This is a genomic window from Massilia sp. TSP1-1-2, from assembly GCF_049896185.1.
Taxonomy (GTDB): Bacteria; Pseudomonadota; Gammaproteobacteria; order Burkholderiales; family Burkholderiaceae_D; genus Telluria_A.
This window is the reverse complement of record NZ_JAFCTU010000044.1, coordinates 1-41,511: the sequence shown is the minus strand read 5'-3', so window position 1 is coordinate 41,511 and position 41,511 is coordinate 1. Positions and strand designations below refer to the sequence as shown.

General features: G+C 61.0%; 34 protein-coding genes. 20 read left to right on the top strand and 14 right to left on the bottom strand.

Translation table 11 applies throughout. From position 1 onward, the window contains the following. Positions 1-236 precede the first annotated feature (236 nt). The 4 genes from ACP7BV_RS24595 to ACP7BV_RS24580 all read left to right on the top strand — a co-directional run bounded on the left by ACP7BV_RS24595 (position 237) and on the right by ACP7BV_RS24580 (position 5,214). Positions 237-1,178 (top strand): nuclear transport factor 2 family protein, encoded by a 942-nt coding sequence (locus ACP7BV_RS24595; protein WP_426107511.1) that lies wholly within the window; start codon positions 237-239, stop codon positions 1,176-1,178. Between the two features lie 83 nt (positions 1,179-1,261). Then, positions 1,262-1,645 carry a BlaI/MecI/CopY family transcriptional regulator gene (locus ACP7BV_RS24590; protein ID WP_426107510.1) on the top strand — a complete coding sequence of 128 codons (384 nt, stop codon included), beginning with the start codon at positions 1,262-1,264 and terminating at the stop codon, positions 1,643-1,645. After that, positions 1,635-2,855 carry a M56 family metallopeptidase gene (locus ACP7BV_RS24585; RefSeq protein WP_426107509.1) on the top strand — a complete coding sequence of 407 codons (1,221 nt, stop codon included), beginning with the start codon at positions 1,635-1,637 and terminating at the stop codon, positions 2,853-2,855. The genes ACP7BV_RS24590 and ACP7BV_RS24585 overlap by 11 nt, the downstream gene beginning before the upstream one ends. Before the next feature lie 46 nt (positions 2,856-2,901). Further along, positions 2,902-5,214, top strand: a complete 2,313-nt coding sequence (locus ACP7BV_RS24580; RefSeq protein ID WP_426107508.1) for a UvrD-helicase domain-containing protein — start codon at positions 2,902-2,904, stop codon at positions 5,212-5,214. A 21-nt stretch (positions 5,215-5,235) separates the two neighbouring features. Here the strand turns inward: ACP7BV_RS24580 and ACP7BV_RS24575 are convergent, their stop codons facing one another. From ACP7BV_RS24575 to ACP7BV_RS24550, 6 genes are all read right to left on the bottom strand, one after another. Next, the gene (locus tag ACP7BV_RS24575) at positions 5,236-6,054 is read right to left on the bottom strand and encodes a J domain-containing protein (protein ID WP_426107507.1); all 819 of its coding nucleotides are present in this window, start codon (positions 6,052-6,054) and stop codon (positions 5,236-5,238) included. 267 nt (positions 6,055-6,321) lie between these two features. After that, entirely contained in the window at positions 6,322-6,723 is a 402-nt protein-coding gene (locus tag ACP7BV_RS24570; protein ID WP_426107506.1) for a hypothetical protein, read from the bottom strand. A gap of 20 nt (positions 6,724-6,743) precedes the next feature. Beyond that, positions 6,744-8,126: a pre-peptidase C-terminal domain-containing protein gene (locus ACP7BV_RS24565; protein WP_426107505.1), complete on the bottom strand. Its 1,383-nt coding sequence runs from the start codon at positions 8,124-8,126 to the stop codon at positions 6,744-6,746. 248 nt (positions 8,127-8,374) lie between these two features. Continuing rightward, a complete protein-coding gene (locus ACP7BV_RS24560) occupies positions 8,375-9,142 on the bottom strand; it encodes a BPSS1780 family membrane protein (protein ID WP_426107504.1) in 768 nt (255 codons plus the stop codon). After that, entirely contained in the window at positions 9,139-10,098 is a 960-nt protein-coding gene (locus ACP7BV_RS24555) for a homoserine kinase (protein ID WP_426107503.1), read from the bottom strand. The genes ACP7BV_RS24560 and ACP7BV_RS24555 overlap by 4 nt, the downstream gene beginning before the upstream one ends. A 51-nt stretch (positions 10,099-10,149) precedes the next feature. Beyond that, positions 10,150-10,608: a hypothetical protein gene (locus ACP7BV_RS24550; protein WP_426107502.1), complete on the bottom strand. Its 459-nt coding sequence runs from the start codon at positions 10,606-10,608 to the stop codon at positions 10,150-10,152. 209 nt (positions 10,609-10,817) lie between these two features. Between ACP7BV_RS24550 and polA the strand changes: the two genes are divergently transcribed. The 3 genes from polA to ACP7BV_RS24535 all read left to right on the top strand — a co-directional run bounded on the left by polA (position 10,818) and on the right by ACP7BV_RS24535 (position 15,841). Beyond that, the gene (gene polA, locus ACP7BV_RS24545; RefSeq protein ID WP_426107501.1) at positions 10,818-13,568 is read left to right on the top strand and encodes a DNA polymerase I; all 2,751 of its coding nucleotides are present in this window, start codon (positions 10,818-10,820) and stop codon (positions 13,566-13,568) included. A 148-nt stretch (positions 13,569-13,716) separates the two neighbouring features. Next, positions 13,717-14,931: a DUF4382 domain-containing protein gene (locus ACP7BV_RS24540; protein WP_426107500.1), complete on the top strand. Its 1,215-nt coding sequence runs from the start codon at positions 13,717-13,719 to the stop codon at positions 14,929-14,931. A gap of 160 nt (positions 14,932-15,091) precedes the next feature. Next, positions 15,092-15,841, top strand: coding sequence for a ZIP family metal transporter (locus ACP7BV_RS24535; protein ID WP_426107514.1), 750 nt, complete (start codon positions 15,092-15,094; stop codon positions 15,839-15,841). Positions 15,842-15,846: 5 nt separating this feature from the next. Here the strand turns inward: ACP7BV_RS24535 and ACP7BV_RS24530 are convergent, their stop codons facing one another. Further along, positions 15,847-16,761, bottom strand: coding sequence for a cation diffusion facilitator family transporter (locus ACP7BV_RS24530; protein ID WP_426107499.1), 915 nt, complete (start codon positions 16,759-16,761; stop codon positions 15,847-15,849). A 129-nt stretch (positions 16,762-16,890) separates the two neighbouring features. On the opposite strand from ACP7BV_RS24530, the gene ACP7BV_RS24525 reads away from it, so the two are divergent. Next, entirely contained in the window at positions 16,891-17,106 is a 216-nt protein-coding gene (locus tag ACP7BV_RS24525; RefSeq protein ID WP_426107498.1) for a hypothetical protein, read from the top strand. A 9-nt stretch (positions 17,107-17,115) separates the two neighbouring features. Here ACP7BV_RS24525 and ACP7BV_RS24520 read toward each other — a convergent pair whose 3' ends face one another. From ACP7BV_RS24520 to ACP7BV_RS24510, 3 genes are all read right to left on the bottom strand, one after another. Beyond that, positions 17,116-17,967, bottom strand: coding sequence for a sulfurtransferase (locus ACP7BV_RS24520; protein WP_426107497.1), 852 nt, complete (start codon positions 17,965-17,967; stop codon positions 17,116-17,118). Between the two features lie 79 nt (positions 17,968-18,046). Continuing rightward, the gene (locus ACP7BV_RS24515) at positions 18,047-18,970 is read right to left on the bottom strand and encodes a DMT family transporter (protein ID WP_426107496.1); all 924 of its coding nucleotides are present in this window, start codon (positions 18,968-18,970) and stop codon (positions 18,047-18,049) included. Positions 18,971-18,976: 6 nt separating this feature from the next. Further along, positions 18,977-20,077 (bottom strand): aromatic ring-hydroxylating oxygenase subunit alpha, encoded by a 1,101-nt coding sequence (locus ACP7BV_RS24510; RefSeq protein WP_426107495.1) that lies wholly within the window; start codon positions 20,075-20,077, stop codon positions 18,977-18,979. Between the two features lie 311 nt (positions 20,078-20,388). On the opposite strand from ACP7BV_RS24510, the gene ACP7BV_RS24505 reads away from it, so the two are divergent. Genes ACP7BV_RS24505 through dxs form a run of 3 tightly spaced genes read left to right on the top strand, consistent with a single transcriptional unit; the run spans position 20,389 to position 23,407 of the window. Next, on the top strand, positions 20,389-20,643 hold the full coding sequence (locus tag ACP7BV_RS24505) for an exodeoxyribonuclease VII small subunit (protein WP_426107494.1): 255 nt from the start codon (positions 20,389-20,391) through the stop codon (positions 20,641-20,643). Continuing rightward, positions 20,640-21,536, top strand: coding sequence for a polyprenyl synthetase family protein (locus tag ACP7BV_RS24500; RefSeq protein WP_426107493.1), 897 nt, complete (start codon positions 20,640-20,642; stop codon positions 21,534-21,536). The genes ACP7BV_RS24505 and ACP7BV_RS24500 overlap by 4 nt, the downstream gene beginning before the upstream one ends. A 2-nt stretch (positions 21,537-21,538) precedes the next feature. Further along, on the top strand, positions 21,539-23,407 hold the full coding sequence (gene dxs / locus ACP7BV_RS24495) for a 1-deoxy-D-xylulose-5-phosphate synthase (protein WP_426107492.1): 1,869 nt from the start codon (positions 21,539-21,541) through the stop codon (positions 23,405-23,407). Between the two features lie 151 nt (positions 23,408-23,558). Here the strand turns inward: dxs and ACP7BV_RS24490 are convergent, their stop codons facing one another. Then, positions 23,559-23,930, bottom strand: a complete 372-nt coding sequence (locus ACP7BV_RS24490; protein ID WP_426107491.1) for a DUF5329 domain-containing protein — start codon at positions 23,928-23,930, stop codon at positions 23,559-23,561. A 3-nt stretch (positions 23,931-23,933) separates the two neighbouring features. Then, complete coding sequence (locus ACP7BV_RS24485) at positions 23,934-24,488, bottom strand: cob(I)yrinic acid a,c-diamide adenosyltransferase (protein ID WP_426107490.1); 555 nt, start codon at positions 24,486-24,488, stop codon at positions 23,934-23,936. Between the two features lie 75 nt (positions 24,489-24,563). Between ACP7BV_RS24485 and ACP7BV_RS24480 the strand changes: the two genes are divergently transcribed. Genes ACP7BV_RS24480 through glcF form a run of 3 tightly spaced genes read left to right on the top strand, consistent with a single transcriptional unit; the run spans position 24,564 to position 28,338 of the window. After that, complete coding sequence (locus tag ACP7BV_RS24480; protein ID WP_426107489.1) at positions 24,564-26,057, top strand: FAD-linked oxidase C-terminal domain-containing protein; 1,494 nt, start codon at positions 24,564-24,566, stop codon at positions 26,055-26,057. Between the two features lies 1 nt (position 26,058). Continuing rightward, positions 26,059-27,114 (top strand): glycolate oxidase subunit GlcE, encoded by a 1,056-nt coding sequence (glcE, locus tag ACP7BV_RS24475; protein WP_426107488.1) that lies wholly within the window; start codon positions 26,059-26,061, stop codon positions 27,112-27,114. A 3-nt stretch (positions 27,115-27,117) separates the two neighbouring features. Next, complete coding sequence (glcF, locus tag ACP7BV_RS24470) at positions 27,118-28,338, top strand: glycolate oxidase subunit GlcF (protein ID WP_426107487.1); 1,221 nt, start codon at positions 27,118-27,120, stop codon at positions 28,336-28,338. Here the strand turns inward: glcF and ACP7BV_RS24465 are convergent, their stop codons facing one another. After that, on the bottom strand, positions 28,339-28,530 hold the full coding sequence (locus ACP7BV_RS24465) for a hypothetical protein (RefSeq protein WP_426107486.1): 192 nt from the start codon (positions 28,528-28,530) through the stop codon (positions 28,339-28,341). Positions 28,531-29,298: 768 nt separating this feature from the next. On the opposite strand from ACP7BV_RS24465, the gene ACP7BV_RS24460 reads away from it, so the two are divergent. The 5 genes from ACP7BV_RS24460 (at position 29,299) to ACP7BV_RS24440 (ending at position 38,814) form a co-directional block, all read left to right on the top strand. Continuing rightward, entirely contained in the window at positions 29,299-33,234 is a 3,936-nt protein-coding gene (locus ACP7BV_RS24460; RefSeq protein ID WP_426107485.1) for an RHS repeat domain-containing protein, read from the top strand. Next, on the top strand, positions 33,231-35,288 hold the full coding sequence (locus ACP7BV_RS24455) for a hypothetical protein (RefSeq protein WP_426107484.1): 2,058 nt from the start codon (positions 33,231-33,233) through the stop codon (positions 35,286-35,288). The genes ACP7BV_RS24460 and ACP7BV_RS24455 overlap by 4 nt, the downstream gene beginning before the upstream one ends. Positions 35,289-35,486: 198 nt before the next feature. Further along, positions 35,487-37,057, top strand: a protein-coding gene (locus ACP7BV_RS24450; protein ID WP_426107483.1) for an IS3 family transposase whose coding sequence is annotated in 2 segments (ribosomal slippage) — positions 35,487-35,943 and positions 35,943-37,057 — 1,572 coding nt in all. Because the reading frame shifts where the segments join, the coding sequence is not laid out codon by codon here. Between the two features lie 110 nt (positions 37,058-37,167). After that, positions 37,168-38,403: an RHS repeat-associated core domain-containing protein gene (locus ACP7BV_RS24445; protein WP_426107513.1), complete on the top strand. Its 1,236-nt coding sequence runs from the start codon at positions 37,168-37,170 to the stop codon at positions 38,401-38,403. Between the two features lie 69 nt (positions 38,404-38,472). After that, positions 38,473-38,814, top strand: coding sequence for a hypothetical protein (locus tag ACP7BV_RS24440; protein WP_426107482.1), 342 nt, complete (start codon positions 38,473-38,475; stop codon positions 38,812-38,814). Positions 38,815-38,969: 155 nt separating this feature from the next. Here ACP7BV_RS24440 and ACP7BV_RS24435 read toward each other — a convergent pair whose 3' ends face one another. Beyond that, on the bottom strand, positions 38,970-39,311 hold the full coding sequence (locus ACP7BV_RS24435) for a helix-turn-helix domain-containing protein (RefSeq protein WP_426107512.1): 342 nt from the start codon (positions 39,309-39,311) through the stop codon (positions 38,970-38,972). Between the two features lie 134 nt (positions 39,312-39,445). Here ACP7BV_RS24435 and ACP7BV_RS24430 point away from each other — a divergent pair. Further along, positions 39,446-41,511, top strand: a 2,066-nt coding sequence (locus ACP7BV_RS24430) for a CHC2 zinc finger domain-containing protein (RefSeq protein ID WP_426107481.1), incomplete at its 3' end; no start/stop codon positions are given.

The window sequence follows — 41,511 nt, the reverse complement described above, 5'->3', positions numbered from 1 at the left end:
GACCGACATTCTTGCCAAAGTCACGCGCGCTCGTGCCAAACTTAATAAGCTTCAATCTGTTTGACGCACTACACTAGAACGGGAGTGTGCCATGCCGTGGCGCGCCCTGGCGATGGATTTCGTCACGCATCCGTCACGGCTCATCCCAAGCCGGTCGCTGCCGCCGGGTTGTTGGGGCAAGCTGCATTCGTGCCCGAATCCGACGGCACCGACAACACCGACAAGGAATGCACCACATGAAATCGACCCGCCCCACCAAGTACAAAGTACTGTTCTCCGGCGCCCTGATGGCGCTGGCCGCATTGCCGGCGCACGCAGGCCACAAGGAAGATGTGGAGCGCTACAACAAGGCGCTGGTGACGCACTTCCTCACTGCCATTGGCAGCACCGCCGACGCCGACGCCGTCGTGCGCCGCCAGGTGGCGCCTCATGTGATCCAGCACGATCCGCTGGTGACGTCCGGGCGCGACGGCACGGCCGCCTGGATTCGCGAACTGCGGGCCCGCTCGCCGGCGCAGGCCATCAGCGTCCAGCACCTGCTGGCCGACGGCGACCTGGTGTTCGTTCACTCGCACGTCTCGGCCACGCCGGCCAATGACATGAGCGGCACCAACCGCTATGACTTCTACCGCCTCGACAAAGGCTGGATCGTCGAGCACTGGGCGGTGCAGGCCAAGGTGCACGCCACGTCGGCCAACGGCAATTCGCAGTTCAGCAACCTGTACGCCTACCCAGCCTCGCCCGGGCCGGCCGTCATGACGGCGCAGCGCACCGAGTTGAACCGCCTGATGCTGACCACGCTGTCGGACGAAGTGTTCGGCAAGAAGAACTTCGGCCTGCTCGACCGGATGTGGGGACCGAATTACATCCAGCACAATCCCTTCGTCGGCAACGGCCGCGCTGCGCTGGCGGCGGTGATCCAGTACATTGCCGCGCCCGGGTCCATGTATCGCGTGGTGCGCGCGATGGCCGAGGGCGACCTGGGCGTGGTCTGCTCCCAGAACCAGGATGAGGGGAGCGACCCGAAGAATGAATTTTCGGGCGTCACCGTGTGCGACATGTACCGCGTGGCCAACTTTGAACTGGTTGAGCACTGGGACGTCGCGCAAGCGGTGCCGACCTCTTCGCTCAACGGCAACTCGATGTTCAGCTCGCTGTACCGCAAGGCCGAACGCTAGCCAACAAACGCTTGACTCTTCCGATTACAACTGTAATCATGATGCTGTGATTACGCGTGTAATCGTAGCATCCGGGAGAGGCAATGAGCAAACAGACAGCAATCAGCGACGCCGAGTCGCTCGTCATGGACGTGGTGTGGCGCGGACCGCCCGGCATGCCGGCCGAGGACATCATCGCCGCCCTGGTCAGCGAGCAGCGCTGGCAGGAAGCGACCGTCAAGACGCTGCTCAACCGGCTCCTCAAAAAAGGCGCGCTCAGTGCCGGCAAGGACGGGCGCCGCTACCTGTACACGGCAGTGCTCAAGCGTGAACAATGGGTCAGCAGCGAAAGCACCAGCATGCTCGACCGGCTGTTCGGCGGACGCGTGGCGCCGCTGGTGGCGCACTTCGGCAAGCACCGCAAACTGAGCGCGGCCGATATCGCCGAACTGAAGAAACTGGTCGAGGAGCTCGGCGATGGCACATAGTGTGCTCGATCTGCTCGATCTGCTCGATCTGCTCGATCTTCTGGCCCGGCTGGCGCTGGCAAGCACCTGCGCCATCGTCATGGTCTTGCTGGTGCGTCGCCCGCTGCGTGCCTTTGGGGGCGCCGCCGGCGCGTACCTGTGCTGGCTGGCCGTCCCGGCTGCGCTGCTCGCTGCGGCGCTCCCCGTACCGACAGCCGCTCCCGTCACCGTGCTGGCGCTGGCGCCGTCGCTCAAGGCCTCGCTGCTGGTTGCCAGCGTGGCCCCGGCCGCCATCGAATGGCTAACATGGCTGGACTGGCTGGCGCGGCTCTGGGCTGGCGGCGCGCTCGCTACCGGCGTGCTGTTCGTGCTTGGCCAGCGCGCCTTTGTGCGCAGCCTCGGTGGCCTGACAGAACGCGATGGGATTTTTCATGCGGCCAGCGCGCGCCATGGTCCCGTTTTACTGGGCCTGTTTCGCCCGCGCGTTGTCGTCCCCGCCGATTTTACGGCGCGCTACAGCCTTGATGAACAGGCGCTGATCATTGCCCACGAACGCCAGCATGCCGCCCGGCGCGACCCCGCCGCCAACGCCTTGCTGGTGGTGCTGCAGAGTGCGTTCTGGTTCAATCCCCTCATGCACGTCGCAGCGTCGCGTTTTCGCTTTGACCAGGAACTGGCCTGCGACAGCGCCGTCATGGCGCGCCACGGCGCCGCTCGCCAGGCTTACGCCGCGGCGATGCTCAAGACCCAGGCGGCAGGCGCTTTGGCGCTGGCCACCTGCCACTGGCAATCAAGCCACCCACTCAAGGAGCGCATCATGCAACTGAAAAAATCCACCAGCACCCCACGGCGCCACGCCACGGGCCTGATCGTCGCGCTACTGGCCTGCGCCAGCATGCTTGGCACCGTCTCGGCCCGCGCCGGCGGCGAGACTTACGATATCGCCGTCAAGTTTGCTGACGGACCTGGCACTACCTCGGCCAAGGTGCGCGTCAAGGCGGGAGAAGAGTTCGCGCTGCGCTCGGATCAGCCGGGCCCTGTCTGGAGCGGGGTGTTCACGGTCACGCCGGCGGCGGGCGACGCGGTGATGGTCAAGATGAAAGTGACGCCGGAAAGCGGGATCGTCGCCTCCCCCATGCTGCTGCTGAAACTGGGGCGGCCTGGCGCGGTGCGCGAAGGCGACGCGGCCAAGCCAACCTTCCAGATCGGGTTGACGGTCACGCGCGCCTGATGCGCAAGGGGCGCTCGCAGGAGTGCGCGACCGGTATAATCACGGGATGCAAAATCTCCTTCACAACCTCAATCCCGAACAGCTTGCCGCCGTCACGCTGCCCCAGCAAAGCGCCCTGATCCTGGCGGGCGCCGGCTCGGGCAAAACGCGCGTGCTGACCACCCGCATCGCCTGGCTGATCCAGACGGGGCAGGTGTCGCCGGCCGGGATCATGGCGGTTACTTTTACCAACAAGGCGGCCAAGGAAATGCTCACGCGCCTGTCCGCGCTGCTGCCCGTCAGCACGCGCGGCATGTGGATCGGCACTTTCCACGGGCTGTGCAACCGCCTGCTGCGCACCCACTTTCGCGACGCCGCGTTGCCGCAGACGTTCCAGATCATGGATTCGCAAGACCAAATCTCGATGATCAAGCGCTTGCTCAAGGCCAACAATATCGATGATGAAAAATACCCCGCCAAGGCGCTGATGTATTTCATCAACAGCGCCAAGGACCAGGGCCAGCGCTCGCACAATGTTGAAGCGCACGATCCGATCGAGCGCAAGTTCGTCGAGCTGTATGAACTCTATGACCAGCAATGCCAGCGCGAAGGCGTGGTGGACTTTGCCGAGCTGCTGTTGCGCGCCTATGAATTGCTGGTTCGCAACCAGCCGCTGCGCGAGCATTACCAGGCGCGCTTCAAGCACATCCTGGTCGACGAGTTCCAGGATACCAACGACCTGCAATACAATCTGCTCAAAATGCTGGCCGGGCACGAGGCGCAGTTTGGCGGCGCGCTGTTTGCCGTCGGCGACGATGACCAGAGCATTTACGCCTTTCGCGGCGCCAATGTGGGCAATATGGCCGCCTTCGAGCGCGAATTTCGGGTCGAGAACTTGATCAAGCTGGAGCAAAATTACCGCTCGCACGGCCACATTCTCGACAGCGCCAACCAGCTCATCTCCAACAACAGCAACCGGCTCGGCAAGAACCTGCGCACCGACGCCGGCCACGGCGAGCCGGTGCGCATCTACGAAGCCTCGTCCGATCTCGAAGAAGCGCAGTGGATCATCGAAGAAGCCAAGAGCCTGATGGCGGACGGCGCGCTGCGCAGTGAAATCGCCATCTTGTACCGCTCCAACGCCCAGTCGCGCGTGATCGAGCATGCGCTGTTTGCGGCCGGCTTGCCCTACACCGTGTATGGCGGCCAGCGCTACTTCCAGCGCGCCGAGGTCAAGCACGGCATCGCCTACCTGCAGTTGATGGACAATCCGCACAACGACCAGGCCTTTTTGCGCGTGGTCAATTTTCCCACGCGCGGCATCGGCATGCGCTCGATCGAGGCGTTGCAGGACGCCGCCGGCCATCACGGCATCTCGCTGTACGCGGCGGTGCCTTACGTGGCCGGCAAGGCGGGTTCTTCGCTGAGCGCTTTCATCAAGCTGATTGAAGGCGCACGCTTCGAAACCCAGCAGCTGGCGCTGCCCGAAATGGTGCGCGTGGTGCTCGAGGCGAGTGGCCTGTTGACCCACTACGAAAAGGAAAAAGAAGGCGCCGACCGCATCGAAAACCTGGAGCAGATGGTCAACGCGGCCACCCAGTTCGTGCAGGAAGAAGGCTTTGGCCAGGCGGCGCCCGCGCACCTGGGCCCGAAAACCACGGCGCAGTCGGGCATGCCGCTTGTCGACGGCGACGGCTTCGAATTGCTCGACGCCGACGCGCCACTGCCCACAGTAATGTCACCGCTGTCGGCCTTTTTGTCGCACGCGTCACTGGAGGCGGGCGACGCCCAGGCGCAGGCCGGCCAGGACGCGCTGCAACTGATGACGGTGCACTCGGCCAAGGGCCTCGAGTTCGACGCCGTCTTCATCACCGGCCTTGAAGAAGGCCTGTTCCCGCACGAAAGCAGCACGCGCGAAATGGATGGCGTGGATGAAGAGCGGCGCCTGATGTACGTGGCCATCACGCGCGCCAAAAAGCGCCTGTACATGAGCTTTACGCAGACGCGCATGCTGCACGGGCAGACGCGCTACAACATGAAGTCGCGTTTTTTCGACGAGCTGCCCGAAGAAGCGCTCAAGTGGATTTCGCCGCGCGTGCAGTCGCACTGGATGGGTAACAAGAAGTCCGCCTGGGATGACACCGCGTTCACCGGCGGCGGCTCGGACAACAAAATCGCCCAGCAGATCACGCAGAAGGCGGCTGCATCAGGCCCGGGCTGGCGCATTGGCGAATCGGTTGTGCATGGCAAGTTCGGCGAAGGCGTGATCGTCAATATCGAAGGCGGCGGCGCCAATGCCCGCGCGCAGATCAATTTCGGGCGCGCCGGCATGAAAGTGCTGGACCTGTCGATTGCCAAGCTGGAGCGCCTGGGGCGCTGATGTTGCGATGCCGGTGGCCGGTTAAAACTGGTCGACCGGGAGCGGGTCCGCGGTTTGCTTGCTGCCGGTCGCCGCGAACAGCTTGAGTTTCAACTTGACGAACTTGTCGCGCTGGGGCTGGAACAGTTCACGTTCCTGAAACGCCCGCATGCGCCCGTCGACCATCATTTTGTATTTCACGACATAGCTACCCGGCGCCACGTCTTCAACGACGAAGCGCTTGCCGTGGTGCACGTACATGCTGCGCGCGGCGCGCCCGTTGCGAAACAGCCGCACTTCCGCGTCGTATTTGCCGCCAGTGTTATCGATGTCAACCATCGCTATCCCGGGCGAGAAATCCTGTGCCGACGCTTGCAGGTAGCCATGTGGCACGCGGTCCGACTGCGCGACTTGCTCGGGCACCGGCGCTGGCGCTGATTGGCTCGCGTCGACGCCCTGCGCTTCATCATCGTCGCGGCCAGCTTCGGCAACCTGAAAGACGACCAACAACGCCAGGAAGAAAAATGCCAGCACGCCGGCAACCCGCACCGCATCCTGATCGTGCCAGCTGCGCTTTTGCTGCCGGGGTGCGGCTGGCTGCGGGGCGGGCGGCGCCGCGTGTTGTGCAGCGCGACGTTCCAGGGCCGCTATCGCGCGGTCATGCCGTGCGCGCCGTTCAGGGTCGCTCAGCACATCCCACGCCAGGTTAATCAGCTTCATGATTTCCAGCGCGGCAGGATCCGGATTGCGGTCCGGATGGTATTGCTGCGACAGCTTGCGGTACGCCGTCTTGATGACGCCGACGGGAGCGTCGCGCTGGACCTTGAGATTGTCGTAGTGGGTTGCTATCGGTTGGGCCACGTGCCACTCGTTCATAAAAAAGCCGGCAATTGCCGGCGCCGCCGGGAGGGGCGGCGTAGTAAATGCGTTCCAGACATGGATTGTAGTCGATTGTGGCGTGGCGAAATAGCATCACATCGTGAGGGCAGAGGGGCGGCGTCCTCGCCCACGCCCCTATGACTCTGCTTGCTTTTCAGAATTACTTCAGTATGTTGTGGGAGATCCTGCCCTCCCGGCGCGCGTATCGCCTGAGCGTGATCGCGCGTGCTTCCTGGAGGGCAGGCAAGATCAGCGGTAAGCGTTCAAGTCGGCAATGCTGTGCAGCGTGGCGTTCTTGAACGCGATGCGCTGCACGCCTTGCTGGCAATGCGGCCCGTCGTGGCTGCGGAACTGCACGCTCAGGCTGGCATCCATGTTCTTCAGGCGGAAGGTAATCATTTCCGTGGACGGCTTGCCTTCCTCGCGTACCTTGGTTTCAATCAGCACGTCGGTGGTGGCAAGGCCACTCATCAGCACGTCGACCTTGGGCCGTTTCTCGCCATCCGTGTGGTCGTAGCAGCCGTGGAAGTATTGCACTTCGTGCACGCCCGCCACGGGTGTGTAGGTGTAGTCGTGCTTGCCGGCGCCTTGCGCGCTGACGCTGGCCGCAGCCAGCGCGGCCAAAAGGGCCGTCTTGAAAAATGGTGTCATCTTGTTTTCCTTGAATTGGATCAGTTGATCGTCAGGCTGCCATTGTTGATATACCAGTAGTGCGTGACGCCCCCGGTGCCGGTCCACGTACCCAGGTTAAAGGTGTTGGTGCCCAACAGAGTAGCCGGGATTTCCGTTACCTGAAGTGCCTTCTGGGCCACGAGCCAAGTCAGTGCCGCCCCCGGCGACAAGGTTTCCGCAGCGCCCGTTGCGCGTACAAAATTGACCTTGCCGGTTCCAAAGGCTTTGCTCATGCCATTGGTATCCACGGCCAGCGCGGTGGCTTCATCGGCAGAAATGCCGCGCATGCTTTGCCATGGCACGCTGAAGTTGTAGATGCTGCTGGCCATGAATGCGGCCAAGCGGGGCTGGCGCAAGCGTTCGATGAAATGCGGCTCGGTCACCACGTTTGTCAAGGGGGAATACGCCAGGAAATTGTTGCCGATGGCAACCGTGGTCGGATTGAGCAGGGCGGTGCTCACTTCGGCCCCGCCCGGGTGGTAGTACTGGCCCATTATGGCCATACCGGCGCTGGTGCCGCCCACGGGCGCGAACTTGGTGTTGATCAGATAGTTGAGCGCCGTGCCCACACCCTGGCCCTTGAAGTAATTCACATAGTCGGCCTGGTTGCCGCCCGCCATGAAAACGGCACCCGCATTCTTGATCGTTTGCACCACACAGGCGTCGTTGGCTTGCGCCGTGCTGGTGATTAGCAGTGTCTGTACCGAATTGACGCCGCCCAAGCCGTAGATGTAATCGTTGTAGGCATTGGTGCCTGTGGAGCGCAGGACCACAAAGTCGCCCCCGCCCGATTTGCCAATCATCCACTTGATCGCGTTGTCGACGTCCATGCCGCCGCCCATCAGCACGGCGCCCCCGGTCGTGGTGCTCGGCTTGGGCGTGCTGTTGCCGGTCTTGCCCAGGTTCACAGCGGCCGGCAAGGTGCATGCCGTTGGCGTGCCGCCGCCACCTGGCGTGCCGCTGGAAGGGAAGGTGACGTTGAGCGTGTAGCGGCCCGCGCCGGAATAGCTTTTTACGCGCACGTAATAGACGCCGGCGGTCGTTGCGCTGTAGCTGCCGGTTTCCGGATTGGCGGAGGTGGAACGGTAAGCCACGTAGGAGCCGCTGCTCTTGTACAGGTACCAGTCGAGGTCGATGCCGCTGTCGTGCGCCAGGCTGATGTTGATGGCGCCGGGCGCTGCCACGTCGAGCTTGTACCAGTCGTAGTCGCTGCTTGAGGCGATGCTGCCGCTCACTGCCACGCCGCTGCACATGCCGGCGTTGGCGGAAGTGTCGGCATTATTCGGTTCGGCCTCCCCGGACAGGCACGCGCCCCAGGCAAGGGGAGCGGCGAGGATGGACGCGAGCATCCACGCCGCGCTTTTGAAAAGTCGGTTTTTCATTGTTCTGCATCTCCAGATTTCGGGTTATTTTTCTATGAAACAACTCTGTCAAATTGGCGGGCAAGAAAAAACTTTTACATTAAAAGTTTTCATGATCGATAATTTTCATCGAATATACGCTCAACACGAAAATAGTTCCAATTGTTTTTTTGGGGCACGTGTGAAAAACAAACAGGGAGGGCATGCGGGCCGGAATCGGCTTGCAGAGAGGTGAAAAAAAAGCCAACCGCAGATGGTTGGCTTGTGGATTATCGCGCTGCCTTGGGGGCGTCTTCGGGCGCGCCCAGTATTTGCTTGTAGGCGGCATACGTCGCGCACTGAAAGATCAATATCGAGACGAAGGTGATCCAGGTCCCGATGACCTGGGCAATGGCCGCGGTCCCGAAAATCATCGCAAAGACCTGGTGCAGCAGCGCCGACAGCGCAATCCACACCACCAGCATGACGGCGATCGGGGCTTTCGAGCCCAGCACGGCAAACACGCTGTAGAAAATCGCCTTGAAGGTAGGCATGCGCTTCCAGTAGGTCAGGCCCGGCGCGAACGACAACAGCAGCGTTGACACGGCCAGCACCAGAAAAAACATGGTGAAGGCCAGCGCGGTCCTGCCATCCACCACCGGCTGCTTTTTCGCTTCCATCATTTTCATCGCCGCCTTGACGGCTTCAATATCGATGAAGGGGATGACGGCAAGGGCCAGTACGATCACGATGCCCAGGTAGACCAGGCCGAGCTTGAACAGCGGCCCGATCGCTTCCTTTTGAAAACCGGTCAGCAGCACGCGGGGATGAACGCGCTCTCCATTGTCGATCATGCGGCACGATTGCTGGATCGCCATGGTGAATGAGGGCATCGCGAGGTACGCGACGATCACGCCCAGTACCGGCAACATCACCAGCAAAATGGTGACCATGAAATTGGCAAATATCAGCATCATCAAGATGCCTGGCTGCTGCTTGAACAGGCCAAAGCCCTGCTTGAGCCAATCGATGCCCGTACGTGCCGGCAAACCTTTCATGAGAACAGCTCCGGCGCGGTAGTGGCAATGCGCTCGCGCAAGATGCGTTCGAAGTGGAACGGATCGTGCGGCGTGAGCATTTCAGCTTCGCGCGGCAGGTGGAAGTCGTACAGGCGCGAGAGCCAGAAGCGCAGCGCGGCGGCGCGCAGCATGGCTTGCCAGGATTCATGCTCGTCATGCGTGAACGGACGCACCGCGTGGTAGGCGTCGAGCATGGCGCGCACCCGAGCGGTGTCGAGCTCGCCGGTGGCCAGGTCGATGCACCAGTCGTTGACCGTCACGGCCATGTCGAACAGCCAGGTGTCGCAGCCGGCGAAATAGAAGTCGAAAAACCCGGTCAGCTGCTCGCCAACAAACATCACGTTATTGCGGAACAGGTCGGCGTGCACGGGCCCGCGGGGAATGCGGTGGTAGTGCGCGCTCGCGGCAAAGGCTTGCTGGAAATGCATTTCGGCCCGCAACAGTGCCGCGCTGCCTTCGTCGAGCATGGGCAAGACTTTGGGCGTCGTTTCGTTCCACCAATCAATGCCACGCAAATTAGGCTGTTGCAGCGGAAAGTCGACGGCCGCCAGGTGCATGCGCGCCAGCATGGCGCCGACCGCGGCGCAATGCACCGGCTCGGGCGCCATTTGCGAGCTGCCGTCGAGTTTGCTGACGATGGCTGCCGGCTTGCCGTGCAGCGCCACCACCAGCTCGCCCCGTGCGTTGGCAACGGGGGCGGGCACCAGCACGCCGCGCTCAGCCAGGTGGCGCATCAAGTTCAGGTAGAACGGGAGTTGATCGAAACGCAGCACCTCGAAAATGGTCAGCACATACTCGCCGGCATCCGTCGTGATGAAAAAATTGCTGTTTTCGATGCCTGAGGCAATGCCCTTGATGGCGCTTGCTTTTCCTAAAGGGAACTGCTGGAGCCAGGGGGCGACGTCATCCAGGCTGACCGCGGTAAAAACTGCCATGTGAAAGCGTTATAAAAGTAAAGTCGGTATGGATAAGCGGCGAGGCCGGGCTTACTTGGCGGGGACGGTCTTGGGCGGCGGCGCGTCGGCGGTCTCGGCGGCAGCTTCGGCAACTGGCTTCTTTTTGCCTTTGCCAAACTCCAGCACCGTCCATTGCGGTCCGCGAACAGAATTGCCGCTTTGCACGTCACCGTGCTGGGCGTTGCCGGCAGGCACGTTCGGCTTCATCGTGTACGTACTCGGGCCGGCCTGGACTTTGACTTCGGTCACCCGACCGCCATCCTTCTTTTCGGTGATTTTGGTGCCGCCCTTGGCCGATTTGGGCGTGACGTTAACCGACGGGCGCGGCGTCTGGACCGGTTCGATGGTCTCCAGCTTTGGCGGCGCATCGCCCGGTTTCGGCGGCGCCTCGCTCGGCTTGGCTTGGGCAAACACGGCGCCAGCATGCGCACTCAGGCACAGGGACAGGCACAGGGACAAAATTTTCCGCAGGGGGGATGCGCGCAGCATGATAGGTTGCCTTCTTAGTCGTTTAGACCATTGTAACAAAGCCACGCCAACCCTGTGGAAAGTCTGGCAAGCGCCCCCGGTCCGCCAGGCGCGGCCAGCGAAGCGGGCGCGATGCGGGGCCAGGGCGGATTCTGCGATAATGTCTCACGCTTTGCCGCGCTGTTTTTCACGCGGCTTCAACCTCACGCTTTGACCTCACATTCGGCACCATGCAAAATACCCTGTTGTTAGTCGACGGTTCCAGTTACCTGTACCGCGCGTTCCACGCCCTGCCAGACTTGCGCAGCCCGGATGGCCATCCCACCGGCGCCATGCACGGCATGGTCAACATGTTGCGCCGCCTGCGCCAGGACTACCCGGCGGCCTACATCGCCTGCGTGTTCGACGCCAAGGGCAAGACGTTCCGCGACGATATGTACGCCGACTACAAAGCCACCCGCGCGCCCATGCCCGACGACCTGCGCCTGCAGATCGAGCCGATCCACGAAGTGGTGCGCCACATGGGCTGGCCGATCCTGATGGTCGAAGGCGTCGAGGCCGATGACGTGATCGGCACGCTGTCGGTGCAGGCCACGAACATGGGCTTGAACACCATGGTCTCGACCGGCGACAAGGACCTGGCGCAGCTGGTCAACGACAAGGTCACCCTGATCAACACCATGACCAACGAAAAGCTCGACGAAGCGGGCGTACTGGCCAAGTTCGGCGTGCCGCCCAACCGCATCATCGACTACCTGGCGCTGATCGGCGACACAGTCGACAATATTCCGGGCGTCGCCAAGTGCGGCCCCAAGACCGCCCTCAAGTGGCTGGCCGCGCACGACAGCCTCGAAAACGTCATGCAAAACGCGCACACCATCACCGGCGCGGTTGGCGAGAACCTGCGCCAGGCGCTGGCATGGCTGCCCAAGGGGCGTGAACTCATCACCGTCAAGCTTGACTGCGACCTGGCCGGCCACATGGTGTCGATTGCCGACACGCTGGTGGCCCAGCCTGAAAATCAGGAAGGCTTGCGCGACTTTTTTGCGCGCTATGGCTTCAAGACGCTGCTGAAAGAGTTGAACGTTAATATTGACACCGCCAGCGGCCCGGCAGCGCTGTTCAATTCGCCTGAAGGCGACTTGTTCAGCAGCGCCGACGACTTGCCGGTCATCCGCGGCGAGTACGTCACCATTACCACCGAAGAGCAGCTTGACGCGTGGCTGGCGCTGATCGACAGCGCCGAACTGACCTCGGTCGACACCGAAACCACGTCGCTCGAACCGATGACGGCGCAAATGGTCGGCATTTCGCTGAGCGTAGAGCCGGGCAAGGGCGCTTACATCCCGGTCGCGCACCGCTACGCGGGCGTGCCCGAGCAGCTCGCGCGCGATCTGGTGCTGGCCAAAATGAAGGCGTGGCTGGAAGACCCGGCCAAGCCGAAGGTGGGCCAGAACCTGAAGTACGACAGCCATATTTTCGCCAACCATGGCATTACGCTGCGCGGCATCGTGCACGACACGCTGCTGCAGTCCTACGTGTTCGAGTCGCACAAGCCGCATGACATGGACAATATGGCCAAGCGCCACCTGGGCTACACCACCATTTCGTTCACCGAAGTGTGCGGCAAGGGCGCCGGCCAGATCTGCTTTGACCAGGTGGAGCTTGAGCGCGCCACCGAATACGCGGGTGAGGATTCAGACATCACGCTGCGCCTGCACCATGCCATGAAAGGCCATGTGCTGGGCGACGCCAAGCTCGAATTCATTTACCGCCAGATCGAGTTGCCCACTTCCGTGGTACTGCAAAAGATCGAGCGCAATGGCGTGCTGATCGACGGCGCGTTGCTCGACCTGCAGTCGGGCGAACTTGGCGCGCGCATCATGGAGCTCGAACAAAAAGCGTACGAACTGGCCGGCGGCCCGTTCAACCTGGGTTCCCCCAAGCAGATCGGGGAAATTTTTTTCGGCAAGCTGCAACTGCCGGTGATTAAAAAAACGCCGACCGGGGCGCCATCGACCGACGAGGAAGTGCTGCAAAAGCTGGCCGAAGACTATCCGCTGCCTAAAATTTTGCTCGAATACCGCAGCATGTCCAAGCTCAAGTCGACCTATACCGACAAGCTGCCGCGCATGGTCAACCGCGACACGGGCCGCGTGCACACCAATTATGCGCAAGCGGTGGCCGTGACGGGGCGCCTGTCGTCCAACGAGCCCAATTTGCAAAATATCCCGATCCGCACCGCCGAAGGGCGGCGCATCCGCGAAGCCTTTATCGCGGGCCCTGGCAACGTGATTGTTTCGGCCGACTATTCGCAAATCGAATTGCGCATCATGGCCCACATCTCGGGCGACGAAGCGATGCTGCGCGCGTTCTCGGAAGGCGAGGACATTCACCGCGCCACCGCGTCCGAGGTCTTCGGCGTGGCGCCAGCCGACGTGCAGTCCGAGCAGCGCCGCTACGCTAAGGTCATCAACTTTGGCCTGATCTACGGCATGAGCGCCTTTGGCCTGGCCAGCAACCTGGGCGTGGACCGCGCGGCCGCGCAAAGTTATATCGACAAATACTTCGCGCGCTTTTCGGGCGTGCGCCAGTACATGGAAGACACGCGCATGCAGGCCAAGGCGCGCGGCTATGTCGAAACCGTGTTCGGCCGGCGCCTGTGGCTACCCGAGATCAATTCGCCGAACGGCCCGCGCCGCCAGGGCGCCGAACGGGCCGCGATCAATGCGCCGATGCAGGGCACGGCGGCCGACTTGATCAAGCTGGCGATGATTGCGGTACAGGGCTGGCTGGAAGAAACCGGCATGGCCACGCGCATGATCATGCAGGTGCACGACGAACTGGTGCTCGAAGTGCCGCAGGCGGAACTGGACGTGGTCAAGATCAAGCTGCCGGAACTGATGGCGGGCGTGGCGGCGCTGAAAGTGCCTCTGCTGGCCGAAGTGGGGATCGGCAGCAACTGGGACCAGGCCCACTGATAATGCTAGCAACGCAAGCTGTAAGAGTTGTAAGCAAATGTACTTTCGTGCGGCAGCGCACCTTATTGTTTCCTATTGGAATGTATAGTAGGGCATGTCTGGAGTTAGGGCTGCGGACGGTGTCCACCGTCCATATATGAGGCAAAAAATGAATACTACTTTGACGCGTTTAAGCTTGGCCACCTCCACCATTTGCGCAGCGGCGGTCCTGGTCGCCTGCGGCGGCGGCGGCTCCTCCACACCGACGCCGGCATCTTCGGCCATGGGCTCGGTCCGCGCTTCGCTCACCGACGCGCCCGCCTGCGGCTACGATGAAGTCAACATTACCGTCAACAAAGTGCGCGTGAACCAGAGCGAGACAGCGTCGGAAACCGACGGCGGCTGGACCGACATTACGCTCGCCGCGCCCGTCAAAGTCAACCTGCTCAAGCTGACCAATGGCTTGATCGAACCGCTGGGCACCGCACCCCTGACGGCCGGCCACTACAGCCAGATTCGCCTGGTGCTCGACGCCAATACTGCCGACAATATGGCCAACAGCGTCAAGCCTACCGGCGGCACGCTGCAAAACCTGATCACGCCGAGCGCCGTTCAAAGCGGCCTGAAGTTAAATGGCAGCTTTGATGTGGCCGCAGGCCAGGTGGCCGATGTCGTCATCGACTTTGATGCCTGCAAGTCGATCGTAACCCGTGGCAACGGCAAATATGCGTTGAAGCCCGTGATCAAAATGCTGCCTGCGGTATTGAACGGTATCTCGGGCGTCATTGCACCAGCCCAACTGACCAGCAACGTCATGATCAGCGCCCAGCAAGCGGGCGTGGTCGTCGCGTCGACCGTCCCGGATCCGATCAGCGGTGCTTTCCTGCTGTCGCGCCTTCCGGCGGGCAGCTACGACGTCGTCATCACGGGCGCGGGCAGTGCAGCGACCGTGATTGGCGCCGTGCCCGTCAGCGCGACGGCCAGTGTTCCAGTGAGCACCAGTACGACGCCGATCACGCTTGCCAGCAGCGCCACCGGCAGCATCGGCGGCACCACCAAGCTGACGCCGGCAGCTGAATTGGCCACCTACGTATCGGCCAAGCAATTGTTTGCCGCCGGTCCTACCGTGACGATCAAGTACGCCGGTTCCGACCTGGTGACGGGCGCCTACGCCATCAACGGCTTGCCTTTGAACGCACCGCAATACGCCGTCTATTCGACCACCTTGCCACTGGTGTTCGCGCCTGCGACAACAGTGCTGCCGGGCATAGCCAAATACACGGTGTCGGCCTCGGCGCTCGGCTACGCAACGCTGCCGTTCGCCACCGCGGTCGATATTGCCGTGGCGAATGCGTCCAACGTCAATTTCGCCCTGGTGCCGTAAGCCTTTGCGGTAACGCTTAAACCGGAGTCATCAATAGGGTCAGGCCGCAGAAATGTGGTCTGACCCCGTTTTTATGCGGCGGGGCGGTACAATGCGGGTCTTGCGCTTATCGCAAGCACTGCCCAGAGGCTTCAAAATCGACCCGATTCTCATCTCCATCCTGCTCGCAACGACGATTGCGGGGGTCTTCAGCATCACCGCCGCAGCGGTGTTTTCGTTCGCGCTTCTGTCCCGGATGGTCGAGCGCATGGTCAGCTTGTCGGTGGGCATCATGCTGTCGACCTCGCTGCTGCATGCGCTGCCCGAAGCGTTTGAATCGACGGCCGACAAGCGTCATCTGTTCGCCACGCTGCTGGGCGGCCTGCTGGCGTTTTTTCTGCTGGAAAAACTCGCCATTTTGCGCCATTCGCACCACCACGAGGGCGACGGCCACCACCACGCGCACGGGCATGACAAGATGGAGGCGGGCAAGGCTGGCTGGATGATCCTGATCGGCGACGGCTTGCACAATTTTACCGACGGCATCCTGATTGCCGCCGCCTTTATTGCCAATCCCGAACTGGGCATCGTCACTGGCCTGGCGATCATCGCGCATGAAATCCCGCAGGAAATCGGCGACTTCATTGTGCTGCTCAACGCCGGGTTTTCACGCGCGCGGGCGTATTTCTTCAACTTGCTGTGCAGCCTGATGGCCGTTGTCGGCGGTCTGCTGGGCTACTTTACGCTCGACAAGGCCAGCCACCTGATTCCCTACGTGCTGGTGTTCGCCTCGTCCGGCTTCATCTACATTGCCGTGAGCGACCTGATGCCGCAGATGCAGCGCCGCGCCACGCTGCGCGAATCGGTGCCCCAGGTGTTGCTGATCGGTGCCGGCGTGCTGCTGGTGTTATTTCTGACCTCCGGCCGCTAGCCCCGTCAAGACCTTGTCAGCTCCGTTTTCGATTCGATGAAGACGCGCTTGACCTTGGGATAATGCTGCTTGATATCCCGGTCGATCTGCGCAAACACGTCGTGCACCCGGGCCCGGTCAACCGCGGCGCTGACGTGCAGACTGATATTAACGAGAATATATTCCGGTCCCATGTGCATGGTGAGCACCTCGCTCACCCGGTCGACATTGGCGTTGTTGCCAATCAGCGCGCGGATGCCGTCGACCACGTCGCTGCCGGCGCTCTCGCCGATCAGCAAGCCCTTGCTTTCGACGGCCAGGAAAAATGCGACCAGGCCCAGCAATAGACCGATCAGCACCGAAGCGGCGCCGTCGAAGGCCGGGTTGCCGGTCACTTGCCCCAGGGCGATGCCGCCCAGCGCAAACACCAGTCCAAGCAGCGCCGCGCTGTCTTCCACCAGCACCGTGAAGACCGTTGGGTCCTTGCTCTTGCGAATCGCCTCAAGGTAGCCCAGCGACCCTTTGATGCGCCGAAATTCCTTGAGCGCGACCCACCACGAAATGCTTTCAAACACCAGCGCCGCCGCCAGCACGCCGTAATTGACCAGCACGTTTTCAATGGGATTGGGGTGCCTGAGATGGCGCACGCCTTCATAGATGGAGATGCCGGCGCCGAAAGCGAAAATCAGGATTGCCACGACCAGGCTCCAGAAATACACTTCCTTGCCGCGCCCGAAGGGGTAGCGCGCGTCGGCCGGCAAGCTCGACCGGTGCACGCCGTACAGCAGTAAAATTTCATTGCCGCTATCGACGACGGAATGAAAGCCCTCCGACAACATGGCCGAACTGCCCGTGAAGGCGGCGGCCACGAATTTGATCGCTGCGATCAAGAGATTGCCGATCAGGGCGACATACACTGTTTTTTTAGTTCCGTCCGACATGGCACTCCTGGTCTGTTGGGTGCAGGGTAGCACTTGCGCTCTAGCGCAGCTGCACGCGCCGTAGCGAACGCACGCCCGGCCAGCGCGGTAGTACCATCCAGATTGCACACACACATAAGGGATGTCGAGATGCCTTCAAGCCAGCACCGCCGCAACGCCGGACAACAGCTGCTCTACAGCATCGCCTATGATCAGGGCGAATACTTCATCACGCGCGATGGCGTGCTCAAGAAGTCGGTTCCTGACGCCATGGTTGCCGGTATTGTCCTGGCCGAAGCCACGCCCGAACTAATGCTGCGCACGGCCATTGCCGATATCGAAGCGCTGATCGGCATGGACGAATAGCAGGACGTTTTAGGCTCCGGTGGCGATCGGGCGCGCTGGATCGGCGCACCACTCGCTCCACGAGCCGGGATACAGCGCCGCACCGGGCATGCCGGCCACTTCCAGCGCCAGCAGATTGTGGCAGGCCGTCACGCCCGAGCCGCATTGCATCACGGCGCGGGCCGGCTCGTCGATCAGGTTTGCAAAGTCGGCCTTGAGCTGCGCCGCTTTCTTGAAGCGGCCGTCGGCTTGAAGGTTATCCTTGAAGAAGCGGTTTTTGGCGCCCGGTATGTGGCCACCCACCGGATCCATGGTTTCGTTTTCGCCGCGAAAGCGGTCGGGCGCGCGCGCGTCGACGATGGTGTTGGCGCCGCTTGCCAGGTTGTGCAGGACATCTGCGGCCGATACCGTGGCGCCAAGCGGCGCCTGCGCGGCGATGCTGCCGGGCGCGCGCACGGGCACCTGGTCGGACATCGGCAAGCCCTGCGCCTGCCAGGCGGCCAGGCCGCCGTCGAGCACGGCCACGCCCGCGTGGCCGACCCAGCGCAGCAGGAACCACAGGCGGGCCGCGAACATGCCGCCGTGGGCGTCGTAGGCGACGACCTGGCTGTCCGGGTTGATGCCCCAGGTGCGCAGCGTGTCGATCAGCGCGGCGCGCTCGGGCAGCGGATGGCGGCCGCGAAACACGCCGTCGGCGCCTTGCTTGGGGCCGGATAGTTGCGTGTCCAGCGCGGCGAACAGCGCGTTGCTGATATGGCCGATGGCGTAGCCGTCCGGGCCGGCGGCCGGGTTCATCAGGTCATGGCGGCAGTCGAGGATGACCCAGTTCGGGTCGTCAAGGTGGGCGGCCAGGTCGGCAGGCGAAATCAGGGTGGTGTGCATGGGATCCTCGGGTGGCGCTGTTGGCGTGTATTGTAATGTTACCTTATTAGCCACTGGTTTCCCGTTACCTTCCTTGCCGTCACACTTCGCTGGCGATCGGATCGGTGTCCGTCACGGCGGCCCCGCGCGGGGTTTTTTTGGTGTTGTAGAACGTCGCTGCAATCCCGGACGCGAGAATGACCCCCATCCCCAGCCACACATACCAGCTGAAGCGGTCGCCCCACAACAGCATGCCCCACAGGCTGGAAAAGATAATCCCGGTGTACTGCAAATTGGCCACGACCAGTACCTTGCCCACGCGGTAGGCGCGCGTCATGGCCATCTGCGCCATGGCGGCGCTCACGCCAATGGCCAGCAGCAGCGCCACCCCGTACGGCGTGTGCGGCGTGAGCATGGGCATGCCGGCCGGGCGCCCTTCCAGGATGGTGCCGAAGGCGCCGGCGCACACGGTCATCAGCGAAAAATAAAACACCACCCGGTATTCCGGCTCGCCCATCTGCCCCAGTTTGCGCACCTGCATGTAGGCCAGCGCCGAGAGCACGCTCGACATGATGCCCACCACGCCACCGAGCCACTGGTCGGCCGCCACGGCCGGCTGCAGCACCAGCGTGACGCCGACAAAGCTCATGCCGATAGCGGCAATCAAGGGCCATTCGACGTGGTTTTTGGATTGCCACCAGCCTGCGCACAGCAGGAACAGCGACATCCAGATGGGGGCCATGTAATTGAGCGTGACGGCGGTGGCCAGCGGCAGTTTGCCGATCGCGTAAAACCACAGCCACAGCGACACCACACCGACCAGGGCGCGCCACAGGTGGGCGCCGGCGAACGCGGTGCGCAGACTGCCGCGCTGCGCGCGCACCAGGACCAGCAGCATCAAGGTGCCAACCAGGCCCCGGTACATCACGATTTCGGAGGTTGAATACAGCGTGGACGCAAGCTTGACGGCCGCCCCCATGATGGAGAAGGCAAAGCTTGCGAACAGCATCCACAGAGACGGCATGAAATCCTAAAGCGTGAGGTTGCTGCGATACCACTCGTGAAAGTGCTGCATGCCGTCTTCCATTGGCGACTGGTAGGGACCCACTTCGCTCACCCCGCGCGCCATCAGGATGCGGCGGCCCGCATCCATGCGCTGGGCGATCTCGTCATCCTCTTTGCATGTCTCAAAATACGCTGCGCGTTCCGCTTCGATGAACTCGCGCTCGAACAGCACGATTTCCTCGGGATAGTAGAACTCCACCACGTTCTTGGTGCGCTGCGGTCCGTCCGGATGCAGCGTCGAGACGATCAGCACATGCGGATACCACTCAACCATGATGTTCGGGTAGAGCGTGAACCAGATCGCGCCTTTTTCGGGCGGCACGCCGTTGCCGAACTTGAGCACTTGTTCCTGCCAGCGCTGGTAGACGGGCGAGCCGGCCTTGGTCAGCGCGCGGTTCACGCCCACCGTCTGCACGCTGTAGTCGGGGCCGAATTCCCATTTCAGGTCGGCGCAGCTGACAAAGCCGCCCAGGCCCGCGTGGAACGGCTCGACGTGGTAGTCCTCGAGGTAGACCTCGATGAAGGTCTTCCAGTTGTAGTCGCAGGTCTGCACTTCGACATGGTCGAACATGTAGCCCGAAAAATCGAAATCGGTGGCCACCGACAGCTGCGCGAGCTTGTCCATGACGTTGTAGCCGTTTTGCTCGAACAGCAGTCCGTGCCAGTTTTGCAGGGGCGTCTTGGACAGGTTCAGGCAAGGCGTCTCCGGAAAATGCGGAGCGCCTATCAGTTCGCCTTTGAGGTCGTACGTCCAGCGGTGAAGCGGGCAGACGATGTTGTTGGCATTGCCGCGCCCATTGAACATCAGCGCCTGGCGGTGGCGGCAGACGTTGGACAACACTTCGATGCCGTTGGCGTTACGCACCAGCATGCGCCCTTCGTGCTCGGCGGCGAGCGTGGCAAAGTCGCCTGTTTCGGGCACCATCAGCTCATGGCCGATATAGCGCGGGCCGTCCCGGAACAATTGTTCCATTTCGCGCCGTAACAGCGCCTCGTCAAAATAGACATCTACCGGAAGCTGCGCACACGAGCGCGCGAGCTTGGCGTGGGTAGCCAAATCGGACATCCCAACCCCCCTTTAAAAGAGCTTCGAGCCAAAGAAGAGAAAGAATCCAAAGACCAGTATTTTGGAGAACGCAATACGGTATTTCGGACATAACCGGCGATTATACCGTGAACGGACTCGGCAGTCGCGGTCCCGCACGCGAATGCGTGGATTGAATATGCAGTTCTTGCACGAAAGGCATCGGTTTCATCTTCGCTGCCTGCTTGCTATAAAATGGTGTCATTACCTATGGGATGGATTGTTCTAATTTATCCGGTTAGACTGCGCCTCACGCCAAAAAGTTGCGTACGCGTTCACATATCAAAGTGTCTATGTCAAAGAAATCAACAGTCGAGCAAGTAGTGCCCCCGGAATCGTTCGAACAGGCGATGGCCGAGCTGGCCCAGCTTGTCACCCAGATGGAGTCGGGCCAGTTGCCGCTCGAAGCGTCCGTCGCGGCGTACGCGCGCGGCTCCGAACTGGTTAAATATTGCGCCCAGCAGCTCGAAAAAGTGGAATCGCAAGTCAAGGTCCTCGAGGGCGACATGCTCAAGCCGTTCGCGGTCGAGGGCGAGGGCATGCAATGACGCCAGCGAGCAGCTTTGCCGACTGGATGGCGGCGGTGCAGGCGCGCGTCGAAGCGTCGCTCGGCGCGTTTTTGCCGCATGCCGAGACGGTTCCGTTCAAACTGCACGAAGCGATGCGCTACACCGTGCTCGGTGGCGGCAAACGGGTGCGCCCGCTGCTGGTGTTCGCCGCCGGCGCGCTGTTCGGCGCCGACGCGCGCGCGCTCGAACGCGCGGCGGCAGCCGTCGAAATGATCCACGCCTATTCGCTGGTTCACGACGACATGCCCTGCATGGACGACGACGCGCTACGGCGCGGCAAGCCCACCGTGCACGTGGCGTATGATGAAGCGACCGCGCTGCTGGTGGGCGACGCGCTGCAGGCGCAGGCATTTCTGGTGCTGTCCGAAGGCGGCGCAGTGCCGCCGGCGCGCCAGGTCGCCATGCTGCGCTTGCTGGCGCACGCAGCCGGATCGGGCGGCATGTGCGGTGGCCAGGCGATTGACCTGGACAGCGTCGGCCTTGCGCTCACGCGCGAACAGCTCGAACAGATGCACCAGTTGAAAACCGGCGCCTTGCTGCGCGCCTCGGTGGTACTCGGCGCGCTGGCCGGCGCCGACCTGCAAGACGGCGAACTGGCCGCGCTCGACGCCTATTCGAACGCGATCGGCCTGGCCTTCCAGGTGGTTGACGACGTGCTCGACGCGACGGCCGATTCAGCCACGCTGGGCAAGACCGCGGGCAAGGATGCGGCGGCCAACAAGCCGACCTACGTATCGATTCTGGGCCTGGATGCTTCGCGCGTCCTGGCCGAAAAACTGCGATGCGACGCGCATGAGGCGCTCGCACCGTTTGGCGACAAAGCAGGCCGGCTCCGCGAACTGGCGGACCTGATCGTGCAGCGGAAGGCGTAACCATGAATTTACTAGAACACATCAACGAACCGGCGGAGCTGCGCAAGCTCGCGCGTTCCCAACTGACGCCGCTCGCGCACGAGCTGCGCAACTTTCTGCTCGACTCGGTCTCCAAGACGGGCGGCCATTTGTCGTCCAACCTGGGCACGGTCGAACTGACCATCGCGCTGCACTACGTGTTCAACACGCCGTACGACCGCATCGTCTGGGACGTGGGCCACCAGACCTACTCGCACAAGATCCTTACCGGGCGCCGCGAGCAGTTTCACACGCTGCGCCAGTTCGACGGCATTTCGGGCTTTCCGCGCCGCGTAGAAAGCGAATACGACACCTTCGGCACGGCCCACTCGTCGACCTCCATCTCGGCCGCGCTGGGCATGGCGCAGGCGGCCAAGATCAAGGGCGAGCACCGGCACGCGATTGCCGTCATCGGCGACGGCTCCATGACGGCCGGCATGGCTTTTGAAGCGCTCAACAACGCGGGCGTGCAGGAAGACATCAACCTTCTGGTAGTCCTGAACGACAACGACATGTCGATTTCGCCGCCGGTAGGCGCGCTCAACCGCTATCTGGCGCGCCTGATGTCGGGGCAGTTTTACGCCGCCTCCAAAACGGTGGCCAAGTCGGTGTTGCCAGGCCCGGTGCGCGAACTGGCCAAGCGGCTCGAAGAGCATGCCAAGGGCATGGTGGTCCCGGCCACGATGTTCGAGGAATTCGGTTTCAATTACATCGGCCCGATCGACGGCCATGATCTTGAATCGCTGATCCCCACGCTGGAGAACATCAAAAAACTCAAGGGGCCGCAGTTCCTGCACGTGGTGACCAAGAAGGGCCAGGGCTACAAGCTGGCCGAAGCCGAGCCGATTCTGTACCACGGCACCGGCAAGTTCAATCCGAACGAAGGCATCAAGCCCGGCGCGGCCGGCAAGACCACTTACACCGAAGTGTTCGGCAGCTGGCTGTGCGACATGGCCGCCGCCGACAAGCGCCTGGTCGGCATCACGCCGGCGATGCGCGAGGGTTCGGGCATGGTCAAGTTCGAGGAAAAATTCCCGGACCGGTATTTTGACGTCGGCATCGCCGAGCAGCACTCCGTCACGTTCGCGGGCGGCCTGGCGACCGAAGGCCTGAAACCGGTGGTGGCGATCTATTCGACCTTCCTGCAGCGCGCCTACGACCAGCTGATTCACGACGTGGCGCTGCAAAACCTGGACGTCACGTTTGCGCTGGACCGCGCGGGCCTGGTGGGCGCCGACGGCGCCACGCATGCGGGCAACTACGATATCGCATTTTTGCGCTGCATCCCGAACATGGTCGTGATGGCCGCGTCCGACGAAAACGAATGCCGCCAGATGCTCACCACCGCGTACCACTACGAAGGCCCGGCGGCGGTGCGTTATCCGCGCGGCGCCGGTATCGGTGCGGTAATCGAAAAGGCGCTCACGTCAATCTTGATCGGCAAGGGCGAGATCAAGCAGCGCGGCAAGGGCGTGGCGATCCTGGCGTTTGGCTCGATGGTGTCGCACAGCGTGGCGGCGGGCGCCGAGTTGAATGCCACGGTTGCCAACATGCGCTTCGTCAAGCCGCTGGACGTGGAACTGGTCAGGCAGCTGGCCGCGGAACACGAGTACCTGGTGACGGTGGAAGAGGGCTGCATCATGGGCGGCGCGGGCGCTGCGGTGGCCGAGGCGCTGGCCGAGGCGGGGATCGTCAAGCCGCTGCTGATGCTCGGCTTGCCCGACAAGTTCATCGACCATGGCGATCCGCATGCGCTGCTCGCTGGTGTGGGTCTGGATGCCAAGGGGATTGCAGCGTCGATTCGCCAGCGCTTTGGGGCGATGGAGCCGCGGCTGGTGGTCAACAACACCTGAGAATTGCGCGCGGTTTGGGTAGTGCGCGCTTTGCGTAGGTCGGAAAAGCGAAGTGCATTCCGACATTGCTAGCGTCATCGTAACGCATGCACTGTCGGAATGCGCTCCCGCTTTTCCGACCTACGATTTGATGTATTACGATTTCAAGGTGTTACTTAAGAGCGGCTGTCTTGCGATAGCGGTTCAATTCTTCAATCAGCCACACCGCGCTCGTCACCGGCTGTTGCCCCTCGCACGCCATCATGTAAGCCTTCCCGCTGCTGCTGCTGGTTGATGCCCCCAGCTTGATGAACGACTCGGCAGTCGGCAGCATATCCTTCTTGTCCAAATACTCGTATTTGCTCGCCAAATGCTTTTTCGCGCTCTTGGCGTCATACCAGCTGCCGTTGCGGTTGAACCTGCACTGCGACTGCTCCACCGCGCCCAGCAAATGCGCCACTTCCGCCTTGGTAATCTCAGGCGTTGCCGCTGCAGCCATATTCGCCGCCAAAATAGTTCCTACCAGAATCAATAACTTCTTCATTTCTCAACCTCGTTGACGTTCGTGCTGCCATAGTACATCGCTGCCGCCCGCGAACCGGTTGAGCACACGCGAAAGCACGAACATCAAGTCCGACAAACGGTTCACATACTGGCGCGGATGCTCGTTGATGGTTTCGGTTTTACCCAGCGTCACGATGCTGCGTTCGGCGCGCCGGCATACCGTGCGGCACACATGGGCGATCGACGCCGCGCGCGAGCCGGCCGGCAAGATGAATTCCGACAGCGCCGGCAAGGTCGCGTTATATTTTTCCAGCAAGTCGTCCAGGCGTCCCACATGGTCGTCCGTGATCATCTGGTAGCCGGGGATGCACAGCTCCCCGCCCAGGTCGAACAAGTCGTGCTGGATCGTGATCAGCTCTTCGCGCAGCTCGGCCGGCATGTCTTCGCACAGCAGCAGGCCAACAAAGGAATTGAGCTCGTCAACCTCGCCCAGCGTGTGGATGCGTACGCTGTCCTTGTCGGTGCGGCTGCCGTCGCCCAGGCCGGTGGTGCCCTTGTCGCCGGTGCGCGTGGCGATCTTTGAAAGTCGGTTACCCATGATGTCATCGTCCCATTGCAAAAAAGAATAGGGCGAGCATACGACAAAACGACCGATAGTGCTTACAATCGCAGCATGCCAGCCTCCCTCCCCATCGCCGTCCCTATCGATAACGCGCGCCAGCAGCAAGTGGCCGCAGCGCTGCGCGCGCTGCTGCCCGAAGGCTGCGTGCTGTCGGACGCCGAAGATACCCGTCCCTACGAATGCGACGGCTTAGCTGCGTATCGCCAGTTGCCGATGATCGTCACGCTGCCGCAAGACGAGGCGCAGGTGCTGGCGATCCTCAACACCTGCCGCGCCATGAACGTGCCCATCGTGCCGCGCGGCGCCGGCACCGGCTTGTCGGGCGGGGCCATGCCGCTCGCCGACGGCGTCGTCATTTCCACCGCGCGCCTGAACCGCATCGTGCGCATGGAGCCGTACGCGCGCCTGGCGGTGGTGCAGCCGGGCGTGCGCAACCTGGCCATCTCGGACGCCGCCGCGCCCTACGGTCTTTACTACGCGCCCGATCCGTCGTCGCAGATCGCCTGCACCATCGGCGGCAACGTGGCTGAAAACTCGGGCGGCGTGCACTGCCTCAAATACGGGCTGACGATCCACAACGTCATGCGCGTGCGCGTGGCGACCATTGACGGCGAGATCATCGAACTTGGCGGCGAAGCGCTGGACGCGCCGGGACTGGACCTGCTGGCCGTGTTCATCGGCTCGGAGGGCATGCTCGGCATCGTCACCGAAGTGACCGTCAAGCTGATCCCCAAGCCGCGCGCGGCGCGCGTGATCATGGCCTCGTTCGACAGCGTGGTCACCGGCGGCAATGCGGTGGCCAGCGTCATCGCGGCGGGCATTATTCCGGCCGGGCTGGAAATGATGGACCGCACCTCGTCGCGCATGGTCGAACCTTTCGTCAAGGCCGGCTACGACACGGACGCCGCCGCCATCTTGCTGTGCGAAGCGGACGGCACCGAGCTGGAAGTCGATGAAGAAATCGAACGCATGTCGGCCGTGCTGGCGCTGGCCGGCGCCAGTGCCATTGCCATCTCCACCACCGAGGCCGAACGCCTGCGCTTCTGGTCCGGCCGCAAGAATGCCTTCCCGGCGGCGGGGCGCATCTCGCCCGACTACTACTGCATGGACGGCACCATCCCGCGTAAGAAACTGGCGCAGGTGTTGACCGGCATCGAGCGCATGGAGGCGGCGCACGGCCTGCGCTGCGCCAACGTGTTCCACGCCGGCGACGGCAACCTGCACCCGCTGATTTTGTTTGACGCGAATGTGCCGGGCGAATTTGAACGGGCCGAAGCCTTTGGCGCCGAGATTTTGGCGCTGTGCGTCGAAGTGGGCGGCACCATCACCGGCGAGCACGGGGTGGGCATCGAAAAGATCAATTCCATGTGCGTGCAGTTTTCGCGCGCCGAGCTGGACATGTTTTTTGCCGTCAAGCGCGCCTTCGATGCGGCCTTCCTGCTCAACCCTGACAAGGCGATTCCCACGCTGAACCGCTGCGCCGAATTTGGCAAGATGCGCGTGTCCGGCGGCGTGCTCCCCTTTGCCCACCTGCCGCGATTCTGACATGACTGCACTCGACAACTTCCGTGAACAGGTACTGGGCGCCGCCGGCGCGCGGCGCACCCTGCGCATCCGTGGCGGCGGCACCAAGGACTGGTACGGGCAGGCGTTCGAAGGCGACATCCTCGACACGCGCGGACACGCCGGCATCGTCGACTACGAACCTACTGAACTGGTGATCACGGCGCGCTGCGGCACGCCGCTGGCCGAAGTCGAGGCCGCGCTGGCCGAACGCGGCCAGATGCTCGCCTTCGAGCCGCCGTACTTTGGCGACGGCGCCACGTTCGGCGGCGCCGTTGCCAGCGGCCTGTCGGGCCCGCGCCGGGCCAGCAGCGGCGCCGTGCGCGACTTTTTGCTCGGCGCAGTGCTGATGGACGGCCAGGGACAGGTGCTGACCTTCGGCGGGCAGGTCATGAAGAACGTGGCTGGGTACGATGTCTCGCGCCTGCTGGCGGGCTCGCTCGGTACGCTGGGGCTGATGCTGCAGATGTCGGTCAAGGTACTGCCGCGCCCGTTGCGTGAATCGACGCTGCGGTTTGAGATGAGCGAGATCGATGCGCTCAAGCGCCTGAACGAATGGGGCGGGCAGCCGCTGCCGATTTCGGCCAGTTGCTGGAGCGACGGCGTGCTGACGCTGCGCCTGTCCGGCGCGCAGGCGGCGGTGGAGGCGGCCGAGCGGTCGCTGGGCGGGGCAAGCGTGCATGACGGCGCGGCGCTCTGGCGCGCACTGCGCGAGCAGCAGCATGGATTTTTCAGCGGGGCGGACAGCCTGTGGCGTTTGTCGGTCCCGTCAGCGGCGAGCGCCATCCTCTTGCGCGGCGAACAGCTGATCGAGTGGGGCGGGGCGCAGCGCTGGCTGAAAAGCGCGTCCGACGCCGCGACGGCGCACAACATCCGGCGCGCCGTCAGTGCGGCCGGCGGGCATGCCACGCTGTTTCGTGGCGGCGACAAGAGCGTGGGCGTGTTCCAGCCGCTGGCGCCTGCCATCGCCAAGATCCACGAACGGCTCAAAGCGTCGTTCGATCCCGCGCACGTTTTTAATCCCGGACGGATGTACTGACCCATGCAAACCAATCTCGCCGATTTCATCAAGGGCACCCGCGAAGGCGACGAAGCCGAAGCGATCCTGCGCGCCTGCGTGCACTGCGGTTTTTGTACGGCCACCTGTCCCACCTACCAGATACTGGGCGATGAGCTGGACGGTCCGCGCGGGCGCATTTACCTGATCAAGCAGGTGCTCGAAGGCGCGCCCGTCACCAAGAAAACGCAGCTGCACCTGGACCGTTGCCTGACCTGCCGCAGCTGCGAGAGCACGTGCCCGTCAGGCGTCAAGTATGGGCGCCTGGCCGACATTGGCCGCAAGGTGATCGAAGAGCGCGTGCCGCGCACGCTGGGCGAACGCGTCACGCGCACGCTGCTCAAGGAAGCACTGCCGCGCCCATGGATCTTCAAGCCGCTGTACAAGGCGGGGCAGCTGGTGCGACCGCTTTTGTCGCCAGCGCTGCAGGACAAGCTGCGCAAAAGCGCACCGGCGGGCCGCTGGCCGCTGCGCGCGCATGCGCGCAAGATGCTGGTGTTGGATGGCTGCGTGCAGCCTGCGATGGCGCCCAATATCAACGCGGCGACCGCGCGCGTGCTGGACGCCTTTGGCGTGCAGCTGATCACCGCGCCCAAGGCCGGCTGCTGCGGCGCGCTGCGCTATCACCTGAACGACCAGGAAGCTGCGCTTGACGACATGCGCCGCAATATCGACGCGTGGTGGCCGCTGGTTGATCAGGTGGAGGCGATCGTGATGACCGCGTCAGGCTGTGGCGTTACGGTCAAGGAGTATGGACACTTGCTGGCGCACGACGCGCAGTATGCGGCCAAGGCGCGCCGCATTGCAGAGATGACGCGCGACCTGTCCGAGATCATGCCGCAATTCGAGACTGAACTTGGGGCCAGAATAAAAGGGCGTGGAGGGAAGAAGGTGGCGTGGCATCCGCCGTGCACCTTGCAGCATGGGCAGCAGATTCGGGGCAAGGTAGAAGGGGTGTTGCGCGCTGCCGGCGTCGAGGTGACGCTATGCGCCGACAGTCATTTGTGTTGCGGTTCGGCGGGCACGTATTCGGTGCTGCAGCCGGCACTGGCCACTGAACTGAGGGACAGGAAGCTGGCGAATTTACTTGCTACCGGCGCGGAGGTGATCGTGTCGGCGAACGTGGGCTGCCTCAGTCACCTGCAATCGGGTACGGATATACCCGTGACGCACTGGATCGAACTGGTCGACCAGGCACTGGCCTGATTATGAACCGAGGCGTGCTTTTTCTTCTGCGGTGAGGCGCTTGGTGCTGACGACAACCGTGACCATTTTTGCTTCGATGGCAGCTTTGGCGACAGGAGCGGTAACAACGACGTTGGCAGTGGCGAAAGTGGTGAAGCCAGCCAGGATGAGGGCTGCGACGAAGACTGCTTCCATGTTTTTGTTGATGTTCATTTGAATCGTTCCTTGATGTGTTTTGGTATGTACACATTATGAACATCGGGCACATATAACGCCAATTTCAAGTTCTGATACGACCCATTCATGTGATAAATATCTTAAGTGTTAAGGCGCATGAGCGTTATTTGATTTGCGAATGATGATTGCCCTGAGTTGTAAATAATAATATTTCTTTCGCGGCGGAAATATACACGCGCGGGCCTTGTCCCGACATTTGGCGTGGCTTGATGAGCGCGGTAGCCGGGGAAAAGAAGATCAAGAATTGGTGATCAGTGCGCACTGCAGCTGCGGCCGCTATCCCTTAAACCGCGTGACCCCTTTTCTTCAAAACCCCAGCTTCGGAATGATCAGCGAGGCGCGTCTTTGCCCAAGTGCGCCCGGCCACTTCACCTTTTGTGAGCACGCGCAGCAGTGTTGAGGGTGCTATTGGAAGGCAGTCTGGACAGGCCGTTCACCACCCGTCGCATCTCCCCAGGCAGGCGTCACTGAAATAGCTTACAAGTAGCGACACGGCGCGTGGTTTTGGTTAGTGTTGAAAAAAATAGTGAAATTGCTAACATATTTTTGAGGCTGAGAAGGCGTCCGCTGACAATTAATAAAAATATAAGTTTTTGATGGCATGCAGCGATCATTCTAGGTAGTATTCTGGCAACTCGTAGTTTTATGTCACTGTTTCCTATGAAAGCTCCCATGCCAACTTGCAGTCAGCCTTTTTGCGGCAATTCCAAATACGTTACGCCAAGCGCAACATTGCCGTCCAGAATGCTCTTCCTCACGTTGATGCTTGCGTGTTTTACAGCCGCCGCCGAGGTACCGTACAGTGAACAGATCAAGCAGATTCAGGCGCCGGATGCGATCGCCAGGATCGGCGCCGATCTTTTTGGCGAAACGGTCAATCTCTATACGGGTTCGGTGGAGTTTCGCCAAGTTGATGTGAGTTTGAAGGGTAATAATGCCTTGCCGGTTGCTGTGGGGCGCCGCGTCGGCACCGGGTCCAGTGCACCAGCGGCGACAGACCGCCCCTTTGGCCAGTGGGACCTGGATATTCCGCACGTGCATGGTGTTTTTTCGGCGCGGAAAGGCTGGACAAGCGAGGGTGCGGCGAGCAATCGTTGCACCACGTTCGGAAGCCCGGAAGGCACGTCGGGCACGAGTAATGCGTCCTTTTGGGACGGCGATGAGTTTTGGGCCGGCAATTTTCTCTATGTTCCTGGCTCCGGTGAGCAGCAGATGCTGCTCAGGGACGGCGCCAACAACCGCTCGCCAAGTTGGCCGGCCGCGCCGACCCTTTATCCCGTCGTTACCCGCGACTTTTGGTCCTTTTCCTGCCTTCCTTCACTGAAGAACGCTTCAACAATCAAGAAGCGAACAGGGGAGGGGTTCCTGGCGATTTCACCAGACGGCACGAAATACCAGTTTGACTGGATGGTCGAGTACCAGGTTCCCAATCTGATCAAAAGCTTGGATTCTCCCAGCGTAGCGGCATCGCTTCAAATTATCGGTGCAAGCGATGCCGCTGAAACCGAGCAAATCCATGTCCCCACAGTTGATCAAAACGTCGTGGGAGTACTTGCCCGCAACGACGTCTGGATTCTGCCCACCAGGATCACCGACCGGTTCGGCAACTACGTCGACTATGTCTACGATACTGTTGTGCCGGAAAATCTAATGAGCATTACCGCGAGCGATGGACGATCGCTCACGTTGACCTACGTTCCGGGTGCTACCGGGCCGTCGCGCCAAATCCAGACCGTAAGCGAAGTGACGTCTAGCGGCACACGGACCTGGACCTACAACTACATCAAAACGGGCACTTTCGCCAGCGAAATCGAATTGGAAAAGGTGACGCTGCCGGATGCGTCGGTGTTAAATCTGTACGAGGCCAGATCCTTATTCCACCAAGTCCATTTTTCCGCTCCGCCTGGATGCGACGAGACGAGTGGCGGAGGTGGTGGCTTGATCGGCACCATGACCCATCCGTCGGGCGCCACAGGAATATTCACCTTAACCCCCACGCTGCATGGACGTTCCAATGTTGTTCGCGACTGCCGCCTTTCCAGCCCAAGCGGGGCTACCGTAGTCGAGGTGAACATGCGCCCGCGCTATTTCACCACGATGTCCTTGACCAAGAAAGAGATCACCGGGCCCGGACTCGAACCGAGCGCGTGGAGCTACGACTATGGGCCGGCGAACGCAAGCTGGGCGCCGTGCAACAGCCCGTGTGCATCCAACAAGGTTGTGACGGTTACCGATCCTTCAGGCGACAAAACGGTTCATTACTTCGGCAACAGAATTGACGAGACGGAGGGCCAGTTACAGCAGACAGATGTCTATGACGGCGACACGTTGTTGCGTAGCACTTACTTGACATACCAGCCGCCCGGCAACAATCCTTACCCTACCATATTGGGATATCAGACTACGTCAATCGGCGACGCCGACCAGTTGGGCCGACCGGCACCCTTGAAGCGCCGCGTCATTCGCCAACAAGGCGTCGATTTCATCTATGAAGTTAATGAGTTCGATTATTTTGCCCGCGCGAAGGACGTTACCCGGAAAAGCACGCCCGGGGCGACGCGCCGCGAGATCACCACCTTTTCTGATAATCACAACAAGTGGCTGTTAGGACTGGTTGAAAAGGTTTCGGAATACGGCACTGGGGTTGACATGGTCTACAACACGTACAACCCGACAACCAGCAATCTCGAAACTACTTCCAAGTTTGGAAAACTTCAGCAAACTTTTGCCTATAAGACAGACGGGACGATCCTTAGTAGCAAGGACGAGAAAAACCAGCTGACATCGTTTGGTAGCTACGTTCGGGGCATTCCACAGCTCATCACTTTTGCCGACGGAACCAACATCAGCCGAGTCGTCGATTCATTGGGCAATATCCGTTCGGGTACGGACCAGAACCTGCTCATGACCGGCTACCAATACGACGTGATGAACCGGCTGACGGAAATCGCGCCGGCGACGGGTGGAGCCGTTACGTGGAATAAAACGCTGATCGCGTACGCCCTGGTTCAAAGTGCAGAAAACGATTTGGCCGCAGGCCACTGGCGGCAGACCGTTTCAACCGGTAACGGCGTGGAGGTCGTTTTGTTCGACGCATTGATGCGCAGGGTACAAAGCTATAAATATGATCGCAATGATGAAGCTGCAACGTCGCGTTTTTCAAAGACTGTTTTTGACATCAATGGCAATCCCGTTTTCAACGCTTTCCCTGTCCGAAATTTTTCTGCGCTCGGTGGTGGCATTCGCACCGAATACGACGCGCTGGGACGTACGTTGGCTGTGCGAACCGATAGTGAACTGGGTGCCCTGAGTTCGACAAATACCTATGGCGCCAACTTTACGACCACATCATCAAATAACCGAAATCTTTCGACGGCATCGACTTTCCAGACCTTTGACGTGCCAAGCGAAGGCGCAGTGGCGAGTATTTCGGCGCCTGAGGGCGTGACCGTCGAGATAACGCGGGACGTCTTTGGTAAGCCACAGGCCGTCACGCGTAGCGGCGGTGGAAAGTCTGTGACGCGGCGCTACATCTACGACGCGAAGCATCGTTTGTGCAAAACTATGGAGCCCGAAACAGGCTCCACCATACAAGACTACGATCTTGCTAATAATGTCGCGTGGCGCGCCACCGGTCTTGCACTACCTTCCGTAAGTTGTGAACGGGAGTTTGTTCCCCCTATGAAGAGAATCTCATATGGTTACGACGCGTTGAACCGACTGTTGAAGACTAGCTACGGCGACATGAGTCCTGAGATTACCCGTAGCTATTGGCCGGATGGCCTCATCAAGACAAACAATTCGGGCGGGGCCAACTGGACGTACACCTACAACAATCTCCGGTTGAGCGAAACTGAAACGTTAGCGTACGCTACCAACACCTATACGCACACGCGTTCCTACGATGCCAACGCTTCACTCACACAGCTGAAGTATCCCGACAATTCCGCTGTCGCTTACAGCCCTAACGCACTTGGCGAGCCAACCAAGGTCGGTGCTTATGCCACCGGCGTGACGTACTACCCTAATGGCGCCATCAAGGGTTTTACCTACGGCAATGGAATTGTGCACAGCCTTACCCAGAACATGCGCGGCCTGCCTGAACGATCCAGCGATGCAGGCGTACTGAATGATGTCTATGCATTTGACTCGAACGGCAACGTGCAGTCGATCCTCGACGCACAGCAGGGCGTCACCAATCGTACGATGACATACGACGGTCTGGACCGACTGAAGCGGGTCAACGCGCCGGCCGTCTGGGGCGACGCCTTGTATGACTATGATGCACTCGATAACCTGACGAAAAGTAACCTGACCGGCGGCCCCGGCATTGCCCGTACGATGGTGCATCAATTCGATGCAGCGAATCGTTTGACTGGCGTTATCGGCACGGCAGGGTTTGCGTTCAACTTTGGCTACGACAGCCAAGGGAACATTAATCAGCGCGGCGCGCAGGCTTTCACTTTCGACTTGGGCAACAGGATGAAAAGTGCGGCCGGGCGGGCGACTTATCTTTATGACGGTCTGGGTCGAAGGATGAGCGTGGTCGGCACTAACGGGGTCAACCAGGTATCGGTGTACAGCCAATCGGGCCAGTTGTTGTACACGGCACCTACCGGCGGCGCAGGCACCAAATACATTTATTTGCACAGCCATCAGATCGCGGAGGTAAAGCCATGATTACCGCGCCCGTCAACTTCAAACTGGCCACGTTCATGTCGACGCTTGCTTCCAAATTTGCCACTTTCTCCGTCAGGCGTGCCCTGCCGCTTGCCATGTTGATGATCGGCGTCGGATTAAATTCTGCGCACGGGCAGGCAATCAAGGCAGGGGTGCCGAAGAAGGCTGTTGTACCGCCAAAGCCGACGATCGGCTTACCAACAATTCCATCGCTGCAAGTCACGTATTCACCATCGACTACGCTGGTCGCCGGTCAGCCTTACTCGGTCACATGGGTAAGCAGGAATGCAGAGGCGGTGGATTTCTATTGCACCGCATCTGGCACCGGCTATGCCGACAGTCAGACCCTCGGATTGTCCGGCACCATAAATGGGACGGCGAGCGCGGCATGGGTTGGATATCCATCGGACTGCACGTGGGTTGCAGACAACTCGGAGGGAGTTGTTTCCGTCAAGGCGACGTTGACCACGCAGGCTGCACCGTTGCCCCCCCCTGTTCCAGTGGACAACGCGCAGTTCATCTCCCAGGTTCCACCGCCGGCAGTTCTGATCCGGGGCCAGACCTATACCTATTCGGTCACGATGAAGAACACCGGGACCACGACGTGGTCTAGCGCCGGGACGAACCCATATAGATTGGGGAATTCATACGAATATATATGGGGCGTGGGCCGAATCGAACTTGCGTCGTCCGTGCCTCCGGGCGCTTTAGGCACTTTTAATTTGACCGTGACGGTCCCGGTTACCGCGCCCCTCGGGCCAAATCCATTTCAGTGGAAAATGTTGCGCGAAGGTGTGCAATGGTTTGGCGAGGCAACCCCGAACGTAGCAATCACAGTACAAGCACCGCCCCCGGAATTGGTAGACAACGCGCAATTCGTGTCGCAGGTCGCGCCGCCCTCTGTCCTCATACCTGGACAGTCGTACAGTTATTCGATCACGATGAAGAACACCGGGACCACCACGTGGACCAGTGGTGGAAATGCGCCGTATCGGTTGGCAACGGTAAATGAGTTTGCGTGGGGTGGCGCGCGGATAGAACTGGCCGGCCCGGTGCAGCCAGGCGCAGTAGGCACGTTTAACGTGTCGGCAACGGTCCCGCCCACAGAGGCACTTGGAACCAAGACGTTTCAATGGCGAATGGTGCACGAAAATGTGCAATGGTTCGGCGATACGACGCCGGGCTTAGCCGTTACGGTACAAGCGCCTGCATTGGTGGATAACGCTCAGTTCGTTTCGCAGGTGCCGCCGCCATCGGTCCTCATTCCTGGACAGTCGTACAGCTATTCGATAACGATGAAAAACATTGGGACCACCACGTGGACCAGTGGTGGAACTACACCACACCGCCTTGCAGCCGTAAATGGATTAGCATGGGGCAGCGCGGTGATTGAACTGGCTGGCCCGGTGGCGCCTGGCGCAGTAGGCACGTTTAACGTGTCGGCAACGGTCCCACCCGCAGAGGTACTTGGAACCAAGACGTTTCAATGGCGGATGGTGCGCGAAAATGTGCAATGGTTCGGCGATACAACGCCGGGCGTAGCCATTACGGTACAAGCGCCTGCATTGGTGGACAACGCTCAGTTCGTCTCGCAGGTGCCGCCGCCCTCGGTCCTCATTCCTGGACAGTCGTATAGTTATTCGATAACGATGAAGAACATTGGGACCACGACGTGGATCAGTGGTGGAACTACACCACACCGCCTTGCAGCCGTAAATGGATTGGCATGGGGTAGCGCGGTGATTGAACTGGCTGGCCCGGTGCCGCCTGGCGCAGTAGGCACGTTTAACGTGTCGGCAACGGTCCCGCCCGCAGAGGCACTTGGAAGCAAGACATTTCAATGGCGGATGGTGCGCGAAAATGTGCAATGGTTCGGCGATACAACGCCGGGCGTAGCCATTACGGTACAAGCGCCTGCATTGGTGGACAACGCTCAGTTCGTTTCGCAGGTGCCGCCGCCCTCGGTCCTCATTCCCCCCCTGTGTCAGACTACTTGTCGGGTGTGTTTTTTGAACAAATTATGTCCTGATCTTGGTTGTTGTGGTGGAATTTAGGGTTCGTTCTTGTGCTTTATTTCTAACATCGTTTCCGGGAGCGGGGGACGGGTGTTACGGGTGGAGCGCAGCGGAACCCGTTCCCTCAAGAGGTCAGGTTTTTGATTTTTGTTCTAGCAGGACGAACTCCTATGCTTGGCCCACGGGTCGGCGACGGAACTAGTTATCGCCTCTAATTTTCAATCTATAGAGGCACCAATGTCATCAAAATATCCCGAAGCATTTATCGAGCAAGCCCTGGTCAAAGTGTATTCACGAGGCCACCGGTCGGTCAAGTCGGTCGCGGAAGACCTGAATGTGAATCACCACACGTTAAAATATTGGATGAAGAATAAAGTTGTGACCAATAAGGACGCGCCGGCGGCGCGCGAGAAGCGCCCTCAGGACTGGACTGCCGCGGAGCAGTTTGCAGCATTGCGGGCAACCCATGGCTTGTCCGACGAGGCTTTGCAGGCGTGGTGCCGCGAGCACGGCATATTCCCCCATCACCTGACCAGCTGGGAAGCTGCTTTCTGCGTGGAGGTAAAAGAGCCGGCAACGGGAGTGCGCGAAATGCGCACTTTGAAGGACAAGGTTGCAAAGCTCGAGCGCGAGATTGTGCGCAAGAATGGCGCGTTGGCGGAGGCGGCCGCGTTGCTGATCCTGCAAAAAAAGTTCCGCGCGCTGTGGGAGGACGAGGAATGATGACCGACCTCCCGCAGCGCGACCAAGTGATGGCTTTGGTGGCCGAGGCGGTCGTTGCCGGCGCGCGCCAGTGGCGGGCTTGCGAAGTGATTATGCTGAGCGAGCGTACCTTGCAGCGCTGGCAGAACGACAAGGCTGAAGGCGCTTGTGACCGACGACCGGCTCGGGTGCAGACCCCCAAGAACCGCCTGAGCGATTTGGAACGCGAGCGCGTGCTCGAGATCGCCAATTCACCCGAATTCGGCCACCTCCCTCCAAGCCAGATCGTGCCACGGCTGGTCGACCAGGGCGAGTACGTCGCCTCGGAGTCGACCTTCTATCGCTTGCTGAAAGCGGCAAACCAGCTCAAGCACCGTGGGGCCGAAAAGCCGGCCAAACCGCGCCACAAGCCGCGTGCGCTGGTGGCAACGGCACCGGGCCAGCTGTTTAGTTGGGACATCACCTATCTGCCGACGCCGGTCATGGGGATCTACTTCTATCTGTACCTGTTCATGGATATCTACAGCCGCAAGATCGTCGGCTGGCAGGTCTACGAATCGGAAAGCAGCGAGCTGGCCAGCGAGGTGATGCGCGATATTTGTATGCGCGAAAACATCGCGCCAAAGCAGGTGGTGCTGCACTCCGACAACGGCAGTCCGATGAAGGGCGCCACGATGCTCGCAACGCTGCAAAAGCTCGGCGTGGTCCCATCGTTCAGCCGGCCCGCGTGCAGCAATGACAACCCCTTCAGCGAAAGCCTCTTCAAAACGCTCAAGTACCGCCCAGCCTACCCGAAGGGTTCATTTGAAAGCCTCATGGCCGCGAGGCAGTGGGTCGGCACGTTCGTACGTTGGTACAACGAGGAGCACCGTCACAGTGCCATCCAATTCGTCACGCCGGCACAGCGTCACGCGGGCCTGGACGGCGAGCTGCTGCGCAAGCGCGCAGAGGTCTATGAGGCCGCCAAGGCCGAGCGTCCGGAGCGCTGGAGCGGCGACACGCGAAGCTGGGCGCCAGTTACAACCGTGCACCTCAATCCGGAAAAAAGTGCCACGGAGACCCTCACCAAAAAGGAGAAAAATCCAGAACTCAAAAAAGCAGCGTAGAAACCGCTTTTAGGCGACAACTAGCTTGCAAATTACCGTTGANNNNGTTTAACGTGTCGGCAACGGTCCCACCCGCAGAGGTACTTGGAACCAAGACGTTTCAATGGCGGATGGTGCGCGAAAATTTGCAATGGTTCGGCGATACAACGCCGGGGGTTGCCATCACGGTGCAAGCGCCGCCCGCATTGGTCGACAACGCCCAGTTCGTTTCGCAGGTACCACCACCCTCGGTTTTGACGCAGGGGCAGTCGTACAGCTATTCGGTGACGATGAGAAATGTCGGGACCACAACGTGGACGAGCGGTGGCGCGAACCCCTATCGCTTGGGTAGTGCCAATCTATTGGATAACACTACGTGGGGAACCGCGAGAATTGAACTGGCAAGTACCGTACTGCCTGGCGGGGTTGGCACATTCAACTTTACAGCGACGGTCCCTGCAACGGCCTCTTCTGGATTGGCCAATTTCCAGTGGCGGATGGTACACGAGATGGTACAGTGGTTTGGCGAGAACACGCCGAACGTTGTGATCACGATTCAGCGGCCACAGCTTCCTGGGCGTGTTGAATACATTCATACGGATGGCTTGGGTAGTCCCGTCGCGCGCACTGATCAAAACGGCGGGATCATCAGTAGAACGAGGTACGAGCCGTATGGTTATACGGCGGCGGGTGCAGTGCCGACGATCGGCTTTACCGGCCATGTCAATGATTCCGAGACCGGCCTTGTGTACATGCAGCAGCGGTACTATGATCCGGTAGCGGGCAGATTTTTGAGCATTGATCCGGTGACCACGGATGCGGAAAATGGTAGCAGCTTCAATCGATACGCGTACGCCAACAACAGCCCGTACAAATATGTCGATCCTGATGGTCGTGAGCCGACACCGATAGGTGAACGCGAGTCGATGTTGAAGTTGCAGGCGGCAGCAGCAGCCGCTGAGACAAGACCGGCTCTCAGTTACATGCATAGCGAAAGTGTCCTAAAAAACTCAAGTGGGAGCTACTCCTCGTTAAAAAAAGAATCCACGGAGAAGATCGTTTCTTCATTAAAGCCGGGAGCGAAGGAACCGCTGAGGGTTGCCGCCGACGGGAAGATTTTTGATGGAAATACTAGAGTGCTGGTGCTTCAAGAACGTGGTGTAAATGTAAACCAATTGCCTCGGACCCCGCACGCCCGCGGTGGAACCGGGGGCAGTGCATTCGGATTGTTGTTTGTCGTTGGAATGGTTGTTGAGCTGAGTGAAGCAATTCAGAAACTTCCGCAGCAGGCACCAGTCACGGCCGCTGCCCCCCCGCCACCGCCACGGCCACCGCCGCCACCAGATCCAGTGTCAGGGAATAAATAGCCGCTAAATTAAGCGTCTAGCGGCTGAGAGTTTTTCCTAACTTTTTGGTGTTTGTAGAGGAATGAATGGATGAATCACGTTATGACGCATTTCCAAGAATTTTTAGAGAGTGAGCACGCTTTCGATTTTCTAATTAACTTGGCTTTCGATCTTACAATTTCAGCACGCGAAACGTACGTGGCCGGACAAGAAACTGTGGAAAGCCCCGTTGCTTTGAGAGGGCTTAACGAGATAAATCACCGCGTTCTTTCGCGTGCCATGAGTGTGCTGGATGATAGTTGGAAGCACACACCAGCGGCTTTTTGTGAAATGATTTTTGGTATTGCCAAATCCTACGGGTGCGTTGAGAACTTGGAAGTCGCTTTAAATATGTCCTTTGAAAAGCAGCGTAGAGGACGGGTTGATCACTAGCGAAAGTGAACGGCAAGCAGGGCAGAGGGTCAGTGCCGCCATTCGGACACGAGCTGATCGGTAAGTTCTTCTTCTAAAAACAAAAAAAGCCACTCCCTCCGGCGCCCCGGATGCGAGTGGCTTTCTTCATTTAGCCGCCGATCGGCGGCGCCGGCCTAGCTGCTCAGGTTGCCCATCATCTGCTTGGTCTGGTACTTGATGATCATCCCGTCGAGCAGCGCCTTGATGATGCGGCGCTCTTCGTCCGGCATGTGGCTGACCGCCTCGAACTGCAGGGCCAGATCATCCGACGGACCGCGCTCGGTTTCGTCGAACACGAGCGCGTCCAGGCTCAGGTGCAGCGCCTTGGCCAGCCGCACCAGCGCCTCCAGTGTCGGCTGCGCGGTCCCCGCCTCATACCGCTTGATTTGGTTCACGTGAATTTGCGCGGCATCGGCCAGGCCTTGCTGGGTGAAGCTCTGCGCTTTGCGGAACTGGATCAAACGGGAAGAGAACATGGGTGGTAGCAAAAGGATGACGGTGCCCATACTGTACCCCCTGGTATCTTAAAAGGTGTTCGGCAAGTACATTATACGATATAATAAAAGTACAGTATAAGGGTCTTGACAGCTTTTTAGAGAAAGAGGGATTTATGCCCCGTATCCCCGTCGCCGAGATCGAGCGGCTAAAGAATGAGGTATCGGTGCAGCAGCTGGCCGAAGCGCGCGGCATCGAGCTGAAGGGCCAAGGCAACAATCTGCTGGGCCGCTGCCCCTTCCACGCCGACAAGACGCCATCGCTGGTGATCACGCCCGACAAGAACCTGTGGCATTGCCTGGGCGCGTGCCAGGCCGGCGGCGGCCCGATCGACTGGGTGATGCGGGCCAACGGCGTTTCGTTCCGCCACGCGGTCGAACTGCTGCGCGCTGCTCCCGATTTAGCCGCCGGGGTTGGCGAGCCGGTCAAGGGCTCGCACACACGCAAGCTGGCAGCGCCGGTCGAGCCCACCGCCGGCGCAGGCGAGCTGCTGAATCAGGTCGTCGACTTCTACCACCAGACCTTGCTCGAATCGCCCGAGGCGCTGGCCTACTTGGCCAAGCGCGGCTTGACGGATCCTGAATTGATCGCGCGCTTCAGGCTCGGCTACGCCAACCGCACGCTGGGCTACCGTCTGCCGGCGAAGCGCGCGCAAGACGCTGCGGGCCTCAAGGGCCGGCTGCGCGAGATCGGCATCCTGCGCGAATCGGGCCACGAGCACTTCAACGGTTCCATCGTGGTGCCGGTGATCGACGGCGACGGCAACGTGACGGAGGTGTACGGCCGCAAGCTGCGCGACGACCTGCGCGGCGACACACCGCGGCACCTGTACCTGCCCGGGCCGCACAAGGGCGTGTGGAACGCGCAGGCGCTGGGCGGCAGCGACGAGATCATCCTGTGCGAGGCGCTGATCGACGCGCTCGCGTTCTGGCAGGCCGGTTTCCACAATGTGACGGCCAGCTACGGCGTGGCCGGCTTCACGCCCGATCACCTGGCCGCGTTTGCGCGTAACGGCGTCAAGCGCGTGCTGATTGCCTACGACCGCGACGAAGCCGGCGACAAGGCCGCCGGCGCTCTGGCCGAACAGCTGATCGCCGCCGGCATCGACTGCTGCCGCATCGAGTTCCCGAAAGGGATGGACGCGGCAGACTACGCGCTGAAGGTTACGCCGGCATCGAAGAGCCTGGGCATCCTGCTGCGCAAGGCGGCGTGGATGGGGAAAGGCGCGGCGCCGCAGGCGCCAGGCCAGCACCCCGAAGCGGTGGAATGCGAGACGCCCGCGCCGGCGCCGGCGTTGGCGATCGCACCTGTTCCTGCCTTAGCCGCTTCGCCGGCGGCTGCGCCAGCGTCGTCAACCATCGCCGCCGACGTCAAGGCCGACGAAGTCGTGTTCACGTTCGCGGAGCGGCGCTACCGCGTGCGCGGCCTGCCGAAAAACCTGGCGCCGGAGACCCTGAAAATCAATCTGCTGGTGGCCGTCGGCGAGCGCTTCCACGTCGACACGCTGGACCTGTACAGCGCCAAGGGCCGCGGCCATTACCTGCAGCAGGCGGCCAAGGAGCTGGGCGTGCGCGATGAAGTGATCAAGCATGACCTGGGCCGCATCCTGCTCAAACTCGAAGCGTTGCAGGACGAGCGCATCAAGGCCGCGACTACCACTGCTCCCGCCGTGCCGGTGATGAGCGACGCCGAGCGCGAAGCGGCCCTGGCGATGCTGCGTGCGCCGGGCCTGCTGGAGCGGGTCGTGTCCGACTTCGACGCCTGCGGCCTGGTAGGCGAGCGGACCAATAAACTGGTGGGTTACCTGGCGGCGGTCAGCCGCAAGCTGGACCGGCCGCTGGCGATCGTGGTGCAGTCCTCGTCGGCGGCCGGCAAGTCGAGCCTGATGGACGCGGTGCTGGCGATGATGCCGCAGGAGGAGCGCATCAAGTACAGCGCCATGACCGGGCAGAGCCTGTTCTACATGGGCGAGACCAACCTGCAGCACAAGATCCTGGCCATCGTCGAGGAAGAAGGCGCCAGCCGCGCCAGCTATGCGCTGAAGCTCTTGCAAAGCGAAGGCGAGCTGACCATCGCCTCGACCGGCAAGGACGCCAACAGCGGGAACCTGATCACGCAGGAGTACCGGGTGACGGGGCCGGTGATGATCTTCCTGACGACCACCGCCATCGAGATTGATGA

Coding starts and splice junctions, on each gene's coding strand:
- ACP7BV_RS24595 (WP_426107511.1), top strand. CDS start 237: ATGAAATCGACCCGCCCCACCAAGTACAAAGTACTGTTCTCCGGCGCC.
- ACP7BV_RS24590 (WP_426107510.1), top strand. CDS start 1,262: ATGAGCAAACAGACAGCAATCAGCGACGCCGAGTCGCTCGTCATGGAC.
- ACP7BV_RS24585 (WP_426107509.1), top strand. CDS start 1,635: ATGGCACATAGTGTGCTCGATCTGCTCGATCTGCTCGATCTGCTCGAT.
- ACP7BV_RS24580 (WP_426107508.1), top strand. CDS start 2,902: ATGCAAAATCTCCTTCACAACCTCAATCCCGAACAGCTTGCCGCCGTC.
- ACP7BV_RS24570 (WP_426107506.1), bottom strand. CDS start 6,723: ATGACACCATTTTTCAAGACGGCCCTTTTGGCCGCGCTGGCTGCGGCC.
- ACP7BV_RS24565 (WP_426107505.1), bottom strand. CDS start 8,126: ATGAAAAACCGACTTTTCAAAAGCGCGGCGTGGATGCTCGCGTCCATC.
- ACP7BV_RS24560 (WP_426107504.1), bottom strand. CDS start 9,142: ATGAAAGGTTTGCCGGCACGTACGGGCATCGATTGGCTCAAGCAGGGC.
- ACP7BV_RS24555 (WP_426107503.1), bottom strand. CDS start 10,098: ATGGCAGTTTTTACCGCGGTCAGCCTGGATGACGTCGCCCCCTGGCTC.
- ACP7BV_RS24550 (WP_426107502.1), bottom strand. CDS start 10,608: ATGCTGCGCGCATCCCCCCTGCGGAAAATTTTGTCCCTGTGCCTGTCC.
- polA (WP_426107501.1), top strand. CDS start 10,818: ATGCAAAATACCCTGTTGTTAGTCGACGGTTCCAGTTACCTGTACCGC.
- ACP7BV_RS24540 (WP_426107500.1), top strand. CDS start 13,717: ATGAATACTACTTTGACGCGTTTAAGCTTGGCCACCTCCACCATTTGC.
- ACP7BV_RS24530 (WP_426107499.1), bottom strand. CDS start 16,761: ATGTCGGACGGAACTAAAAAAACAGTGTATGTCGCCCTGATCGGCAAT.
- ACP7BV_RS24525 (WP_426107498.1), top strand. CDS start 16,891: ATGCCTTCAAGCCAGCACCGCCGCAACGCCGGACAACAGCTGCTCTAC.
- ACP7BV_RS24520 (WP_426107497.1), bottom strand. CDS start 17,967: ATGCACACCACCCTGATTTCGCCTGCCGACCTGGCCGCCCACCTTGAC.
- ACP7BV_RS24515 (WP_426107496.1), bottom strand. CDS start 18,970: ATGCCGTCTCTGTGGATGCTGTTCGCAAGCTTTGCCTTCTCCATCATG.
- ACP7BV_RS24510 (WP_426107495.1), bottom strand. CDS start 20,077: ATGTCCGATTTGGCTACCCACGCCAAGCTCGCGCGCTCGTGTGCGCAG.
- ACP7BV_RS24505 (WP_426107494.1), top strand. CDS start 20,389: ATGTCAAAGAAATCAACAGTCGAGCAAGTAGTGCCCCCGGAATCGTTC.
- ACP7BV_RS24500 (WP_426107493.1), top strand. CDS start 20,640: ATGACGCCAGCGAGCAGCTTTGCCGACTGGATGGCGGCGGTGCAGGCG.
- dxs (WP_426107492.1), top strand. CDS start 21,539: ATGAATTTACTAGAACACATCAACGAACCGGCGGAGCTGCGCAAGCTC.
- ACP7BV_RS24490 (WP_426107491.1), bottom strand. CDS start 23,930: ATGAAGAAGTTATTGATTCTGGTAGGAACTATTTTGGCGGCGAATATG.
- ACP7BV_RS24485 (WP_426107490.1), bottom strand. CDS start 24,488: ATGGGTAACCGACTTTCAAAGATCGCCACGCGCACCGGCGACAAGGGC.
- ACP7BV_RS24480 (WP_426107489.1), top strand. CDS start 24,564: ATGCCAGCCTCCCTCCCCATCGCCGTCCCTATCGATAACGCGCGCCAG.
- glcE (WP_426107488.1), top strand. CDS start 26,059: ATGACTGCACTCGACAACTTCCGTGAACAGGTACTGGGCGCCGCCGGC.
- glcF (WP_426107487.1), top strand. CDS start 27,118: ATGCAAACCAATCTCGCCGATTTCATCAAGGGCACCCGCGAAGGCGAC.
- ACP7BV_RS24465 (WP_426107486.1), bottom strand. CDS start 28,530: ATGAACATCAACAAAAACATGGAAGCAGTCTTCGTCGCAGCCCTCATC.
- ACP7BV_RS24460 (WP_426107485.1), top strand. CDS start 29,299: ATGCTCTTCCTCACGTTGATGCTTGCGTGTTTTACAGCCGCCGCCGAG.
- ACP7BV_RS24455 (WP_426107484.1), top strand. CDS start 33,231: ATGATTACCGCGCCCGTCAACTTCAAACTGGCCACGTTCATGTCGACG.
- ACP7BV_RS24445 (WP_426107513.1), top strand. CDS start 37,168: ATGGTGCGCGAAAATTTGCAATGGTTCGGCGATACAACGCCGGGGGTT.
- ACP7BV_RS24440 (WP_426107482.1), top strand. CDS start 38,473: ATGAATCACGTTATGACGCATTTCCAAGAATTTTTAGAGAGTGAGCAC.
- ACP7BV_RS24435 (WP_426107512.1), bottom strand. CDS start 39,311: ATGTTCTCTTCCCGTTTGATCCAGTTCCGCAAAGCGCAGAGCTTCACC.